60 protein-coding genes and 1 tRNA gene (1 of these 61 cut by a window edge) are annotated in these 53,771 nt (G+C 72.4%); 37 read left to right on the top strand and 24 right to left on the bottom strand.

From position 1 onward, the window contains the following. The first annotated feature begins 107 nt into the window (after window positions 1-107). The 4 genes from ABTY56_RS13330 (at window position 108) to ABTY56_RS13315 (ending at window position 2,254) form a co-directional block, all read left to right on the top strand. Entirely contained in the window at window positions 108-539 is a 432-nt protein-coding gene (locus ABTY56_RS13330; RefSeq protein ID WP_350628873.1) for a M67 family metallopeptidase, read from the top strand. Window positions 540-677: 138 nt separating this feature from the next. Then, window positions 678-797, top strand: a complete 120-nt coding sequence (locus tag ABTY56_RS13325; RefSeq protein ID WP_317621128.1) for a putative leader peptide — start codon at window positions 678-680, stop codon at window positions 795-797. A 122-nt stretch (window positions 798-919) separates the two neighbouring features. Next, window positions 920-1,198 (top strand): MoaD/ThiS family protein, encoded by a 279-nt coding sequence (locus ABTY56_RS13320; protein ID WP_030242903.1) that lies wholly within the window; start codon window positions 920-922, stop codon window positions 1,196-1,198. Between the two features lie 87 nt (window positions 1,199-1,285). After that, window positions 1,286-2,254 (top strand): PLP-dependent cysteine synthase family protein, encoded by a 969-nt coding sequence (locus tag ABTY56_RS13315; protein WP_350628872.1) that lies wholly within the window; start codon window positions 1,286-1,288, stop codon window positions 2,252-2,254. A gap of 19 nt (window positions 2,255-2,273) precedes the next feature. On the opposite strand, the gene ABTY56_RS13310 is transcribed toward ABTY56_RS13315, so the two are convergent. Then, on the bottom strand, window positions 2,274-2,735 hold the full coding sequence (locus ABTY56_RS13310) for a type II toxin-antitoxin system PemK/MazF family toxin (RefSeq protein WP_502893097.1): 462 nt from the start codon (window positions 2,733-2,735) through the stop codon (window positions 2,274-2,276). Between the two features lie 241 nt (window positions 2,736-2,976). Here ABTY56_RS13310 and ABTY56_RS13305 point away from each other — a divergent pair, with 241 nt between their 5' ends. Together ABTY56_RS13305 and ABTY56_RS13300 are read left to right on the top strand one after the other, a co-directional pair. Beyond that, the gene (locus tag ABTY56_RS13305) at window positions 2,977-3,174 is read left to right on the top strand and encodes a MerR family transcriptional regulator (protein WP_350628871.1); all 198 of its coding nucleotides are present in this window, start codon (window positions 2,977-2,979) and stop codon (window positions 3,172-3,174) included. A 208-nt stretch (window positions 3,175-3,382) separates the two neighbouring features. Beyond that, window positions 3,383-4,129, top strand: a complete 747-nt coding sequence (locus ABTY56_RS13300; protein WP_350628870.1) for an MBL fold metallo-hydrolase — start codon at window positions 3,383-3,385, stop codon at window positions 4,127-4,129. Window positions 4,130-4,291: 162 nt separating this feature from the next. Here the strand turns inward: ABTY56_RS13300 and ABTY56_RS13295 are convergent, their stop codons facing one another. Together ABTY56_RS13295 and ABTY56_RS13290 are read right to left on the bottom strand one after the other, a co-directional pair. Then, entirely contained in the window at window positions 4,292-5,569 is a 1,278-nt protein-coding gene (locus ABTY56_RS13295; protein WP_350628868.1) for a PTS transporter subunit EIIC, read from the bottom strand. 534 nt (window positions 5,570-6,103) lie between these two features. Further along, window positions 6,104-7,393 carry a PTS transporter subunit EIIC gene (locus ABTY56_RS13290; protein ID WP_350628866.1) on the bottom strand — a complete coding sequence of 430 codons (1,290 nt, stop codon included), beginning with the start codon at window positions 7,391-7,393 and terminating at the stop codon, window positions 6,104-6,106. Between the two features lie 410 nt (window positions 7,394-7,803). Here ABTY56_RS13290 and ABTY56_RS13285 point away from each other — a divergent pair, with 410 nt between their 5' ends. The 4 genes from ABTY56_RS13285 to rdgB all read left to right on the top strand — a co-directional run bounded on the left by ABTY56_RS13285 (window position 7,804) and on the right by rdgB (window position 10,248). Continuing rightward, entirely contained in the window at window positions 7,804-8,037 is a 234-nt protein-coding gene (locus tag ABTY56_RS13285) for a PTS sugar transporter subunit IIB (RefSeq protein ID WP_030060521.1), read from the top strand. Window positions 8,038-8,186: 149 nt separating this feature from the next. Continuing rightward, complete coding sequence (rph, locus tag ABTY56_RS13280) at window positions 8,187-8,912, top strand: ribonuclease PH (protein WP_350628864.1); 726 nt, start codon at window positions 8,187-8,189, stop codon at window positions 8,910-8,912. Between the two features lie 309 nt (window positions 8,913-9,221). Then, complete coding sequence (locus tag ABTY56_RS13275) at window positions 9,222-9,611, top strand: hypothetical protein (protein WP_350628862.1); 390 nt, start codon at window positions 9,222-9,224, stop codon at window positions 9,609-9,611. 31 nt (window positions 9,612-9,642) lie between these two features. After that, complete coding sequence (gene rdgB / locus ABTY56_RS13270) at window positions 9,643-10,248, top strand: RdgB/HAM1 family non-canonical purine NTP pyrophosphatase (protein ID WP_350628860.1); 606 nt, start codon at window positions 9,643-9,645, stop codon at window positions 10,246-10,248. 59 nt (window positions 10,249-10,307) lie between these two features. On the opposite strand, the gene ABTY56_RS13265 is transcribed toward rdgB, so the two are convergent. Both ABTY56_RS13265 and ABTY56_RS13260 read right to left on the bottom strand, forming a co-directional pair. Beyond that, window positions 10,308-10,392: transfer RNA gene (locus ABTY56_RS13265), tRNA-Leu, on the bottom strand. A 61-nt stretch (window positions 10,393-10,453) separates the two neighbouring features. Continuing rightward, window positions 10,454-11,101, bottom strand: a complete 648-nt coding sequence (locus ABTY56_RS13260; RefSeq protein ID WP_350628858.1) for an HNH endonuclease signature motif containing protein — start codon at window positions 11,099-11,101, stop codon at window positions 10,454-10,456. A 377-nt stretch (window positions 11,102-11,478) separates the two neighbouring features. Between ABTY56_RS13260 and ABTY56_RS13255 the strand changes: the two genes are divergently transcribed. Next, on the top strand, window positions 11,479-13,803 hold the full coding sequence (locus tag ABTY56_RS13255; RefSeq protein WP_350628890.1) for a chitinase C-terminal domain-containing protein: 2,325 nt from the start codon (window positions 11,479-11,481) through the stop codon (window positions 13,801-13,803). Between the two features lie 91 nt (window positions 13,804-13,894). Here ABTY56_RS13255 and bcp read toward each other — a convergent pair whose 3' ends face one another. Further along, window positions 13,895-14,368 (bottom strand): thioredoxin-dependent thiol peroxidase, encoded by a 474-nt coding sequence (gene bcp / locus ABTY56_RS13250; RefSeq protein ID WP_350628856.1) that lies wholly within the window; start codon window positions 14,366-14,368, stop codon window positions 13,895-13,897. Between the two features lie 173 nt (window positions 14,369-14,541). Between bcp and ABTY56_RS13245 the strand changes: the two genes are divergently transcribed. Together ABTY56_RS13245 and ABTY56_RS13240 are read left to right on the top strand one after the other, a co-directional pair. Further along, window positions 14,542-14,883: a DUF3618 domain-containing protein gene (locus ABTY56_RS13245; RefSeq protein WP_350628854.1), complete on the top strand. Its 342-nt coding sequence runs from the start codon at window positions 14,542-14,544 to the stop codon at window positions 14,881-14,883. Window positions 14,884-15,080: 197 nt separating this feature from the next. Further along, window positions 15,081-15,383: a GroES family chaperonin gene (locus ABTY56_RS13240; protein WP_097240225.1), complete on the top strand. Its 303-nt coding sequence runs from the start codon at window positions 15,081-15,083 to the stop codon at window positions 15,381-15,383. 119 nt (window positions 15,384-15,502) lie between these two features. Here the strand turns inward: ABTY56_RS13240 and ABTY56_RS13235 are convergent, their stop codons facing one another. Continuing rightward, window positions 15,503-15,667 (bottom strand): hypothetical protein, encoded by a 165-nt coding sequence (locus tag ABTY56_RS13235; protein ID WP_350628853.1) that lies wholly within the window; start codon window positions 15,665-15,667, stop codon window positions 15,503-15,505. Window positions 15,668-15,792: 125 nt separating this feature from the next. Between ABTY56_RS13235 and ABTY56_RS13230 the strand changes: the two genes are divergently transcribed. Beyond that, entirely contained in the window at window positions 15,793-16,974 is a 1,182-nt protein-coding gene (locus tag ABTY56_RS13230) for a winged helix DNA-binding domain-containing protein (RefSeq protein ID WP_350628851.1), read from the top strand. A gap of 11 nt (window positions 16,975-16,985) precedes the next feature. Here the strand turns inward: ABTY56_RS13230 and ABTY56_RS13225 are convergent, their stop codons facing one another. Further along, window positions 16,986-19,316, bottom strand: a complete 2,331-nt coding sequence (locus tag ABTY56_RS13225; RefSeq protein ID WP_350628849.1) for a transglycosylase domain-containing protein — start codon at window positions 19,314-19,316, stop codon at window positions 16,986-16,988. 301 nt (window positions 19,317-19,617) lie between these two features. Here ABTY56_RS13225 and ABTY56_RS13220 point away from each other — a divergent pair, with 301 nt between their 5' ends. The 12 genes from ABTY56_RS13220 (at window position 19,618) to ABTY56_RS13165 (ending at window position 30,362) form a co-directional block, all read left to right on the top strand. Then, window positions 19,618-20,481 (top strand): ABC transporter permease, encoded by an 864-nt coding sequence (locus ABTY56_RS13220; protein ID WP_350628847.1) that lies wholly within the window; start codon window positions 19,618-19,620, stop codon window positions 20,479-20,481. Next, window positions 20,474-21,364, top strand: a complete 891-nt coding sequence (locus ABTY56_RS13215; RefSeq protein ID WP_350628845.1) for an ABC transporter permease — start codon at window positions 20,474-20,476, stop codon at window positions 21,362-21,364. The genes ABTY56_RS13220 and ABTY56_RS13215 overlap by 8 nt, the downstream gene beginning before the upstream one ends. Before the next feature lie 27 nt (window positions 21,365-21,391). Beyond that, window positions 21,392-22,351 (top strand): ABC transporter ATP-binding protein, encoded by a 960-nt coding sequence (locus tag ABTY56_RS13210; protein ID WP_350628843.1) that lies wholly within the window; start codon window positions 21,392-21,394, stop codon window positions 22,349-22,351. 154 nt (window positions 22,352-22,505) lie between these two features. Continuing rightward, entirely contained in the window at window positions 22,506-23,801 is a 1,296-nt protein-coding gene (locus tag ABTY56_RS13205) for a DUF445 domain-containing protein (RefSeq protein WP_350628841.1), read from the top strand. A 165-nt stretch (window positions 23,802-23,966) separates the two neighbouring features. Beyond that, the gene (locus tag ABTY56_RS13200; protein WP_350628889.1) at window positions 23,967-24,983 is read left to right on the top strand and encodes an adenosine deaminase; all 1,017 of its coding nucleotides are present in this window, start codon (window positions 23,967-23,969) and stop codon (window positions 24,981-24,983) included. Between the two features lie 154 nt (window positions 24,984-25,137). Beyond that, window positions 25,138-25,683, top strand: coding sequence for a YlcI/YnfO family protein (locus ABTY56_RS13195; protein ID WP_350628839.1), 546 nt, complete (start codon window positions 25,138-25,140; stop codon window positions 25,681-25,683). 92 nt (window positions 25,684-25,775) lie between these two features. After that, window positions 25,776-26,615, top strand: a complete 840-nt coding sequence (locus ABTY56_RS13190; RefSeq protein ID WP_350628837.1) for a DUF4097 family beta strand repeat-containing protein — start codon at window positions 25,776-25,778, stop codon at window positions 26,613-26,615. Then, window positions 26,615-27,541, top strand: a complete 927-nt coding sequence (locus ABTY56_RS13185) for an ATP-binding cassette domain-containing protein (RefSeq protein ID WP_350628835.1) — start codon at window positions 26,615-26,617, stop codon at window positions 27,539-27,541. The genes ABTY56_RS13190 and ABTY56_RS13185 overlap by 1 nt, the downstream gene beginning before the upstream one ends. Further along, window positions 27,538-28,308: an ABC transporter permease gene (locus tag ABTY56_RS13180; RefSeq protein WP_350628833.1), complete on the top strand. Its 771-nt coding sequence runs from the start codon at window positions 27,538-27,540 to the stop codon at window positions 28,306-28,308. The genes ABTY56_RS13185 and ABTY56_RS13180 overlap by 4 nt, the downstream gene beginning before the upstream one ends. 106 nt (window positions 28,309-28,414) lie before the next feature. Beyond that, on the top strand, window positions 28,415-29,002 hold the full coding sequence (locus ABTY56_RS13175) for a hypothetical protein (RefSeq protein ID WP_350628831.1): 588 nt from the start codon (window positions 28,415-28,417) through the stop codon (window positions 29,000-29,002). 203 nt (window positions 29,003-29,205) lie between these two features. Next, complete coding sequence (locus ABTY56_RS13170) at window positions 29,206-29,472, top strand: YxzC family protein (RefSeq protein WP_350628829.1); 267 nt, start codon at window positions 29,206-29,208, stop codon at window positions 29,470-29,472. Window positions 29,473-29,657: 185 nt separating this feature from the next. Then, complete coding sequence (locus ABTY56_RS13165) at window positions 29,658-30,362, top strand: DUF5995 family protein (RefSeq protein WP_350628828.1); 705 nt, start codon at window positions 29,658-29,660, stop codon at window positions 30,360-30,362. A 200-nt stretch (window positions 30,363-30,562) separates the two neighbouring features. Here ABTY56_RS13165 and ABTY56_RS13160 read toward each other — a convergent pair whose 3' ends face one another. Next, on the bottom strand, window positions 30,563-31,408 hold the full coding sequence (locus ABTY56_RS13160) for an SDR family oxidoreductase (RefSeq protein ID WP_350628826.1): 846 nt from the start codon (window positions 31,406-31,408) through the stop codon (window positions 30,563-30,565). An 85-nt stretch (window positions 31,409-31,493) separates the two neighbouring features. Here ABTY56_RS13160 and ABTY56_RS13155 point away from each other — a divergent pair, with 85 nt between their 5' ends. Beyond that, window positions 31,494-32,096, top strand: a complete 603-nt coding sequence (locus tag ABTY56_RS13155) for a TetR/AcrR family transcriptional regulator (protein ID WP_350628824.1) — start codon at window positions 31,494-31,496, stop codon at window positions 32,094-32,096. A gap of 106 nt (window positions 32,097-32,202) precedes the next feature. On the opposite strand, the gene ABTY56_RS13150 is transcribed toward ABTY56_RS13155, so the two are convergent. Both ABTY56_RS13150 and ABTY56_RS13145 read right to left on the bottom strand, forming a co-directional pair. Continuing rightward, window positions 32,203-33,039: an NAD(P)H-binding protein gene (locus ABTY56_RS13150; RefSeq protein WP_350628822.1), complete on the bottom strand. Its 837-nt coding sequence runs from the start codon at window positions 33,037-33,039 to the stop codon at window positions 32,203-32,205. Window positions 33,040-33,254: 215 nt separating this feature from the next. Continuing rightward, complete coding sequence (locus tag ABTY56_RS13145) at window positions 33,255-34,241, bottom strand: quinone oxidoreductase family protein (protein ID WP_350628820.1); 987 nt, start codon at window positions 34,239-34,241, stop codon at window positions 33,255-33,257. Between the two features lie 109 nt (window positions 34,242-34,350). Between ABTY56_RS13145 and ABTY56_RS13140 the strand changes: the two genes are divergently transcribed. Continuing rightward, complete coding sequence (locus ABTY56_RS13140; protein WP_350628818.1) at window positions 34,351-34,758, top strand: ArsR/SmtB family transcription factor; 408 nt, start codon at window positions 34,351-34,353, stop codon at window positions 34,756-34,758. 107 nt (window positions 34,759-34,865) lie between these two features. On the opposite strand, the gene ABTY56_RS13135 is transcribed toward ABTY56_RS13140, so the two are convergent. The 4 genes from ABTY56_RS13135 to ABTY56_RS13120 form a co-directional block, all read right to left on the bottom strand. Continuing rightward, window positions 34,866-35,603 (bottom strand): hypothetical protein, encoded by a 738-nt coding sequence (locus tag ABTY56_RS13135; protein WP_350628816.1) that lies wholly within the window; start codon window positions 35,601-35,603, stop codon window positions 34,866-34,868. Further along, window positions 35,600-36,253 (bottom strand): RNA polymerase sigma factor, encoded by a 654-nt coding sequence (locus ABTY56_RS13130; RefSeq protein ID WP_350628814.1) that lies wholly within the window; start codon window positions 36,251-36,253, stop codon window positions 35,600-35,602. Before ABTY56_RS13130 ends, ABTY56_RS13135 begins: the two co-directional genes overlap by 4 nt. A gap of 107 nt (window positions 36,254-36,360) precedes the next feature. Further along, complete coding sequence (locus ABTY56_RS13125) at window positions 36,361-36,996, bottom strand: hypothetical protein (protein WP_350628813.1); 636 nt, start codon at window positions 36,994-36,996, stop codon at window positions 36,361-36,363. 145 nt (window positions 36,997-37,141) lie between these two features. After that, window positions 37,142-37,909, bottom strand: coding sequence for a CDP-alcohol phosphatidyltransferase family protein (locus ABTY56_RS13120; RefSeq protein WP_350628811.1), 768 nt, complete (start codon window positions 37,907-37,909; stop codon window positions 37,142-37,144). Between the two features lie 349 nt (window positions 37,910-38,258). Between ABTY56_RS13120 and ABTY56_RS13115 the strand changes: the two genes are divergently transcribed. Further along, complete coding sequence (locus tag ABTY56_RS13115) at window positions 38,259-38,834, top strand: NUDIX hydrolase (RefSeq protein ID WP_350628809.1); 576 nt, start codon at window positions 38,259-38,261, stop codon at window positions 38,832-38,834. Between the two features lie 133 nt (window positions 38,835-38,967). Next, the gene (locus ABTY56_RS13110) at window positions 38,968-39,651 is read left to right on the top strand and encodes an HAD family hydrolase (protein ID WP_350628807.1); all 684 of its coding nucleotides are present in this window, start codon (window positions 38,968-38,970) and stop codon (window positions 39,649-39,651) included. Between the two features lie 61 nt (window positions 39,652-39,712). On the opposite strand, the gene ABTY56_RS13105 is transcribed toward ABTY56_RS13110, so the two are convergent. From ABTY56_RS13105 to ABTY56_RS13085, 5 genes are all read right to left on the bottom strand, one after another. Further along, window positions 39,713-40,414 (bottom strand): YidC/Oxa1 family membrane protein insertase, encoded by a 702-nt coding sequence (locus ABTY56_RS13105; RefSeq protein ID WP_350628805.1) that lies wholly within the window; start codon window positions 40,412-40,414, stop codon window positions 39,713-39,715. A gap of 80 nt (window positions 40,415-40,494) precedes the next feature. After that, window positions 40,495-40,773: a DUF6412 domain-containing protein gene (locus tag ABTY56_RS13100; protein ID WP_350628888.1), complete on the bottom strand. Its 279-nt coding sequence runs from the start codon at window positions 40,771-40,773 to the stop codon at window positions 40,495-40,497. Between the two features lie 107 nt (window positions 40,774-40,880). Next, complete coding sequence (locus ABTY56_RS13095; RefSeq protein WP_350628803.1) at window positions 40,881-41,414, bottom strand: hypothetical protein; 534 nt, start codon at window positions 41,412-41,414, stop codon at window positions 40,881-40,883. After that, window positions 41,411-42,727: a hypothetical protein gene (locus ABTY56_RS13090; RefSeq protein ID WP_350628801.1), complete on the bottom strand. Its 1,317-nt coding sequence runs from the start codon at window positions 42,725-42,727 to the stop codon at window positions 41,411-41,413. The genes ABTY56_RS13095 and ABTY56_RS13090 overlap by 4 nt, the downstream gene beginning before the upstream one ends. An 87-nt stretch (window positions 42,728-42,814) precedes the next feature. Further along, window positions 42,815-43,228 (bottom strand): WXG100 family type VII secretion target, encoded by a 414-nt coding sequence (locus ABTY56_RS13085; RefSeq protein ID WP_350628800.1) that lies wholly within the window; start codon window positions 43,226-43,228, stop codon window positions 42,815-42,817. A gap of 138 nt (window positions 43,229-43,366) precedes the next feature. Here ABTY56_RS13085 and ABTY56_RS13080 point away from each other — a divergent pair, with 138 nt between their 5' ends. Then, entirely contained in the window at window positions 43,367-43,651 is a 285-nt protein-coding gene (locus ABTY56_RS13080) for a type II toxin-antitoxin system Phd/YefM family antitoxin (RefSeq protein WP_063349249.1), read from the top strand. After that, window positions 43,644-44,066: a type II toxin-antitoxin system VapC family toxin gene (locus ABTY56_RS13075; RefSeq protein ID WP_350628798.1), complete on the top strand. Its 423-nt coding sequence runs from the start codon at window positions 43,644-43,646 to the stop codon at window positions 44,064-44,066. The genes ABTY56_RS13080 and ABTY56_RS13075 overlap by 8 nt, the downstream gene beginning before the upstream one ends. Here the strand turns inward: ABTY56_RS13075 and ABTY56_RS13070 are convergent. From ABTY56_RS13070 to ABTY56_RS13060, 3 genes are all read right to left on the bottom strand, one after another. Continuing rightward, entirely contained in the window at window positions 44,053-44,658 is a 606-nt protein-coding gene (locus ABTY56_RS13070; protein ID WP_350628796.1) for a hypothetical protein, read from the bottom strand. The genes ABTY56_RS13075 and ABTY56_RS13070 overlap by 14 nt on opposite strands. Window positions 44,659-44,815: 157 nt before the next feature. After that, window positions 44,816-45,904: a Gfo/Idh/MocA family oxidoreductase gene (locus ABTY56_RS13065; protein ID WP_350628794.1), complete on the bottom strand. Its 1,089-nt coding sequence runs from the start codon at window positions 45,902-45,904 to the stop codon at window positions 44,816-44,818. Between the two features lie 9 nt (window positions 45,905-45,913). Next, entirely contained in the window at window positions 45,914-46,627 is a 714-nt protein-coding gene (locus ABTY56_RS13060; RefSeq protein WP_350628792.1) for a MarR family winged helix-turn-helix transcriptional regulator, read from the bottom strand. Between the two features lie 308 nt (window positions 46,628-46,935). Here ABTY56_RS13060 and ABTY56_RS13055 point away from each other — a divergent pair, with 308 nt between their 5' ends. From ABTY56_RS13055 to ABTY56_RS13035, 5 genes are all read left to right on the top strand, one after another. Next, entirely contained in the window at window positions 46,936-47,493 is a 558-nt protein-coding gene (locus ABTY56_RS13055; protein ID WP_350628790.1) for a carboxymuconolactone decarboxylase family protein, read from the top strand. A gap of 421 nt (window positions 47,494-47,914) precedes the next feature. Beyond that, window positions 47,915-48,694 (top strand): HAD-IIA family hydrolase, encoded by a 780-nt coding sequence (locus ABTY56_RS13050; RefSeq protein ID WP_350628788.1) that lies wholly within the window; start codon window positions 47,915-47,917, stop codon window positions 48,692-48,694. 91 nt (window positions 48,695-48,785) lie between these two features. After that, window positions 48,786-50,249 (top strand): low temperature requirement protein A, encoded by a 1,464-nt coding sequence (locus ABTY56_RS13045; RefSeq protein WP_350628786.1) that lies wholly within the window; start codon window positions 48,786-48,788, stop codon window positions 50,247-50,249. A gap of 78 nt (window positions 50,250-50,327) precedes the next feature. Continuing rightward, window positions 50,328-51,056, top strand: a complete 729-nt coding sequence (locus ABTY56_RS13040) for a uracil-DNA glycosylase (protein WP_350628784.1) — start codon at window positions 50,328-50,330, stop codon at window positions 51,054-51,056. A gap of 214 nt (window positions 51,057-51,270) precedes the next feature. Beyond that, window positions 51,271-52,323 carry a glycoside hydrolase family 6 protein gene (locus tag ABTY56_RS13035; protein WP_350628782.1) on the top strand — a complete coding sequence of 351 codons (1,053 nt, stop codon included), beginning with the start codon at window positions 51,271-51,273 and terminating at the stop codon, window positions 52,321-52,323. Between the two features lie 84 nt (window positions 52,324-52,407). Here the strand turns inward: ABTY56_RS13035 and glxA are convergent, their stop codons facing one another. Continuing rightward, window positions 52,408-53,771: the 3' portion of a radical copper oxidase GlxA gene (gene glxA, locus ABTY56_RS13030; RefSeq protein WP_502893096.1), read on the bottom strand. 568 nt of this gene lie beyond the right edge of the window; the window shows 1,364 of its 1,932 coding nt (coding positions 569-1,932); its start codon lies off the right edge, out of view; it ends in the stop codon at window positions 52,408-52,410.

Raw genomic sequence — 53,771 nt, 5'->3', positions numbered from 1 at the left:
GCCCGTCGACCACCCCGCAGGCGCCCGTCGACCACCCCGCGGACGCCCGTCGACCGCGCCTCGGACGCCCCGGCGGACACCCGCCGGGGCGTGGCTATCCTGACCGCATGCTGACCATCACCCGAGAACTCCGCGACCGGATCGTGGCCCACGCCCGCGCCGACCACCCGGACGAGGCCTGCGGCGTGGTCGCCGGACCGGCCGGCAGCGGACGGCCCGAGCGGTTCATCCCGATGCTCAACGCCGCCCGCTCGCCCACCTTCTACGAGTTCGACTCGGGCGACCTGCTCAAGCTCTACCGCGAGATGGACGACCTCGACGAGGAGCCGGTGATCGTCTACCACTCGCACACCGCGACCGAGGCCTACCCCTCGCGCACCGACGTGAGCTACGCCTCCGAGCCGTTCGCCCACTACGTCCTGGTCTCCACCGCCGACGGCAACGGCGAGGACGACCCCTACCAGTTCCGCTCGTTCCGCATCGTGGACGGCGAGATCACAGAGGAAGACGTCCAGGTCGTCGAGGCCTACCAGGTCTGACCGGCCCCGCCCGGACGTGGCCCGCCGACCGCCCGCGAGCGCTCGGCGGGCCCGCGCCGTCTCAGCACGGGGGACGAGAACATCCGGATCCCGAGACGGGCATGTCTAAGCGGGCCCGGGAATCTATACGATGAGCCCATGCGTTCCGTCGATGTGAGCAACCAGGCCCCGGGCACCCGCCTCGTGGCGCGCCTGCACATCGACCTGTGCCGGCACGCCGGCGCGATCTGTCCAGGCACGCCCGCGCGCTCGCGCTGAGAGCCGCCGCACTCCCCACCCGGGCCCGCCACATCTCCGGCGGCGCCGAAGCCCGGGCACCCGTCCGCCCGGCCGCGCCCGCTGCGGCCCACCCACTCCACGACTCGCACAGGAGCGCACCCATGGCCATCGAGGTCCGCATCCCGACCATCCTCCGCACCTACACCGACGGCGCCAAGGCCGTCGAGGGCAACGGCAGCAACCTCGGGGAACTCTTCACCGACCTCGACGCCCGGCACCCGGGCATCGCCGCCCGCCTGGTCGAGGGCGGCGAGCTGCGCCGCTTCGTCAACGTCTACCTGAACGACGAGGACGTGCGGTTCCTGGAGGGCATCTCCACCGCCCTCGCCGACGGCGACAGCGTCACCATCCTGCCCGCCGTGGCCGGCGGCGCCCGCTGACCTCCCGGTTCCCCCGCCACCGGCGGGGGAACCACCCCGTGACCCTCACCGCCGTGTGACCCTCACCGCCGTGGCCGGAGGCCTCCCTTGCGTTACGACAGTCCGCTCGAAGCCGTCGGCAACACCCCGCTGGTCCGCCTGCCGCGGCTGTCCGCCGCCGTCCCCGGCAACACCGAGGGCCTGGTCAGCCTCTGGGCCAAGCTGGAGGACCGCAACCCGACCGGCTCGATCAAGGACCGCCCGGCGCTGCACATGATCGAGCGTGCCGAGGCCGACGGCCGGCTCACCCCGGGCTGCACCATCCTGGAGCCCACCAGCGGCAACACCGGCATCTCGCTCGCCATGGCCGCCAAGCTCAAGGGCTACCGGATGGTCTGCGTGATGCCCGAGAACACCAGCGAGGAACGGCGCGAACTGCTCCGCATGTGGGGCGCCGAGATCATCCCCTCCCCGGCCGCCGGCGGCTCCAACACCGCCGTCCGGATCGCCAAGGAGATCGCCGCCGAGCACCCCGACTGGGTCATGCTCTACCAGTACGGCAACCCCGACAACGCGGGCGCCCACTACACCGGCACCGGCCCCGAGATCCTCGCCGACCTGCCGACCGTCACCCACTTCGTGGCCGGCCTCGGCACCACCGGCACCCTGATGGGCGTCGGCCGCTACCTGCGCGAGAAGGTCCCCGGCGTGAAGATCGTCGCCGCCGAACCGCGCTACGACGACCTGGTGTACGGGCTGCGCAACCTCGACGAGGGCTTCGTCCCCGAGCTGTACGACGCCGCGGTGCTGACCACCCGCTTCTCCGTCGGCTCCGCTGACGCCGTCCGCCGCACCCGCGAACTCCTGCAGCAGGAGGGCATCTTCGCGGGCGTCTCCACCGGCGCCATCCTGCACGCGGCGATCGGCGTCGGCCGCAAGGCGGCGGCCGCGGGGGAGCGCGCGGACATCGTCTTCGTGGTCGCCGACGGCGGCTGGAAGTACCTGTCCACCGGCATCTACACCGCCGAGTCCACCGAGGCGGCGGTCGAGGCGCTGCAGGGTCAGCTCTGGGCCTGAGACCCGGGCCCGGACCCGGCTAGTTCAGGACCTTCTGCGCCCGGGCCCACACCTGCCGGTCCACCGTGCCGGCCCGGCGGCGGAAGGCCGACAGCGGCACCTCGCGCAGTTCGTCGGTCTCCAGCCAGCTGGCCCGGCCCTGCCGGTCGCCGACCGAACCCGGCGGCAGCGGCAGCACACCCGGGCGCTCGGCGTGGTGCTTGCTGGTGATCTTCGCGACGGTGGCCGTCCGGCCGCGCACCCGCAGCACCAGGCACGGGCGGTCCTTGGAGCCGGGGCCGTCCTCGAACGGCACCTCCGCCCACCAGATCTCCTGCGGCTCCGGGCGGGCCGCCCTGGTGCTCGGGCGCGGCCGCGGGCCGGTCGGCCCCGCCGGGCGCGGGGCCGGGCGGGTGCGCCGCGCCAGCACCGCAGCGACGGCCGCCACCAGCGCGATGCCGGCCAGCGCCAGGACGACCCAGGTACCAGTCATGCCGTTCATGCGGCGAACCGTACCGGGCCGACGGTGGACGCCACCACCGTGCCGACTGTGACAGTTGAGTAATTGTCCGCGCGTTGCTCCCGGTTCGTCACGGAACCGCCACGGTGCCCGTTCTGCGCCGAAGGCCCGCTCCGCCTCCGGAAGGCTGCGTCACGAACGTCCGCCCCCCGCCCCGGAGGTGCCTCGTGAGTGAGCGAACCGAGCGAAGCGAGCGAACAGTCGACGAGCGAACGGTCGGGGGGTGCGCGTGAACCGCGACGCCGAGCCGTGGTCCTACGCGGAGATCGCCCGGCACATCAACGTCCGGCCCGAGACCGTCCGCAGCTACCGGCGGCACGGACTGCTGCCCGACCCGGACGCGACCGACGGCAACGGACACCCCCGCTGGTACCCCGACACCATCCGCGCCTGGGCCCGCAACCGCCCCCGGCACCGCTGATCCCACCGGCGTCCCCGCCCCCCGCCGCCGTCCCCGGCGTTCTGGTGATTCCAGCCACAGCCCGGCACGGGGACGGGGGCAAAGTGCCGCTCCACCCTTACCCTCGACACACCAATGCAGTGCTACCGGCCGGTCCACCGGCCCGGCCTGCCGTTTTCCATGCCGTTTTCCAGCAGCAGCCAGGACGTGTCGGGGCGGAGGGGCTCGGATGAAACTGACCGTGGTGGGGTGCTCGGGGAGCTTCCCGTCCGCCGACTCGCCCTGCTCCAGCTACCTGGTCGAGGCCGAGGGCTACCGCGTCGTCCTCGACCTCGGCAACGGAGCCCTCGGCGCCCTGCAGAAGTACACCGGCCTCTACGACGTCGACGCCGTCCTGCTCAGCCACCTGCACGCCGACCACTGCATCGACCTGTGCGCCTACTGGGTGGCCCGCAACTACCGTGCCGAGGGCTGCCCCGACCCGCTCCCCGTGTACGGCCCGGCCGGCACCGCCGAGCGACTCGCCCGCGCCTACGACATGCCGGAGAACCCCGGCATGAAGGAGGTCTTCGAGTTCCGCACCCTCACCCCCGGCAGCTTCGACCTCGGCCCGTTCCGGGTGGACGTCGCCCAGGTCAACCACCCCGTCGACGCCTTCGCCTTCCGCCTCGGACACGGCGGCCGCTCGATCGTCTACAGCGGCGACACCGGCGAGAGCACCGAACTCGTCGAACTGGCCCGCGACACCGACCTCTTCCTCTGCGAGGCCGCCTACATCGACGGCCGCGACACCTACCGGGCCGTCCACCTCAACGGCCGCGAAGCCGGCGAGCACGCCGCCGCCGCCGGCGCCCGCCGGCTCGTCCTCACCCACATCCCCCCGTGGACCGACGCCGAGCACAACCGCCGCGACGCGGCCGCCGCCTACGCCGGCCCGGTCGAGATCGCCCGCGCCGGCGCGGTGTACGAGATCTGACCGGCCGACGGGCGCACCTCGCGGACGGACCCCCGGGCCTCCGTCGCTTCGTCGACCGCCCGTTCCCGCGCGGTGGGACGTCCGGACAGGCCGCAGGCCCCGCCCCGCCGCTGGGGGAGCAGCGGCGGGGCGGGGCCTGCGGACCGGGGGACGGGCGGGGCGTCAGGCCTTGGTGACGTCCTCGATCTCGTCGTCGTCCTCGCGACCGGGGGTCTTGAGGTCGAACTTGGCGATCGCGAAGCGGAAGAGGAAGTAGTACAGCGCGGCGAAGACCAGGCCGAGCGGGATGATCATCCACGGGTCGGTGGCCTTGTTCCAGGCCAGCAGGTAGTCGATCAGGCCGCCGGAGAAGGTGAAGCCGTCGTGCACGCCGAGCGCCCAGGTGACGGCCATCGAGACGGCGGTCAGCAGCGCGTGGATGACGTACAGGGCCGGGGCGATGAAGACGAAGGCGAACTCGATCGGCTCGGTGACACCGGTGACGAAGGAGGTCAGGGCCAGCGACACCATCATGCCGGTGACGGCCTTGCGGCGGTGCGGCTTGGCGGCGTGCGCGATGGCCAGCGCGGCGGCGGGCAGCGCGAACATCATGATCGGGTAGAAGCCCGACATGAACTGTCCGGCGGTCGGGTCGCCGGCGAAGAAGCGGGTCAGGTCGCCGTGCACGACGGTGCCGTCCGGCTTGGTGAAGTCACCGGTCTGGAACCAGGCGAAGGAGTTCACGAACTGGTGCATGCCGACCGGCAGCAGACCGCGGTTGACCAGGCCGAAGGCGCCCGCGCCGAACGCGCCGGCACCGATCAGGGAGTCGTTCAGGCTCTTGATGGCGTCGCCGATCGGGCCCCAGGTCAGGGCGAAGAGCACACCGACGGCCGTGCCGACGAAGGCCATGAGGATCGGGACCAGCCGGCGGCCGTTGAAGAAGCCCAGCCAGTCGACCAGCCTGGTGCGGTGGTACTTCTGCCACAGCACGGCGGCCAGCAGGCCGATCACGATGCCGCCGAGCACACCGGGGTTCTGGTAGGTCGGGGCGACCCACTTGCCGTCGGCGATGTGGCCCTCGGTGATCGGGAACGCGGTGAGCACGTTCTTGTACACCAGGAAGCCGACCAGCGCGGCGAGGGCGGTGGAGCCGTCGGCCTTCTTGGCGAAGCCGATCGCGATGCCCACCGCGAAGAGCAGCGGCAGGTTGTCGAAGACGCCGCTGCCCGCGGTGGCGAAGACCGAGGCGACCTTGTTCCAGCCGAGGCCGTCCTTGCCGAACACGTCGTCCTGGCCGAGACGCAGCAGCAGGCCGGCGGCGGGGAGCACCGCGATGGGCAGCTGGAGGCTGCGGCCGATCTTCTGCAGACCCTGGAGGAGGTTCTGGCCGAACTTCTTGGCGGGGCTTGGCGTGGCCGGAGCCGCGGCGGGCGCCGGTGCCTGCGCAGACTGACTCATGGGGGTGGCTTCCTAACGGCATGGCGGTCGGTCGGGGGAGGGCACGGGGGCCGAACCGCGAACTGGTCTACACCACGGGTGGTGTAGACCAGTTTTGTAGCACGGGCGGACAAGGCAAGGAACCCCGGAAAGCGCTGCCGCCCGGAAGCGCTATGAAATCGAAACCTAGTCGCGGAACGACGATCATGATTAGTGGCGGGATTGGGATTTTGGCTATTTGCGCAACAAAAAGAGCCGCGCCCCTGCGGTGGCCCGGCCGGGGCGGATGCCCGGGTCGGCCGCAGGGCGATCCCGCCACCCCGGAGCCCACCCGGAGGCTGCTGAGAGTGACTGCGGTGTCGCGGACGTGCACGATGTGGCGCTCCCGCGCGCGGTCGGCCCCCCTACGAAGCGAGGCCGGCGCGGCCGGACCGCGACCGAATCGCCTTTCCGGCGGCTATCCGGCAGGGAATTCAGTCCTTTCCTGAAAAGCCGAAGTCCCCCGGACCGTAGGGTCCGAGGGACTTCGCGGGAGATGCCCGGAGGGCGCGGGAATCAGGCCTTGGTGACGTCCTCGACTTCCTCCTCGTCCTCCCGCCCCGGGGTTTTCAGGTTGAATTTGACGATGATGAACCGAAAGAGCGCGTAGTAGACGGCGGCGAAGGCCAGGCCGATCGGGATGATCAGCCACGGCTTGGTGGCCAGCCCCCAGTTGAGCACGTAGTCGATCAGGCCGGCCGAGAAGCTGAACCCGTCGTGCACCCCGAGCCCCCAGGTCACCGCCATCGAGGCGCCGGTCAGCAGGGCGTGCACGGCGAACAGGGCCGGGGCGATGTAGGCGAAGGAGTACTCGATCGGCTCGGTGACGCCGGTGACGAAGGAGGTCAGGCCGACCGAGAGCATCAGGCCGTAGATCTCCTTGCGGCGGTGCGGTTTGGCGGAGTGCGCGATCGCGAGTGCGGCGGCGGGCAGCGCGAACATCATGATCGGGAAGAATCCGGACAGGAACTGGCCGGCCGTCGGGTCGCCCGCCAGGAAACGCGGGATGTCACCGTGCACCATCATGCCGTCGGGCTTGGTGAACTCACCGAACTGGAACCAGACGAAGGTGTTCAGCAACTGGTGCATGCCGATCAGCAGCAGTGCGCGGTTGGCCACGCCGAAGATGCCGGCGCCGCCCGCACCGAGATCGGCCAGGTCCTGCGAGAAGTCGTTCAGGGCGCGGCCGATCGGCGGCCAGACCCAGAGCGCGACGACGGCGAGCACCATCCCGACCAGGGCGGTGATCATCGGCACCAGCCGGCGGCCGTTGAAGAAGCCCAGCCAGTCGACCAGCCTGGTGCGGTGGAACCGCACCCACAGCCACGCCGACATCAACCCGAGCAGGATGCCGCCGAGCACCCCCGGGTTCTGGTACGTCGCCGCGGCCGCCTTCGCCGAGGTGTAGTCCACGCACTGGTCGACGACCAGGACGGTCGGTGGTGCGCACTTCTCCGGGAAGGCGCGCAGGACCTGGTAGTAGACGAGGAACCCGACCACGGCCGCCAGGGCCGTCGAACCGTCCGCCTTCTTGGCCATGCCGATCGCCACACCGATGCAGAACAGCATCGGCAGGCCGAGCGAGGAGTCGAGCAGCGCGCCGCCGGCCGCGGCGAAGACCTTGGCGACCTTGTCCCAGCCCAGGCCGTCCTTGCCGAACACGTCCGGCTGGCCGAGCCGGTTGAGGATGCCCGCCGCGGGGAGCACGGCCACCGGCAGCTGCAGCGAGCGGCCCATCTTCTGGAGGCCGCCGTAGAAGGTGTGCCACCACGGCGTCTGCGGGGCGGTGGCGCCTGCCGAACTCATCCTTCGCCCTCCGGGAAGCGGTTGCCGGCCGGTGGCCCCTGCGGGACCCTCGGGCGGGACCCAGGAACACCCGGGGTCCTTCCTGCGTTCATCGGAGTACACATATATTGGTGTAGACCACCTTGGGACGCAGGCCGCACTCCGGGACGCCGGCCCCGCTGATCGTCATCCTCGGGTGACGCTCGGGAGCCCGCCCGTCGGAATGGGCCGAATGTGGACTAACGTGGCAAACCGGACCTGCACGGGTGATGCTGGTCGCGCTGCCCGGCAGCACGGCCACGACTGACCCCGCGTCAGCCACCGGCACGGACCTCGCCGCCCCCGGCCGAGGGACGACCCCCACAGCACAGCACAGCGCACGACGGCACCCGGCAGAGCGGCCGGCGAGCCGAGACAGAGGGAGAAAGCAGATGGCCAGCAAGGCTGAGAAGATCGTCGCGGGTCTGGGCGGCATCGACAACATCGAAGAGGTCGAGGGCTGCATCACCCGCCTGCGCACCGAGGTCAAGGACGCCTCCCTGGTCGACGAGGCCGCCCTCAAGGCCGCCGGCGCCCACGGCGTCGTCAAGATGGGCACCGCGATCCAGGTCGTCATCGGCACCGACGCCGACCCGATCGCCGCCGACATCGAGGACATGATGTGAGCTGAGCCACCGCGCTCACCCGCCCCGGCCCGCCGCCCCACCCAGGGGAACGGCGGGCCGCGGGCTACCGGGAGGACACCGCGAGAGGCCCCCGCATCCGGGCCGAGCCGTATCCGAACCGCCGCCCCGAGCCACTACGCTCAGTGCCTATGTCACGCATCGACGGCCGCACCCCCGAACAGCTCCGCCCGATCACCATCGAACGGGGCTGGAGCAAGCACGCCGAAGGCTCCGTCCTCATCTCCTACGGCGACACCAAGGTGCTGTGCACCGCCAGCGTCACCGAGGGCGTCCCCCGCTGGCGCAAGGGCAGCGGCGAAGGCTGGGTCACCGCCGAGTACTCCATGCTCCCGCGCGCCACCAACACCCGCGGCGACCGCGAAGCCGTCAAGGGCCGCATCGGCGGCCGCACCCACGAGATCAGCCGACTCATCGGCCGCTCGCTGCGCGCCGTCGTCGACCACCGCGCCCTCGCCGAGAACACCATCGTCCTCGACTGCGACGTCCTCCAGGCCGACGGCGGCACCCGCACCGCCGCCATCACCGGCGCCTACGTCGCCCTCGTCGACGCCGTCGCCTGGGCCCGCGACAAGAAGCTCCTGCGCGCCAAGGGCCAGCCCATCACCGGCGGCGTCAGCGCCGTCAGCGTCGGCATCATCGACGGCATCCCGATGCTCGACCTCCAGTACGAGGAGGACGTGCGCGCCGAGACCGACATGAACATCGTCTGCACCTCCGACGGCCGCTTCGTCGAGGTCCAGGGCACCGCCGAGGGCGCGCCGTTCGACCGCGAGCTGCTCGACCGCCTGCTCGACCTCGGCAGCCTCGGCTGCGCGGAACTCGACGAGATCCAGCGCAAGGCCCTCGGCGGCTGAGACCGGCCGGGGCCGGCCGGGGTGTGCTGAGACCGGCCGGGGCGTGCCGGGGCGGGCCGGAGCGTGCCGGAGCGTGCTGGGGCGTGCCGAGGGGCCGTCGGTGAACTGAGGCGCCGTCGGCGGACCGAACCGGCGCGGGCCCACCGCCGTGACCCAGGACGGACGCCCCGCCCAACGGCCCGCCGGACAGCCTGCTGTACACGCCGGGCCCGGAGCCCGTACGGTTCCCGCAGCACCCCCGCTGCGGGAACCGCGCACCCCCCGGCGCGCGTCCCCCACCACGGAACCCGCGCCCCACAGGAGGACCGGATGCCGTCCAGCATCGCCCGCCCCGCCGCCCTCGCCGTGGCCGGACTCATCGCGATCCTCCCGCTCTCCATGGTGAGCTGCTCCGCCGCACAGAAGGCGATCGACTGCGGCAGCACCGCCGTACGGATCACCGGCGACATCGCCGACGTCACCAAGGCCTACGACAACGCCAGCAACGACTCGGCCGCCGCCGGGAAGGCGCTGCAGAAGCTCAAGACCGACCTCGACCAGGTCGGCAAGAACTCGAAGAACACCGACGTCGCCAAGGCCGTGACGGACCTGCAGAAGCAGGCCGACAACGTGCAACAGGCCGCCGACAAGAACCAGGTCCCCGACCTCAAGCCACTCGGCGACGCGGCCGGCAACCTCACCAAGGTGTGCACCGGCTGACGGACCGCCGCCGCTCGGTAGGGTGGGCGATATGTCCACCCGCCTGATCCTCGCCACCCGCAACCAGCACAAGGTCGCCGAGCTGCGCGCCATCCTCACCGACGCCGGCCTGGACGTCGAACTCGTCGGCGCCGACGCCTACCCCGAGATCCCGGACGTCCCCGAAACCGGCGTCACCTTCGCCGAGAACGCCCTGCTCAAGGCCCACGCCCTGGCCCGCGCCACCGGCCTGCCCGCCGTCGCCGACGACTCCGGCCTCTGCGTGGACGTGCTGAACGGCGCACCCGGCATCTTCTCCGCCCGCTGGGCCGGCAAGCACGGCGACGACCGCGCCAACCTCGACCTGCTGCTCGCCCAGCTCTCCGACATCGCCGAGCCGAACCGCGGCGCCCACTTCTTCTGCGCCGCCGCCCTCGCCCTCCCCGACGGCACCGAGCGCGTCGTCGAGGGCCGCCTCCTCGGCACCCTCCGCACCACCCCGGCCGGCGACGGCGGCTTCGGCTACGACCCGATCCTCCAGCCCCTCGGCGAGACCCGCACCTGCGCAGAGCTCACCGCGGACGAGAAGAACGCCATCAGCCACCGCGGCCAGGCCTTCCGGGGGCTGGTACCGGTGGTGAAGGACTTGCTGGGCTGAGATGTGCGAACGGGCCCGGCCGGGTTTTCCGGTCGGGCCCATCGATTTGAAGGTAATCCTGGTGCGGCCGAAGGGATTCGAACCCTCAAGCCCTCACGGGCCAACGGACCTAAACCGTCTGCGTCGCCACTGCGCCACGGCCGCTTGTCCTGCTGGCCAACATGCTACTGGGCGCATGGAACGGCTGGCACCTTCGTTTCGCTTGTCACCCGGCGGTGCGGCCGCTCGTCTTCCGCCTGCAGTAGTTGGGGGTGACGGCATGGCAGTTCGGGCAGAGCAGCCGGAGGTTCTCCGGGCGGTTGTCCGACCAGTCGCCGTTGATGTGGTCGACCTCCAGGGTCATCGGACTGCCACGCCACTCGGGACCGGTGCCGCAGGCCTCGCACAGCTCGGGACGGCCGAGTTCGGTCAGCGCGCTTCGGATTCGGGCGCCGGGAATCCGCTTGGCCGCCCAGGGACGCTGGATGAGGAGCCGGTCGGCAGGGATCCTGGTGGGTGCATGCTTGCCCCGGCTGTGGGCCTGACCGGTGAAGTGGGAGGTGTCGATGCCGAGTGCCTTGATCCTTCGCCCGATGTGCGCCTGCGTGCCACCGGCCTGGCGCTGGTGGAGGTAGCGCACGACCCCGGCCACGCTGTGGGATGCCGAGACGGCCTCCTGGAGAACCTCCCGGGTGTAGACGCTTCCGGCGGGGCGGAAGTGTGAGGTGTCGACCCCGTACTCGGTGAGCTTGCGTCGGAGGTACTTGCGGCGGTCGCGGTTCGGCTCCCGGCCGAGTGCGGTCAGCATCTCGTCGAGAGAGGCGGCAGCGGGTGCGATGGTCGAGAGCAGTTCGCGGGTGTACTTGACCGGCATGGATGTTCCTCTGGTGGGCTGGTGAAGCCCCTTCCTCGCCCGGTGAACGACTGGCGCGCGGTTCGGTTACGGGTAGGGCGGGTTTCGGCCATCGGCTGACCGGTTGTCGGGCGCCCCGACCTGTGATGTTTGGCTGCTGATTACCAATTGGTACAGACCTATTGACCTAAGTGGTTCAGACCACATAGCTTCTGCGCCAATTGAATCCCCCACGTGCGTGCTCCCCCACAGGCACGCGCCGACACTCTCTCCTGGAGGACCGAGTGTTGATCCGAACCACGACGGAGCGGCGTCCCACCGCCGGCTCGCGTCGGAAGAGCGCGGCGGGCAGGGCGGGTGTGGCGTCGCTGGCCGCGGCGTCCCTGGCCGGGCTGCTGATGGCGACGCTGGGTGCCGCGCCCTCGCAGGCGTCGGCGGCCGTCGACAACGCGGCCTGTCGGCCGGACGGGCTGTACCGGACCCCCGGGGTGGACGTCCCGTACTGCTCCGTCTACGACACCGGCGGGCGCGAGAAGATGGGTGCGGACCACCAGCGCCGCATCATCGGGTACTTCACCGGCTGGCGCACCGGCAAGAACGGCGACCAGCCGTACCTGGTGAGCGACATCCCCTGGGACAAGGTCACCCACCTCAACTACGCCTTCGGGCACGTCGGCGGCGACAACAAGCTGTCCGTCGGCGCGGACGGCCCGACCAACGAGGCCACCGGGATCTCCTTCCCGGGCGTGCCCGGTGCCGAGCTGGACCCGACGTTGCCGTACAAGGGCCACTTCAACCTGCTGACGAAGTTCAAGAAGCAGTACCCGAACGTCAAGACCCTGATCTCGGTGGGCGGTTGGACCGAGACGGGCGGCTACTTCGGGGACGACGGCAAGCGGGTGGGCTCCGGCGGCTTCTACTCGATGACCGTCAACCCGGACGGCAGCGTCAACCAGGCGGGCATCGACACGTTCGCCGCGTCGTCCGTCGACTTCATCCGCACGTACGGCTTCAACGGCGTCGACATCGACTACGAGTACCCGACCTCGATGAAGGACGCCGGCAACCCGCTGGACTGGCAGCTCGCCAACTCCAAGCGCGGCTCGCTCGCCAAGGGCTACGCGGCGCTGATGAAGACGCTGAGGGAGAGCCTGGACAAGGCCGGCGCCGCCGACGGCAGGCACTACCTGCTGTCGGTCGCGGCGCCGTCGTCCGGCTACCTGCTGCGCGGCATGGAGACCTTCCAGGTGGCGCAGTACCTGGACTACGTCAACATCATGTCGTACGACCTGCACGGCGCCTGGAACAAGTACGTCGGTCCGAACGCCTCGTTGTTCGACGACGGCAAGGACGGCGAGCTGGCGGCGGCCAACGTCTACGGCACCGGGCAGTACGGCGGCATCGGCTACCTGAACGCCGACTGGTCGTACCACTACTTCCGCGGGGCGATGCCCGGTGGGCGGATCAACGTCGGCCTGCCGTACTACACCCGCGGTTTCAAGAACGTCCAGGGCGGCACCAACGGCCTCTGGGGCACGGCGTCCGCGACCAGCTGTCCGGTCGGCTCCGGTCTGACCTCCTGCGGTGACGGCGCGGTCGGCATCGACAACATCTGGAACGACAAGGACGACGCGGGCAAGGAGTCCCCGGCCGGGTCGAACCCGATGTGGCACGCCAAGAACCTGGAGAAGGGCATCCTGCCCGACTACCTCGCCAAGTACGGCGTGACGGACACCGCGCTGCAGGGCACCTACGCCCGCAACTACAGCTCCGCGCTGGTGGCGCCGTGGCTGTGGAACGACACCAAGAAGGTGTTCCTCTCCACCGAGGACGAGACGTCGGTGGGCGCCAAGGCGGACTACATCGTCAACCAGGGCGCCGGCGGCGCGATGATCTGGGAGCTCGCGGGCGACTACAGGTGGGACGCCGCGGCGAACGGCGGCAAGGGCGAGTACGTGCCCGGTTCGACGCTGACCTCGCTGATGTACGACAAGTTCAAGTCGGCGGCCCCGTACGGTGCGAGCCGTTCGACGGTCGCGCTGCCGCAGCAGACCCTGCCGATCGACGTGTCGTTCACCAACTTCGCGCTGGGCGACTCGAACTACCCGATCAACCCGAAGCTGCACATCCTCAACAACTCGACGCTGACCCTGCCGGGCGGCACCGAGTTCCAGTTCGACTACGGCAACTCGGCGCCGGGCAACGCCAAGGACCAGTCCGGCTTCGGGCTGCAGGTGATCAGGCAGGACAACCCGGGCCCGGGCAACGTGGGCGGGCTGAAGGGCACGTACAACCGGGTGTCGGTCAAGCTGCCGGGCTGGCAGTCGCTGGCGCCGGGTGCGTCGGTCGACATGGACTTCGTCTACTACCTGCCGGTGTCCACGCCGTCGAACTGGACGGTCAACGTGGGCGGCACGCTGTACGGGATCAAGGGCGACCTGACCAGGGGCGCGACGGACGGCGGTACGACCCCGCCGACCACGCCTCCCACGACCCCGCCCACCACGCCCCCCACGACTCCGCCGACGACGCCTCCCACCACGCCGCCGACCACGCCGGCCGGTTGCGCGGGTGCGCCGGGCTGGGACGCGGGCACCACGTACGCGACGCCCACCAAGGTGTCGTGGAAGGGCCACTACTACCAGAACAAGTGGTGGACCAAGGGCGACGACCCCGCGGCGAGCGGTGCGTGGGGAGTCTGGAGCGACCTCGGGACCTGCTGAGCCGACAGCGGTCCGCAGAGGTGAGGGACGGTGGTGGCGGCGCACCCGGTCGGGGGGTGTGCCGCCACCGCTGCGTTCCCGGTCGGCCGGTTCAGGCCTCGATCTTGAGGTCGCGCAGCAGCTTGGCGACGTGGCCGGTGGCCTTGACGTTGTAGAGCGCGCGCTCGACCTTGCCCTGCTCGTCGACGATGACCGTGGAGCGGATCACGCCCTGGTAGGTACGGCCGTAGTTCTGCTTCTCGCCGTAGGCGCCGTACGCCTCCAGGACCTTGTTGTCCGGGTCGGAGAGCAGGGTGACCTTGAGGTTCTCGGTCTCGCGGAACGTGCCGAGCTTCTCCGGCTGGTCCGGCGAGATGCCGATGACGTCGTAGCCGGCGCCCGCGAAGACCTCCAGGTTGTCGGTGAAGTCGCAGGCCTGCTTGGTGCATCCCGGCGTGAGCGCCTTGGGGTAGAAGTAGACGATGACCTTGCGGCCCGCGTGGTCGGCGAGGGAGACCCGGTTGCCGTCGGCGTCGGACAGGCTGAAGGCGGGTGCGGTGTCGCCGGGCTGGAGACGCTCAGTCATGGGTGGACTCTCCTGGTGCGTGCTGCTGGGACGGGCGGTCGTACCACGGCAAACTTACCCCCGATGGTGGGTGGGGCCGCGCGACCGTGCGCGGCAGCTGACACACTGGGTCAGTCGCACAGAGCGCAACCGATCGCACAGATCAACATCGGCAAGTGAATGGGGTGGCCCGAGTGGGCGAGGCGAGCACGCAGGACAAGTCGGCGCGGACGACCGCCCAGATCGAGGCGGACATCGCGAGCGCCCGCGACCGGCTGGCGTCGACCCTGGACGAGCTGGCCGTGCGCGTTCACCCGAGCACGCTCTCCGCGCAGGTCAAGGCCAAGGCGGCGGCCGCCGTCGAGGAGCGGGCCGGCCGGGCGTACGTGGCCGCCAGCGGCATGGTGGACAAGGTCAAGGCGCAGTTCGTGGACGAGAAGGGGCAGCCGCGCCGGGAGCGGATCGTCCCGGCGGCGCTGGTCGGGGTGGGCCTGGTGCTGCTGGTCGCCTCGTCGCGCAAGCGCCGCAAGGACTGAGGCGGAACGCGGAACGCGGAACGCGGGTGGAGGCCGGGCGCGATTGCGCGCCCGGCCTTCCGCATGCCGGGCCAGCGTCACGCTCCGCGCCCGGGGGCGGTACCGTCGGGATCGTGAGCACGAACGACGAGACCCACTCCGACCACCGGCACGACGAGGCCCGGCACGACCGGCTGGGCGAGAAGCTGCCGATCCGGATGCTGCACGACCGCGTGCTGGTGCGCATCGAGGGCGCCGAGGGCGAGCGCCGCTCGACGGGCGGCATCCTGATCCCGGCGACCGCGGAGCTGTCCAAGCGCTGCACCTGGGCCGAGGCGGTCGCGGTGGGCCAGAGCGTGCGCTCGGTGGAGCCGGGCGACCGCGTCCTGTACGACCCGGAGGACAAGCTGGAGGTCGAGGTCCGCGGCGCCACCTACGTGCTGCTGCGCGAGCGTGACCTGCACGCGGTGGCGGCGACGCGGTTCGGTGACACGGAGGGGTCGACCGGGCTGTACCTGTAGCAGCGGGGCCGGGTCCGGAGGGTGCGTTCGCGGACGCTTGACCGTTCGCTCCGAGTGGCCGCTCCGGGCGACCGTCCGGTCCGCCGTCCGGTCGCGGCGCCCCGTCGGCCGGGCGGCACTCAGACCAGCAGGGTGCCGCCGTCCACGGTGACGACGGTGCCGGTGGCGAAGCGCTGTTCCATCAGGTACCCGTACGCCTCGGCGGCGTCCTCGGGTCCGGGAAGGCCCGGGGAGCTTCGGGGAAGGTGTTTCGATCCTGCGTGGCGCGGGTCGGTGTCGTCCAAGACCTGTTGTGTTCGCCGTCATACCTTCGGGGTATCAGCGGAGGCGGGGGTCGGGGGCGGGCGATGGACATCGCTGCCGGGGGTGTCGGACCGGATGTGTCGGTGGGGGGCGTTAGGGTCCCGCCATGACGAGGCGTGTGCCGGTGATGGGGGACGGGGAGCGTCGGGCCCGGTTGGGCCGGCGGCAGTTGTTGGCGTCCTCGGTGCGGGCGGCGCGGGTGGAGGACGTGGCCGACGCGGTGGTCGGGTTGCACGCGACGGACGCGGCCACGGTGTACCTGTCGGCGTGCGCGCGGCTGGTCGAGCCCTCGGCGGCGGAGGTGGACCGGGCGCTGTACGAGGACGTCTCGCTGGTGAAGCTGCTGTCGATGCGGCGGACGATCTTCGCGGTGACGGAGGGCTTTGCCCCGTACGTGAGTTCGGCGGCGGCGCGGGCGATCGCGGCGAAGGAGCGGGCGACGCTGCTCAAGCACCTGCGGGACCACGCCGAGGGCTGGGACGAGGCGCGGCTGGCCGCGACGGAGCGGGATGTGCTGGCCGCGCTGGCGGTGCGCGGTGAGGCGACGACGAAGGAACTCGGCGACGACGTACCGCAGTTGCGCGAGACGATGCTGATGTCAGCGGGCAAGGCGTACGAGGCGAAGCAGAGCGTGGGCAGTCGGCTGCTGCGGTTGCTGGCGTCGGACGGGCACGTGCGGCGCTGCCGTCCGCGCGGTTCGTGGTTGAGCAGCAGTTACCCGTGGGCGCTGGTGCCGCAGTGGCCGGACGTGGCGGTGCGGGAGGCGAAGGCGGAGGTGGTGCGCCGCTGGCTGGCGGCGTACGGTCCGGCGACGGTCGAGGACGTGAAGTGGTGGACGGGCTGGACGCTGGGGGACGTTCGCAAGGCGCTGGCGGACGTCGGTGCGCAGGACGTGGAGCTGGCGGGCGGTGTGGCCGGGCTGGTGCTGCCGGGCGATGACGTCCCGGTGGTGGAGCCGGAGCCGTGGGCGGCGCTGCTGCCCGCGCTGGATCCGGCGGTGATGGGCTGGCGCGGGCGGGACTGGTACCTGCGGCCGGAGGGTGTGCCGGCGCTGTTCGACCGGGCGGGCAACGCCGGGCCGGCGGTGTGGTGGTGCGGCGAGGTGGTGGGTGGCTGGGCGCAGCGGGCGGACGGCGAGGTGGTGTGGCGGCTGTTCCGGGATGTCGGGGCCCAGGCCGGGAGGGCGGTCGCGGTGGAGGCGGAGCGGTTGGCGGGGTGGTTGGGGGAGGTGCGGGTGACGCCGCGGTTCCGGACGCCGTGGGAGAAGGAGCTGGTGGCGAAGCGGTAGCCCGCGGGCGCCTACGGGGTGGGGGTTGCCGCGGGGTGGGTGGCGGGGCCGCCGGTGGCGGTGGGCGGGTCGGTGGGTCGGGGCGGGTGGGTCTGGGTGGGCTTGGCGGTGGGGCTGGGCTGTTCGTGGCTGGGTGTGGGCTGGGGGGCCTGCGGGGTGGGGGTGGTCCGGCCGGGGGCGGGTTCGCCGGTGGTGGCGGGTGCGCTGGGTGCGTGGGTGGGGGCCGTGCCGGGTGTGTGGGTGGTGCCGGTGGGTCTGCCGCCGGTGGTGGGGGTGGTGCCGGTCTCGGGGGAGGGTGTGCCGGTGGCGGTGGGCCAGGTGTCGGTGCCGGGGGTGTCGTGTCCGGTCTGCAGGTCGAACTGCTGGGTGGGGGTGCCGTCGAGGGCGGCGGTCATGTAGGCGGTCCAGATCTTGGTGGGGATGGTGCCGCCGTTGATCCTGGTGAGTCCGGCGGTGCCGGCCAGTGGTTCCTTGGCGTGGGTCTTCGGGTTCTCGCGGAACAGGCCGACGGTGGTGGTGAGTTCGGGGGTGTAGCCGGCGAACCAGGCGGAGAGGTTGGAGTCGGTGGTGCCGGTCTTGCCGGCGGCGGGGCGGCCTAGGTCGAGGGCGGCGGCGCCGGTGCCGCGGGGGCTGACGACGTCGCGCAGGACGTCGGTGACGGAGTCGGCGATGGTGCGGCCGATGGCGTCGGTGGGGTTGTGGTCGGGCATCTTGGGGACGTCGATGGCGCCGCCGGGGGTGGCGCGTTCGAGTTTGAGGACGGACCACGGGGTGTGTGCCTGGCCGTGGTCGGCGAGGGTGGCGTAGGCGCCGGCCAGGTCGAGGGCGCTGGGGGTGGCGGTGCCGAGGGTCATTGAGGTGTTGGCCGGGTCCATGCCGCGGACGTTGTCGGGGATGCCGAGTTTGACGGCGGTCTCCCGGACGCGGGCGAGTCCGGCGTCGACGCCCTCCTGCGCGTACACGGAGTTGACGGACTTCACCATGGCGTAGCGCAGGGTGATGCTGCCGTAGTCGACGTCGTCCTCGTTGGGCGGTGCGTACGGGGTGGGGCCGCCGGTGACGGGGCGTTCGCTGGCGCCGTCGTAGTGGGTCTCGGTGGTGATCGGGCGGCCGTCGAGGGTGTGTTGGGCGAGCAGGCCGGCGGCGAGGTCGATCGGTTTGAAGGTGGAGCCGATCTGGTTGTCCTGGCGCAGGGCGTCGTTGTAGGGCTGTTTGGCGTAGTCGGGGCCGCCGTAGACGGCGACGACGCGGCCGGTGGCGGGTTCGACGGAGGCGCCGGAGACCCGGACGTCGGTGTCGGTGGTGGGGCGGGACTTGGGGTCGAGGTCGCCGGTGAGTTCGTCCTGGACGGCCTTGACGAAGGCGTCCTGCCGGGGCTTGTCGAAGGTGGTGGTGATGCGCCAGCCGCCGGCCTTGAGGGTGGCGGCGTCGATGGTGCCGGAGGAGATCAGGTAGTCGTCGGCGACGCCGACCAGGTAGCCGGCCTGGCCGGAGAGGCCGGTGGCGGGCTGGGGGTCGATCGGGTCGGGGAAGGTGGCGGCGGCGCGGTCGGCGGTGGTGAGGAAGCCGAGTTGGACCATGCCGTCGAGGGTGTAGTTCCAGCGGGCGACGGCCTTCTCGCGGTTGGCGGGGGTGGCGGTCTTGACGTCGTAGAGGCTGGGGGCCTGGAGGAGGGAGGCGAGGTAGGCGCTCTGGGTGAGGGTGAGCTCGGAGACGTCGACGCCGTAGTAGGCGTGGGCGGCGCTCTGGATGCCGTAGGCGCCGCGGCCGAAGTAGCTGCTGTTGAGGTATCCGGCGAGGATGTCCTTCTTGTCGCGCTGCTGGTCGACCTTGAGGGCGATGAGGAGTTCGCGGCCCTTGCGCTCGATGGTCTGGCTCTGGGTCAGGTAGTAGTTCTTGACGTACTGCTGGGTGATGGTGGAGCCGCCCTGCATGCCTTTGCCGGTCAGGGTGTTCCAGCCGGCCCGGACCATGCCCTTCAGGTCGATGCCGCGGTTCTGGTAGAAGGTGCGGTCCTCGGCGGAGACGACGGCCTGCTGGGTCTGCAGCGGGATCTGGTCGATGGTGGCGTCGGTGCGGTTGACGGCGCCGGTGTGGGCGATCTCGGTGGTGCCGTCGGCGTAGAGGTAGATGTTGTTCTGGGCGACGGCGTGGGCGTTGGGGTCGGGGACCGGGACGATGACGTAGAGCACGGCGAAGCCGCCGACGGCGAGCAGGAACAGCGCGGTGAGCGTGCCGAGGGTGATCCGCCAGGTGGGCAGGAGTCGGCGCCAGAGCGGGAGGGCGCGGCGGGCCTCGCGGCGGGCGGCCCGCTTGGCCTGGCGTCGGGTGCTCAAGGTCATGCCGTGATTATGTGCTATTTGACGTCCGATCAGCGGCGTGCAGAGGGCTGACGTGCGCTGTTGTGTGCTTCGGCTGCTGCTTCTCGCGCCGGGGTGCGGGTGTCGCTGCGACTGGCGGAAAACCGGGTGCGGGGCGTGGGTGCCGGAGGTACGGTGAAAGATGCGAACTTCATAGCGCACCCACTTCGGCAGCTCCGCCCGCCAGGCCCGGCACCCCCGGGTTCGGCCGGTCGGAGCCGTTGGGGTGTGTGCGGACGCGTGCGGGCATCGCTCTGCCCGTATTTGTCGACAAGGAGACAATATGCTGAACACTGCCCCCGCCGAGGCGCGGCCCCCCGATCCCGGGGCGGCCCTCACCGCCTCCCTCGGGCTGTACGCGGCCGTCGCCCGCGGCGCCTTCCGCCGCTACTCCACCTACCGGGCCGCCACCCTGGCCGGCACCTTCACCAACACCGTCTTCGGCATCATCCTCGCCTCCTCCTTCCTCGCCCTCTGGCAGGCCCGCCCCCACCTCGGCGGCTACGACCAGAGCCAGGCCGTCACCTACATCTGGGTCAGCCAGGGCCTGCTGGTCACCGTCGCCGTGTGGGGCGGCGGCTTCCAGGACGACCTCCAGGACCGCTTCCGCAGCGGGGACATCGCCGTCGACCTCTACCGCCCCGTCGACTTCCAGGGCTGGTGGCTGGCCGGCGACCTCGGCCGGGCCGCCTTCCAACTGCTGGTCCGCGGCACCGTGCCGCTGCTGGTGGGCGCCCTGGTGTTCCGCACCCGGATGCCCGAGCACCCGCTGACCTGGGTGTTCTTCCTGCTCTCGGTGCTGCTCGCGGTGGTGGTCAGCTTCGGGCTGCGCTTCCTGGTCTCGATCACCGGCTTCTGGCTGCACGACTCGGAGGGTGTGCGTGCGGTGATGCTGGTGGTCTCGATGTTCTTCTCCGGGATGCTGCTGCCGATCGCGCTGTTCCCCGGCCTGCTCGGCGCCCTCGGCGAGGTGCTGCCCTGGGCGGCGCTGGTCAAGGTGCCGACGGACGTCTTCCTGGAGCGCGCGAGCGGCGGCGGACTGCTCGGCGCGTTCGGCTTCCAACTCGCCTGGGCGGCCGCGCTGCTCGCGGCCGGGCGGGGCGCCCAGTGGCTGGCGACCCGCCGGGTGGTGGTGCAGGGTGGCTGAGCACCTCGTGGCCGGGCCCCGCGCGGACGGGCCCCACGCGGACGGGCCGCGGCCCGTGCGGGAGCGCCTCGTCCCCCGTACCGCCTGGGCGGTCCGCTCCTGGTGGCTGTGCGCCCGGATGTGGATGCGCTCGATGATGGCCTACCGGGCCTCCTTCGCCCTGAACCTGCTGGCGAGCCTGGTCACCCACTCCCTCGACTTCGTCGTGCTGGTGATCATGTTCCGGCACACCGACCGGCTCGGCGGCTGGACCCTGCCGGAGATCGCCTTCCTCTACGCCACCGCGACCTTCTCCCTCGGCGTCGCCAACCTGCTGGTCGGCTCGGCCGACGGCCTCGGCGTACGGATCGTCAACGGCACGCTGGACACCATGCTGATCCGCCCCGCGCCCGCGCTCTCCCAGCTGTGCGCCGAACGCTTCTCGCTGCGCCGGCTCGGCCGGCCGCTGCAGGCCGCGGCGGTGCTCGTCTGGTCGCTGGCCGCCCTGGACGTGCACTGGACCTGGGACCGGGTGCTGCTGGTGCCCGTCCTGCTGGTCTGCGGCAGCGTCATCTTCGGCGCGATCTACATCGGCGGTGCCACCGTCCAGTTCTGGTGGGGCGAGTCCAAGGAGATCCAGAACTCCTTCACCTACGGCGGGGCGACCCTGCTCCACTACCCGCCGACCATCTTCGCCAAGGAACTGGTCGCCGGGGTGGTCTTCGGCGTCCCGCTGGCCTTCGTCAACTGGCTGCCGGCCCTGCGCATCCTCGGCCGGCCCGATCCGCTCGGCCTGCCCACCGCCTTCCAGTACGCCTCCCCGGTCGCCGCCGCCGTCTGCGTCGCCGCCGCCGGGCTCGCCTGGCGCGCCGGGCTGCGCGCCTACCGCGGCACCGGCAGCTGAACCCCCGTCGCCTTTCGAGGAGCTTCCATGGCACTGATCGAACTCCAGGACGTCCGGCGCAGCTTCACCGTACGGGCCCGCGCCGGCCGGTTCAGCCGCACCAAGCGCGAGGTGCGCGCGGTGGACGGGCTCAGCTTCACCGTCGACGCCGGCGAGTGCGTCGGCTACATCGGGCCCAACGGCGCCGGCAAGTCCACCACCATCAAGATGCTCACCGGCATCCTCGTCCCCAGCTCCGGGCGGCTGCGCGTCGCCGGGGTCGACCCGGCCCGCGAACGCGTAGCGCTGGCCCGCCGGATCGGCGTCGTCTTCGGCCAGCGCACCACCCTCTGGTGGGACCTCCCGCTGCACGACTCCTTCGAACTCGCCCGCCGGATCTACCGCATCCCCGACCGGCGGTACCGCGAGAACCTCGACCGCTGCGTCGAACTGCTCGACCTGGCGGGCCTGCTGGACACCCCCGTGCGCCAGCTCTCGCTCGGCCAGCGGATGCGCGGCGACCTCGCCGCCGCGCTGCTGCACGACCCGCAGGTGCTCTACCTCGACGAGCCGACCATCGGCCTGGACGTGGTCAGCAAGGGCAAGGTGCGCGAGTTCCTGCGCGAGGTGAACCGCGACCGGGGCACCACCGTGCTGCTCACCACCCACGACCTGACCGACATCGAGCAGCTCTGCGACCGGGTCATGGTGATCGACCACGGCCGGGTGGTGTACGACGGCGGGCTGGAGGGCCTGCACACCACCGGGCGCAGCGAGCGGACGCTGGTGGTGGACCTCGCCGAGTCCCGGGCCCCGATCGAGGTGGCCGGGGCGCGGGTGGTCAAGGTCGAGGGGCCCCGCCAGTGGCTCGCCTTTCCGGCGCAGCAGAGCGCCGCGCCGATCGTGGCGGCGGTCGCGGAGCGGTACCCGCTGGTAGACCTGTCGGTGCGTGAGCCGGCCATCGAGGACGTGATCGCCCGGATGTACGCGGAGGTCGCGATCGGCTGAGCCGCGGCCCGCCCGCGCCTCCCGGCCGTCGTGCACCCGCTCGGCGGCCGGGAGCGGACCCGGGAGCGGACCTGGGGCGGACCCGGGGCGGACCCGGGGCGCGTGATCGCGGGGGACGCCCCCGTACGCGCCGGGCACGGGGCAGACTGGCGGGGTGAGTGACGATGCCTTCAGCGGGACCGGCCCCGGGGTCCGGTTCACCGCGGCCGACGAGCAGAAGAGACGCGGCGTCCGCCGGATGAAGACCATCGCGACCGGCCTGCTGGCCTTCGCGACCCTGGTCTTCGCCCTCGCCACCTGGGCCCAGGCGGCCGGTGCGGGCGCCTGGGCCGGGTACGTGGCGGCCGCCGCCGAGGCGGGCATGGTGGGCGCGCTGGCCGACTGGTTCGCGGTGACCGCGCTGTTCCGCCGCCCCTTCGGCCTGCCGATCCCGCACACCGCGATCATCCCGACCAAGAAGGACGCCTTCGGCCGCTCGCTGGGCGACTTCGTCGGCGAGAACTTCCTCTCCGGCCACGTTGTGCGCGGGCGCCTCGCGGCGCTCGGCATCGGCCGTCGGCTGGGGGAGTGGCTGGCCGCGCCCGGCAGTGCCGAGCGGGTCACCAAGGAGGCCTCGGCGGCGCTGCGCGGCCTGCTCGCGGTGCTCCGCGACGACGACGTGCGGGCGGTCGTCGCCGAGGCGGTCACCCGGCGGGCCGCCGCCACCTCGGTGGCCGAGCCGATGGGCCGGATGCTCGGCAAGGTGGTCGCCGACGGCGGGCACCGCGGCGTGGTGGACCTGGTCGCGGTCCGGGCGCACGGCTGGCTGACCGCCAACCACGAGGACGTGGTGGACAAGGTCACCCAGAAGACCCCGGGCTGGACGCCCAGGTTCATCGACCACCAGGTCGGCGAGCGGGTCTACAAGGAGTTGCTGCGCTTCGTCACCGACATCCGGGACGACCCGAACCACCCGGCCCGCGGCGCGATCGACAACTTCCTCGCCGACTTCGCGACCGAGCTGCAGACCGACCCGGAGACCATCGCCCGGGTCGAACGGGCGAAGGGCGAGCTGCTGGCCCGCCCCGAGGTGCAGGACCTGATCAACTCCACCTGGGCGGCCGTGCGCGGCCTGGTGATGGGCGCGGCCGAGGACGAGGACAGCGAACTGCGCCGGCGCATCCGCGAGGGCGTGCGCCGCTTCGGCGAGCGCCTGGCCACCGACCCCAAGCTGCAGGGCAAGGTGGACGGCTGGCTGCAGGACGCCGCTCAGTACCTGGTCGACACCTACCGGGCCGAGATCACCTCGCTGATCTCCGAGACGGTGGCGGGCTGGGACGCCGACGAGGCCTCCCGCAAGATCGAGGCCAACGTCGGCCGTGACCTGCAGTTCATCCGGATCAACGGCACCGTGGTCGGCGCCCTGGCCGGGCTGCTGATCCACACCGTGTCGGTCGCGCTCGGGGGGTGAGCCGGGTCTCGGCCTATGCTTGCCAGCACAGTCGGAACGCGCGTAGAAGCGCGGAGAAGGAAGAAGGGCACCGCCGTGGTCCAGCCGGACGGAAGTCGGATCGGAAACCCCACCGGGAACACCGGTAGCACCGGGAACACCGGTGGCGCCGGGAGCAGCAGCGGCATCGAGGCGTTCATCGCCGGGATGCCCAAGGCTGAACTGCACGTCCACCACGTCGGCTCGGCCTCGCCGCGCGTCGTCGCCGAACTGGCCGCCCGGCACGCCGGGCAGTCCAAGGTGCCGACCGACCCGGCGGCGCTCGCCGAGTACTTCACCTTCACCGACTTCGCGCACTTCATCGACGTGTACCTGAGCGTGGTGGACCTGGTCCGCGACGCCGAGGACGTCCGGGCGCTCACCTACGGCGTGGCCGAGGACATGGCGCGCCAGAACATCCGGTACGCCGAGCTGACCATCACCCCGTACTCCTCGGTCAAGCGCGGCATCCCCGACGTCGCCTTCATGGAGGCGATCGAGGACGCCCGGGTGCGCGCCGAGAAGGAGCTCGGCGTCGTGCTCCGCTGGTGCTTCGACATCCCGGGCGAGGCCGGTCTGGAGGCGGCCGAGGTGACCGCCCGGCTGGCCACCGAGCTGGCTCCCGAGGGCCTGGTCAGCTTCGGCCTGGGCGGCCCGGAGATCGGCGTGCCGCGCCCCCAGTTCAAGCCGTACTTCGACCGGGCGCGGGCGGCCGGCCTGCGCAGCGTCCCGCACGCGGGCGAGACCACCGGGCCGGAGACGGTCTGGGACGCCATCCGGGAGCTCGGTGCCGAGCGCATCGGGCACGGCACCCAGGCGGTCAAGGACCCGGCGCTGCTCGACCACCTGGGCGAGCACCGGATCCCGCTGGAGGTCTGCCCGACCTCCAACATCGCCACCCGGGCCGTGGAGCGGATCGAGGACCACCCGATCAAGCGGATGGTGGACTCGGGCCTGCTGGTGACGGTCAACAGCGACGATCCGCCGATGTTCGGCACCGACCTCAACACCGAGTACGCGGTGGCGGCGCGGCTGCTGGGGCTGGACGAGGCCGGCGTGGCGGGGCTGGCGCGCAACGCGGTCGAGGCCTCCTTCCTGGACCCGGCCGGCAAGGCCCGGCTGGTCGGCGAGATCGACGCCCACCTGGCGGGATGGCGGCGCTGACCCTTCCCCCGGGCTGACGCCCCTGTCGTGAACCGCCCCGTCGACCTCGGTCGGCGGGGCGGTTCACGTTCGGCGCCACACCCTCCGGCGAGTGGTGCCAATGTGGTGCCACAATTTCCTCGACATGGCGCCATGCCTGTGCCATGCTTGAGCCATGGACCTCACGCCGTACGTCGAAAACCTCCGGAACGAGCTCGCGGTGGCCGCTGCCGCCGGCGGGGACGAAGCCCGCGCGCTGGCCGACCGGCTGACGCTCCCGCTGGAGTCGGCCGTACGGCTCACCCTGCTCAATGCGCTCTCGGCCGCCATGGGCGAGGTCACCCGTGACCTCGCGCCGGGCTCGGTGGACGTCCGCCTGCGCGGGCTCGATCCGGAGTTCGTGGTGACCGCTCCGCCCGGATCCGACAGCTTCCACGGTGGCGTGCCGTCGGTGCCGCCCGTGGTGCCACCGGTGGCACCGGCGGTGCCGGAGTCGGACGAGAGCGGCACCGCCCGGATCAACCTGCGCCTGCCCGCCAACCTCAAGGCCCGGGCGGAGGAGGCCGCCGGACAGGACGGCGTCTCCCTCAACGCCTGGCTGGTCCGGGCCGTCGCCGGTGCACTGGAGGGCGGCCGCCCGCCCGCCCACCCGGTCGCCGACCTCGGCGCCCGGGCCCCGCGCGGCGTCGGCGGCCAGGGCTTCACCGGCTGGGTCCACTGACGCTTCCGCACCACCCGCACCCCTGCACCTTCAACGTCACCCCCGCTCCGACCAGCGGGAACACCTACACGAGCCAAGAGGACGGGACAGCCATGCCTACGTACGAGACCGACGGACCGATCTCCGCCACTCTGGAGTTCGAGATCGGCTCGGTGTGGATCCGCGCGAGCAAGCGCACCGACACCGCGGTCGAGATCCGCCCCGCCAACGCGGCCAGGGACGCCGACATCAAGGCCGCCGGGCTGACCCAGGTCGACTTCTCCGGCGGTCGGCTCACCATCAAGGGCCCCAAGCAGCGCACCGTGTTCTCCAACAAGAAGGGCTCGATCGAGGTCGTCGTCGAGCTGCCGGCCGGCTCCGAGGTGCACGCCGAGTCCCCGATGGCGGACTTCGTCACCGAGGGCCCGCTCGGCGACTGCCGGGTCAAGGCCTCCATGGGCCGGATCCAGGTCGACCGGGCCGAGAACGTGCGGCTCAAGACCGACCACGGGGACATCCGGCTCGGCGCGGCCACCGGCGACGCCGAGGTGTTCGGGGCCGGCCGGATCGAGGTCGGCACCGTCGAGGGCCGACTCACGGTCAAGAACAGCAACGGCGACACCGAGATCGACGAGGTGCACGGCGAGCTGACGGCCAACGCCTCCAACGGGCGGATCCACGTCGGCGGCGCCGAGGCGGGAGTGGACGCCAAGACGGCGAACGGCCACATCCGGATCGGCCGGGTAGTCCGGGGCAAGGTCAGCGTGCAGTCCGGTGTCGGGGACGTGGAGGTCGGCATCGCCGAGGGCACGGCGGCCTGGCTCGACGTGCACAGCAAGTTCGGTGCCGTCCGCAACACCCTCGGCGCGGCCGAGGGCCCGGGCGAGGCCCGGGAGACCGTCGAGGTCCGCGGCCAGACCCAGGTCGGCAGCATCACCATCCGGAGGGCCTGATGGCGGCGATCTCCGCAGCCGGGCTGACCAAGTCCTACGAGGACAAGGCGGTCCTGAAGGGCATCGATCTGGACATCTCGGCGGGCAGCGTGTTCGCCCTGCTCGGGCCGAACGGCGCCGGCAAGACCACGACGGTGCAGATCCTCTCCACCCTGATCCCCGCCGACGGAGGCTCGGCCCGGGTGGCCGGGCACGACGTGGCCCGGCAGGCCGACGGGGTGCGGAAGGCGATCGGGGTGACCGGCCAGTTCTCGGCCGTGGACAACCTGCTCACCGCCGAGGAGAACCTGATGCTGATGGCCGACCTCAACCACCTCCGCCGTCGGGAGGGGCGGAGGCGGGCCGAGGATCTGCTGCGGCGGTTCGACCTCACCGAGGCGGCGCGCAAGCCCGTCGTCACCTTCTCCGGCGGCATGCGACGCAAGCTCGACCTGGCGATGACCCTGGTCGGCGACCCGGAGGTGATCTTCCTCGACGAGCCGACCACCGGACTGGACCCGCGCAGCCGGCGCACGATGTGGGAGATCATCCGCGGGCTGGTCGCCGACCAGGGGGTGACGATCTTCCTCACCACCCAGTACCTGGACGAGGCCGACCAACTCGCCGACCGGATAGCGGTCCTGGACGGCGGACGGATCGTCGCAGAGGGCACCGCCGAGGAGCTCAAGCGGATCGTCCCCGGCGGGCGCATCCGCCTCCAGTTCGCCGACGCCCGCCAACTGTCCTCTGCCGCCGCGCTGTTCGACTACGCCGCCGCCGACACCGAGGCACTACGGCTGGACATCCCGGGGGACAACTCCGTCCTCACGGTGAAGGCCGTACTGGACACGCTCGACAACGCCTCCGTGCGGGCCGAGTCGCTGGTCGTGGAGACGGCCGATCTGGACGACGTGTTCCTCACACTCACCGGGGAGGGTGCGCGATGAGCGCGACCACGAGCTACGCGGTCAGCGACTCGCTGACCATGCTGCGGCGCAACCTGAAGCGCGCGCAGCGGTACCCGGCGATGACCTTCTCGGTCGTGGTGATGCCGGTGATGATGCTGGCGCTCTTCAACTACGCCTTCGGGGGCGCACTGGGAGTGGGGATCGGGGGCGGCAGCTACATCGACTACGTGACGCCGGGGATCGTGCTGATGACGGCGACGGCGGGTTCGGTCGCCACGGCGGTGGGCGTCTGCGTCGACATGACGGAGGGCATCGTCAACCGCTTCCGGACGATGTCGATCTCGCGGTCGGCGTTCCTCGCCGGGCACGTGGTCGGCAGCGTGATCCAGACGGTGATCGCGTTGCTGCTGGTGATCGGCGCGGCCTTCGCGATGGGGTTCCGGTCGAGCGCCGGGCCGCTGGAGTGGCTGGCGGCCGCAGGCCTGCTGATGTTCGTCACGCTGGCGCTGACCTGGATATCGGCGGGCATCGGGCTGGTCTCCAAGACTCCGGAGAGCGCGAGCAACACGCCGCTGCCACTGACCTTCCTGCCCTTCATCGGCAGCGCGATCGTCCCGCCCGACTCCATGCCGACGGTGCTGCGCTGGTTCGCCGAGTACCAGCCCTTCACGCCGATCATCGAGACCCTGCGCGGCCTGCTGACCGGCACCGGGATCGGCACCAGCGGGTGGAGCGCCCTCGCCTGGTGCACCGGACTGACGCTGCTCGGCTACTTCTGGTCGCGGAGCGTCTTCCACCGGCGGTGACGGGGGTGCGGCCGGCGGACGGGCCCGGGCGACGGAACCACCGTCGTCCGGGCCGCCGGGTGGGCCCGTAGTAAAGTCCGGGCAAAAGTTCACCCAGGGGGAGTGCATGGCGGCGGTTTCTCGGCACAGACGGATCGAGTGGTGGTTCAGGGGCGCGGCGCTGGTCGCGTTCCTGGCGTACCTGTTGGGCCACCAAGCCTCCCGCTCGGGTGGGCTGGTGGAGGTCGAGCGCTGGCTGAACCACCCGGTGCTGCTTCTCGGGGCCGCAGCGGTGATGCTCATGGTCTCGATGTTGGTCCAGTTCGAGTTCCGTGAGCGGTGGGCGCAGCTCGGTTGCGCCGCCATCCTGTCCCCGCTGATCATGGTCGCGGTGGCGATCGGAGCCGTCACGTACTTCCTCGGCGGCGACGGCCGGCTGATGCAGCGCAAGTCCGAGCCGGGCAACCCCGAGCACGTCCTGACCATCACCGACCTGGCCTTCTCCATCGACCCGATCTACCGCGTGGAGCTGCTGACCGGCAGCGGTTGGACGGCCCGCCACTGGTACCTGGGCACCTGGGACGACGGCGACGGCTTCGTGCGGGCCGAGTGGTCCGGGCCGAACCGGATCACGGTGCTCACGAGGCACGAGATCAGGGAGTACCCGGTGAAGCGGGACGGCCGGCTGGGCGAGCCGGAGGTCACGCCCCGCTAGGTGCCCCGGCGGAGCCGCCGTGGGGGAGCGAGCTGTGAGTGCGGCGCCACCATACTGGCGGGATGGGACCTGAGCGCTGCCCCGATGTCGGCCGTGGCCTCGGCCGTGGCCTCGGTCCTGCCGTCGCCCGGCCCGACGACGCCGCGGTCCGTGGTGCCGCGGTTCGTGACGCCGCGGTTCGTGACGCTGCGGGCGAGGGGGCCGTGGGGAGTGCCGAGCAGCCGGGCCTGGACGAGATCGAGCACTGGTTCGCTGCCGTGGCGGACGACCGGGTGAGCCGGGACGAGGCCGATCGCTGGGCGGCGCGCTGGTTCCTCGACGACGAACTGCACTGGGACGACCTGTCCCTGTGGGCGCTGGGCCTGTTGCACGGCATCGACCTGTCGGCCGGACCCGGTGGGCCGTACCTGCACGGCGAGGCGCAGGTGCGGGACTGGCTGGCCGAGTTGAGGCGCCGTCGCGGCCGGTGAGGGGCGGCGGTGTCAGGGCCGGGGCCGGTCCGAAGCCGACCGCGCAGGCGGCGGGAACGGCAACCGGCGTGAATGTGACGTCTCCGTCGCGGAGCCTCCCCACCTTCCGGTGGTCCGTGCACTATCTTCCATGCTCGTGTCGACACGCTCCGTAATCGCACGACCCGCCCGACGGAAGGCCTGTGATGACCGCCCAACTCCCCACCACCATCGACGGGGTGATCTCCCGCATGGAGGAGATCGACGCCGAACTCGACCGCCACGACGGCGTGGCCTGCTTCAACCGCGTCTATCTGAAGGTCACCAAGCTGGTCAAGGAGCACGTCACCGCCGGGACCTTCAAGGACCCCGCCTTCCTTGAGCGGATGGACGTGATCTTCGCCGGGCACTACCTCAAGAACGTCGATGCCGCCAAGGCCGGCCGCCCGGTCGAACTGCCCTGGCAGCCTCTGTTCGAGGCGCGCGGCAACCGGGTCGTCTGGCCGATCCAGTTCGCGCTGGCCGGCATGAACGCCCACATCAACCACGACCTCGCCCTGGCCGTCGTGGAGACCTGCAAGGAGCGGAACACGGCGCCGGAAGTCCCGCCGGTCCACGAGGACTACGAGAAGGTCAACGACCTGCTCGCCAGTGTCGAGGCGGAGATCCGGGCCGAGTTCGAGCTGCAGATCGTCAAGGTCGCCACCGCGCCGGCCGAGCAGCTCAAGCACGCTGTCAGCGCCTTCAGCATGTCGTCGGCCCGCGAGGTCGCCTGGCTCAACGCCACCCAGCTCTGGAGCGCGCGGAACAACCCCGTCAAGTACCAGGTCCAGCTGACCGCCATGGCCGGGGCGGTGAACGCCACCAGCCGCCTGATCCTCGTCCCGGTCGTTCCGCCGCCGGCCGAGTAGTGGCCGGAGCCTGACCGCCCGCCCCCTGTCCGTCCGACCCGCCATCCGGCCGCCACCGAGGCGCCTGTCCGCCCGACCCGCCATCCGGCCGCCACCGAGGCGCCTGTCCGCCCGACCTGCCTGTCCGTCCGACCCGCCTGCCCGGCTTCCGGGCGGGCGGGTCTTCGTCGGAGGCGGGCGGGTCCCGAGGTGAGCCGCCGCTACCGGAACGCGGGCAGGTTGCGCGCGACCCACGCGTCGAACGGCGCGGCCGGGCGCCCCAGTACCGCCGCGACGTCGGGGCTGACCGCCAGTTCGGCCGGGAGCGGGACGCCGAGGACGTCCAGGGTGCCAGGGATGACCTGCTCGGGCATGAACCGTGCCAGGTGGGCGTGGGCCTCCTCGCGGGACAGCTCGACGAAGGCCACCTCCTCGCCCAGGGCCTCGGAGAGGGCTGCGGCCTGCCGGCGCGGGCTGATGGGCTCGGGGCCGGTCAGCTCGTAGGTGCGGCCCGCGTGCCCGTCCTCGCGCAGCGCGGCCGCCGCGACCGCCGCGATGTCCGCCGGGTCGACGACGGGCAGGGCCACGTCGCCGAACGGGGCGAAGACCGTGCGCCGGGTGCGGACCGTCTCGGCCCAGGCGAAGGCGTTGGAGGCGAACCCGCCGGGGCGCAGGACGGTGAAGTCCCGTCCGGAGCTGCGCACGGCGGCCTCGAACTCCCGTAGACGGGTGTGCGACTGCGCGTCCGGCCGGGTGGTGCTGACCTGCGAGGAGACCAGGACTATCCGTTCGACCCCGGCGTCCGCGGCGGCGTCCAGCAGGGCGTCCGGGCTCTCGCCCCGACTGTTGAGCTCGCCGCCCAGCAGTAGGAAGAGCGCACGGGCTCCTTCGAGGGCGGGCCGCAGGCTCGCGGCGTCACCGACGCTGCCCCGGGCCCATCGGGCACCGGCTGCCGGAGGGGCGGGCTGTGGCTGACGCGACACGGCCACCACCTCCTCGCCCGCCGCCGTCAGCAGCTCCACCAGCGTCCGTCCGATGTTGCCGGTGGCACCCGTCACTGTGATCATCGAGATCCCCTCACGTTGTGAGTTAGTCGACTGACTTAGAATGACCGTAGCATGCGGCCTCGGGTGGCTGTCTATAGTCAGTTGGGTGACTGACTCAGTGAATCGACGCGTCCGGGCGTCGCAGAAGCGCCGGCGGCTCGCCGCGGCCGCGGCCCGTGTCCTCCACGAGCAGGGCGTCGAGCGCACGACCCTCGCCGACATCGCGCGCGAGGCGGACGTCCCGGTCGGGAACGTCTACTACTACTTCAAGACCAAGGACGAGCTGGTCCGCGCCGCACTGTCCGAACACGGCGCGCACCTGGACGAACTCGCCGACGCGCTGGAGCAGTCGGAGGACCCGCGGGAGCGCCTCAAGGCGCTGGTCCGGGCCTGGGTCGACCAGCGTGACGTCGCCGCCCGGTTCGGCTGCCCGACCGGCACCCTGGCCGCCGAACTCGACAAGCGGGCCGACGGGGTCCTCGACGCGGAGGCGGGCGCCGTGATCCGGCGCCTGCTCGACTGGGTCGGGAGCCAGTTCCGACTGCTGGGCCTGCCCGACCCGGAGGACCTGGCGCTCACCCTGGTCGCCGGCTACCAGGGCATGTCGCTGCTGGCCAACGCCCTGCGCGACCCGGACGTGATGACCCGCGAAGGGGACCGACTGCTGCGCTGGCTCGACTCGCTGGAGGCCCCGCAGGCGAGCCGCTGAGCCGACCGCGGGCGGTCGGGCCCAAGCCGCAAGGCCGTGGCCCCCGACCGCAAACTCGTGGCCCCCGGCGGTAGGGCCGGGGGCCGGCCGTACGGCGGGCGGGCGCCTACCGGAAGTCCGCCGCGTGGTCCCGCACCCAGCGGCGGAAGTCGCGCGGCGGCCGCCCCAGCACCCGCTCCACGGTGTCGGTCACCCGCTCCGGCTCGCGGGTGAACGACTCCCAGGCCCGCAGCCGGGAGTCCACGAACGCCGCGTTCCCCCAGGCCGCCGTCAGCCGCTCGCGGGCCGCCTGCGGCGCCAGCTCCTCCCACCGCACCTCGACGCCCAGCTCCTCGCCGATGATCCGCGCCAGCGCGGCGTGCGAGAGCGACTGCGGCCCGGTGACCACGTACGCGCGGCCGTCGTGCCCGCCCTCGGTGAGCGCCCGCACCGCGACGTCCGCGATGTCCCGTTCATGCACCAGCGAACGGCGCGCCTGCCCGTACGGCCAGCGGACCACGCCCTCCCGCACCTGGTCGGCCCAGGCGAGCAGGTTGCCCGCGAAGTCGATCGCCCGCACGAAGGTCCAGCCCAGGCCCGACCGGCGGATCAGCCGCTCGATCTCCTGGTGGAAGATCGCGGCCGGCTCGTCGTCCGCGAGGTCGGCGACGTCGGCCGACAGGTAGACGACACGCTCTGCGTGCCGGGCGATCAGTTCGACGACCCGCGGGTCCACCGGCAGCCCGGGCCACATCAGGTAGACCGCCTCCACCCCGTCGGCCAGTGCGGGCTCCAGGCTCTCCGGCACGGTCAGATCGCCCCGCACGGGCTCGACTCCCGCGGGCAGCACGACCTTTTCGGGGTCCCGCACCAACGCCCTTACCTCGTGGCCGCCTTCGGCCAGCGAGGTCACAACGTGCCTGCCCACACTGCCGTTTGCACCGATCACCAGAATCTTGGTCATGCCCGCCCCCAACGCCCGCCGAGCGGGGGGTATGCCCTGGCGTCGGGAGACCCGGCGTCCGGAGTTCGGCGCTCGACATCCGGCATGCGGCGCCAAAAGCCGTGCGCGGGAAGTCGGCGAGGTCGACTTCCCGCGCAGGCCCTGCGGGTGTTCCCGGCGTGCCGGTCGGGGTACGCGACCCCGGGACCGGTGGTGCCCGGTGGTGCCCGGTGGGCTCAACCGCCCACCCGCACCACGTACTTCCCGGTCGCGCGCCCGTTCTCCATCGCGTCGTGGGCGGCCGGGACGGCGGCCAGGTCGGGCAGTTCGGTGACCGGCAGCTTCAGGCCGCCGTCGGCCATGAGGTCGACGACCCGGCGGACGGCCCGCGCCAGCCGGTCCGGTGCGGTGGCGGCCAGGAAGCGGTGGCTGAAGCCGGTGACGGTCAGGTTGCCCGCCATCAGTCGCCCGAGCGGCGGCAGGTCGGCGACGGCTCCGCCGCCCGCGTTGCCGAAGAGGACGATCCGGGCGCCGGGGGCCGCCACGGCGAGGTCGAGCTCCAGGGCCTCGGTGCCCAGCGGGTCGAGGACGAGGTCGACGCCCCGGCCGCCGGTGGCGGTCCGGATCGCCTCGGCCAGCGCCTCGTCGCGGGCGAAGGCGTGGTCGTAGCCGGAGGCGATCGCGGCGGAGGTCTTCTCCGGCCGGCCGACGGTGCCGATCAGCCGCCCGCCGCCGAGCAGCGGGACGAGTTGGGCGACGGCGTGGCCGATCCCACCGCCCGCCGAGTGCACCAGGACGGTGTCCCCGGCGTCGAAGCGGCCGGCGTCGGTCAGCAGCAGCATCGAGGTGGCCAGGCCCAGCGGTACGGCGGCGGCCTCGCGCAGTGCCACGCCGTCCGGGAGTGGCACGGTGAGCGCGGCCTCCGCGACCACCACCTCCGCGAGTCCGGCGCCGACCGGTGCGGCCACGACCCGGTCGCCCACGGCCAGGCCGGTGACCCCCTCGCCGACCTCCCGGACCGTTCCGGCCACTTCCTTGCCCGGCCGGTACGGCCACTCGGCGGCGTACGCGGCATCGCCGCGGCGGGTCATCACGTCCACGAAGTTCAGTCCGGCGTAGGCGACGTCGATCGCCACCCGGCCCGGCCCGGGGCGCGGTGCCTCGACCTCCTGGATCTGCGAGTTCTCGCCTCCGCCGGGTGCGGTCATCACCAGTGCGCGCATGTCGGTCCCCCTCCGATACGATGTTCGACGAACTACGAAATTGGCGCGGGACAGTGGTACCACGCCATTTCCATGGATGTCGAACATCGCAGATCAGGGAGGTCTGACCGTGCCCCGCAGCACCCGCCGGCGACCGGCGCTCGCCCACCCCGCGACCGAGGAGATCGACCTCTTCGACGTCCTGCACGCCCTCTCCGACCCGACCCGGATGACCATCGTCCGGGTTCTGCGTGCCGAACCCGAACGGGCCTGCGGCACCTTCCCGGTGGACGTCGCGCCCTCCACTCTCAGCCACCACTTCAAGGTGCTGCGCGAATCCGGCCTGATCAGCCAGCGGGAGGAGGCCAACCGGCGCTTCTCCGCACTGCGCACGGTCGACCTGGAGCAGCGCTTCCCCGGCCTCCTCGACACCGTCCTCGCCGCCCACGGGCGGACCGGGGGCGGGCCCGGGTGCCGTGACGGCGAGGACGGGGGCCGTGGCGGCGGCCCCGGGATGCGCGGCGGGGAGGCCGGGTAGCCGGCTCAACGGCGTTGCCGGGCCGCCCGGTTCTGCTGCGCGTCGGCCCGATCGACGTCCCGGCCGGCGGGGTGGTCCGGCCGGTAGGGGTTCGGATCAGGCCCGGATCACCGGGAGGGCGGCGGGGTGGTCGGGAACAGGCTGGCCAGCGGGTTGACGAACTCCCTGGACTCCAGGCAGGAGGGGCCCGGGGACTGCATCAGCCCGGCCTCCAGCTCGCGGAAGCTGTTGGCCGGATCGGTCTTGGCCAGTGGCAGGTAGATGAAGATCTCCGTGTTCCTCGGGAGTTGGCGCGGGTGGACGGTCAGCACCATCGGGGCGTTCCCGGGCCGCGATTCGATGTCCCACCCGGCGTTGAGGTCCACGTGCGCCGGCTGCTTCGGCCGCTTGGTCCTGCAGCCGGGCTCGCCCGCGTAGACCCGGGCGCGGATCCCGAACCGGTCCAGGTCGTGCTGCAACTGGACCGTGTCCACCGGCTTGTTCTGCTCCAGGATGCTGAGCCGGACGACGTCCTCGGCGCTCTCCAGGGTGTACGCGACCGTGCTGGCGTTGCCCAGGGACCGGCCGGTGTCGTCGTTCGTGCCCCCCGGGTCGTCGGTCGCGAAGGTGAGGAGGGCCCCGGCCACCGCGGCCGCCAGCCCCAGCGGGAGGGCCGCCCGCAGGAACGGGGTGCGCCGGCGGGAGGCGCGCCGGGGGACGGCGGTGTCGGTGATGCTGTCCATCAGGTGGTCCTTCATCAGGAGGAAGCGGCCCTGGTCGAGTTCCGGGGCAGCCGCGGCCGGCAGCAGCCGGGCCATCTCCTCCCGATCGGCCCGGTCGGACCGGTCCCGGGGGGTGGCGCTCATCGGATCGTCTCCTCGGTCGGCCGGACCGCGGACGTGCGGTCACCTGGTACCTGTCCGGTGCTGCCCGGGCGTTGCGCCGCGCGCGCCGAACGCGTCGCGGCCGCCGAAGCAAGCTCCCGCGCCGTCAGCTCGCGCAGCCGGGTCCGGGCGCGCGACAGCCGGGAACGGATCGTCCCCACCGGCCTGCCCAGCGCCGCCGCGACCGCCGCGTGATCCAGCCCCTCCCACACGCAGAGCGCGAAGACCTCCCGCTCGGCCGGCCGGAGCTGCTCCAACGCGGCCTTCGCGGCGGCCAGCTCCTCGGCGTCGGCGATCCGCCCCGCCAACTCGCCGGAGAAGTCCGGCACGACCTCGCGCGGCGGAAGCTTCGCCATCGCCTTCTGGTGTCGGCGCGCCGTCCGGCGGGTGTTGCGGATGACGTTGCCCGCGATCCCCAGGAGCCACGGCGCCAGACCGTCGCCCTCGGGCGCGACCCGCTCGCGCAGCCGCCAGGCCTCCAGGAAGGTCAGTGAGACCACGTCCTCGGCGACGGTCCGGTCCCCGGTCATCCGTACCGCGTGCCGGTACACCGTCCGGGCATGGTCCTCGAAGACCTGCCCGAACGCCGCGGCGTCCCCGGCGCGGATCCGCGCCCGTATCGATTGCTCCACACCCGGTCCTGTCCGGCGGACCCCGCGCGCTGCGGTGATCCACGTCACATCGGGGCGCGCCCGTGGCGGCTCCGGTTCCCACTCGGGCGGGCCGCGCGGGTCCTGCCTCAGACCGTGCGGGGGAGTGCCGTCGTCGCTGTCGCCGCTGTCGCCGCTGTCGCCGTCGCCGTTGCCGTCGTCCGGTGGCGGCGGTGGTACGACACGGCCACCGCGGCCAGCAGCGGCGCCCAGACGACGGTCGGCAGGTAGAGGAAGCCGACCAGGAAGTGGCCCAGCCGGGTCATGTCCGTGCCCGGCATGGCCCACCACCCGGCGAAGGGCGTCCACAGCACGGCCAGCCCGGCGGCGCCGAGCAGGGCCGCGCGGACCACCGCGCGGGGATCGACCGGGCGTCCGCCGACGAACGGGACCCAACGCGGCGGCACCGTGCCCCAGGGGCGGACCAGTCCGAGGGTGAGCAGCGCCAGTGCCTCGGTGAACAGGCTCAGGAAGACCGGCCACGCCGCGCCCCACCCGGTGAACCCCATCGCCCGGTAACCCGCGTCGGTGTACCCGCCGTGCCAGCCCGCGACCAGCCCGAGCCGCCACAGCCCGGACGGCAGCGCGGTGACGGCCGCGACGTGCGCGGCCCGCACGGCCCACCGGGGCGGGGCCGGCACGGCGGCGAGGGCACGCGCGGCGGCGGAGGTGGGCTGGGCGGCGGCGAAGGGCCGGGTGTCGGAGGCGGGCTCGGGCGTCGTCATGCCCCCACCCTCGCGCCGGACCCCGGCCCGCCGCGTCCACCCGGCGACGGGCTTCGCCGGTGCTCCTCCCCCGGGCGGGGGAGGGCGCCCCGCTCGTGTTGCCGGAGGCACACCCCACCCGTGGTGCCGTGTGACGGCGGCGCGTTCAGCGCAGACGCGAGGAGGACAGGATCGACGCCAGGTGCGCGACCACCATGCCCCAGGTGATCACCGTGATCCCCGCGAGCGTCGCCCGCGTCGCGTCCAGGTTGCCGAGCCCGGAGTCCACCACGGCCGCCGCCAGCAGTACCAGCGAGGCCTCGATGCCGTTGGTCACCCGGTGGATCTTGAACACCGAGGCGAGCCGGCGGGCCGTCGCGATGCCCTGCGAACGCGGCTGCGTCGACTCCTCGTCCGCCGGCGGCCGGCCGCTGCGGGCGCGGGCCACGTCCACCAGGTCCGTCGAGGCCTTGAGCAGCACCACGCCCAGCGCGGCCGCCAGGCCCGCCGACACCCACAGCTCCGAGCCGCCGCGCGCCGCCCGGACACCCGCGCCGATCATCAGCGCGGCGTCCGCCAGATAGGCGCCGAGCCGGTCCACGTACACCCCGGCCATGCTGAACTGGCGCTTCCAGCGCGCCACCTCGCCGTCCACGCAGTCGAAGAGCAGGAACAGCTGGAACAGCACGGCCGCCAGCACCGCGCCGGTCAGGCCCGGGATCAGCAGGGCCGCGCCGCCGCCGACCCCCCACACCACCATCACCCAGGTCAGGGTGTTCGGCGAGACCGAGGTGCGGACCAGCTGTCGGGTGGTCCGCAACGAGACCGCCCGCATGTACAGCCGACCCGCCCAGTGCTCACCGTTGCGGCTCTGCAGCTTGGCCTGCGGCTGGCACACCTCGCGCAGCTCGGCGAGTGCCGGAGCAGCCACCATGACGACATCCCTCCACCTGTCCCGTGACGATCACCACAGGCTACGGCCTCCCGGTAGCGCCCCGACCAGCCGGTACGGCACCTGCGGGCCGGCCGGCACGACCTCCGCGGACCGGCCGTGCCGCCGGTGCGGCCGGGCGAAAACCGGTGGGCCCCGGACGGGCCCCGGGCTAGGCTTCGCGGGTTCGCCGGAACCGGAAGCCCCGGGCCCGACCACCCTTTCCCCGCAAGCCCGTTGACGCCATCCGGCCCGGCCGAATCCGACCCGCTTCGGAGCCGTCGGGCCGGTTCAGAAGCGGCGCGGGGACGGTCCCGGAGCGGGCCCGCAGCAGAACGAGGAGTACAGACCCATGGTGACCACGGGCGGCCCGTCGCACAGCCCCGACCTGGCCCGACTGCTGGACGACCACCGACCGCAGGGCCCCGCGGAGGCCGCCGACCACCAGCGCGCCCGCACCCTCCTCGGCGCCACCGACCCCTGGGACCGCGGCACCTTCCCCCTCCACTTCACCGCCTCCGCGCTGATCGTCCACCCGCCGACCCGTCGCGTCCTGCTGCGCTGGCACGTCCGCCAGCAGGCCTGGCTGCAGGTCGGCGGCCACGGCGACCCGGGGGAGACCCGGCCGCTGGACATCGCCCTGCGCGAGGGCCGGGAGGAGACCGGCCTCGCCGACCTCACCCCGTGGCCCGACGCCGCCCTGGCACACCTCGTCGTCGTCCCCGTCCCGGCCTCGGCCGTCGAACCCGCCCACGAGCACGCCGACCTGCGGTTCCTCCTGGCGACCGAGACCCCGGACCGGGCCCGGCCGGAGAACCCGGCCTCCCCGCTGGAATGGCTCACCGTCGAGGAGGCCAGGCAGCGGACCACCGAGGACAACCTCCGCGAGACCCTCGACCGCGTCGCCCGCCTGCTCCCGTCGGCCTGAAGCCCCCGGGTCCGCCCGGCGACCTTCCGCCCGCCCGGCGCCTCTTGCTTGCCCGGGTGCCTTCCGCCCGCCCGGAGACCTTCCGCCGCCCGCTCCCGTACGCCCTGACGACCTTCGCCCTGGAGACCACCGGATGCACACCGACCAGATCCTCATCTTCGACGCCGACGACACCCTCTGGGAGAACAACGTCCTCTTCGAGCGGGTCATCGACGGCTTCCTGGACTGGGTCGCCACCCCGGCCGAGCGGGACGGCACCCGCTCCCTCCTGGACGGCATCGAAGCCGCCAACTCGGCGACCCTCGGCTACGGCGCCGCCGTCTTCCGGCAGAGCCTCGCCGACTGCCTGCAGCAGCTGAGCGGCCGTACCCCCTCCGCCGAGGAGCTCGCCCGGATCGACGAACTCCTCACCCCGCTGAACAACCGGCAGGTCGAACTGATCCCCGGCGTCGCCGACACCCTCACCGCCCTCGCCGACCGCCACCACCTGCTGCTGCTCACCAAGGGCGACCAGGACGAGCAGCAGGGCAAGGTGACGGCCTCCACCATCGACCACCACTTCCGCGGCGTCCACATCGTGGCCGAGAAGTCGGTCGACACCTACCGGCGACTGACCGCGGACCTCGACCTCGACCCGGACCGGACCTGGATGATCGGCAACTCGCCCAAGTCCGACATCGCCCCCGCCCGACGGGCCGGCCTGCGCACCGTCTACATCCCGCACGAGCACACCTGGGTGCTGGAGCACGAGGAACTCGGCCCGGACGAGGCGACGCTGCAGCTCGGGGCCTTCCCCGAACTGCTGCGCCACTTCTGAGCACCTCCGGTCCCGTCCGGGTACTTCCGAGTACCTCCGAGTCCGTTCGGTACTTCCGGGGTCAGATGGGGAGCGCCGCCACCGGGGCCTGCGCCCCGTCCCGGTACAACCAGGCCCGCTCGGCCGCCGACCACGCGCTCGTGGTCAGCAGGTAGAGCGCGGCGGCCACCGGCACCAGCAGCGCGAACAGCACCGATCCGAACGACAGGTACGGCAGCAGCCCCGCCCCCGGCTGAGGGGTGGGCTGCGCCGCGGCCGTCGCCGCCGCACGCCGGGCCCGGCGGAAGTTGACGACCCCGACCGCCGCCAGGCCCGCGTACAGCAGCCCGAACACCGCCACCTGCCCGACGCCCTGCGCACCGCCGACGTGCAGGCCCAGCGGCACGCCGAACAGGGTGTGGTCGAGCAGGTCGTTCGGGGTGGTGAACAGCCGGTACATCACCGAGAAGAACGGGATCTGCACCAGCACCGGCAGACACCCGGCGAACGGCGACACCTGCTCCTTCCGGTACATCTCGGCCAGCGCCTCCTGCAGCTTCTCGGGGCGCTTCTCGTGCTTCTTCCTCAGCGCGGCGACCTTCGGCGCCAGCCGCGTCCTGGCCTTCTCCCCACGCGCCGCCGCCCGTGCCAACGGGTGCAGCGCGAGCCGGACGGCAACGGTGAACAGCACGATCGCCAGTGCGGTCGGCAGGACGTGGGCGATGGCGGCGACGACGGCGTGCGCGGCGGCGACGGCCGGGTCGAGAACGGCGAGTACGGACATGGTGAAGCGAGCCCTCCGGGGTCTCGGAACATGAGTGGTCGGCGGAGGACGGCCGCGAGGACGAACGGAACTACAAGGGCTTACGCGGCCGCCAGGGCCGCCCCCGGCGCCCTGGGGCGTCGCCTGCCCCGGGCATCCGGATCACGCTGCGGAAGGAACGCCGTACGGAACGCCCGACGCCGCAGCACCCCGCTGCGCACCGCCGCCGGCGCCCGCGCCCCCAGGAGCCGAGCCCCGGCCAACGCCCCGGTAACCGCCCCGGCCACCAACACCACGGCAGCAACGGCGGCAACGGACGCCAGTGACCCGCTCTCGCTCACCAGGTTCCCGGTCAGCACCCGGAGCAGCCCGAGCAACATCGCGACAACAGCCACGGCCCTCTGCCTCCTCGGTGTCTCGCCGGCTCCCGGACGTACAGCACGACGATCCTACGGCCCACCGGGTTCCCGCCGCATGGGGATGTTCGTCACGGCGCATCCGCGGCGTACACCCACACGCGTGTGCCGCCGTCCGCCTCCGTCGCCAGCCAGACGGTGGCCGCGAGCCGCTTGCTGTGCCCGGGCAGCGGTTCGGAGAGGAACCCGCCCGTGCGCAGCGGCCCGGCCGTCTTCGGATCGCTCGCCCCTGCCCTTTGGAACCCCTCCAGCGGCCACCCGCCGAGGGACGTGCCGGAGTCCGGCTCCACGGCGACCCCCAGCCCGCTCAGGAAGCCCTGTTCCGCACCCGGCGGCAGCCGGAACGCGAGGAACGCCAGGTCGTCCTGGAAGCCCTTGAGGTACGACCACCGAACGTCGCTCGCCGAGGCAGGCGGCCGTACCCGAGAGAACTCCACGACGTACTCCGACGGGACCGTCATCCACGACCCGGGCCGACCGCTGTTGTCCGCCGGATGTTCCACCTGGTCCCGGACCCAGTACAGCCCTCCCACGGCGGCACCCACCAGCGCCAGCGGTACCACCAGCGCCAGGAGCAGTACCCATCGTCGCTGCTTGCGGGTCATGGCGTAGGACTCCCGGGGGCCGTGGGTTCGTCGAGTCGAATCGTGATCGGCTTGGTCCTGCCGACGATGTCGAACTCCTTGGCGAGTCCCGTCTGGTGCAGGGTCGCCATGTCGTGGTCCGTCACGTTGGTGCCGGCGATCGGTGTGCTCTTGCCTTCGTCCCAGTTGTAGCGGTCCCAGACATTGACCTGGTACTGCAGGGATACCTGGGGCTTGCCGTCCGGCCCCGGGACGGCTGTCACCACTCCCGACGTGAGGTAAGGATGACTTCCGATTGCGTAGTACCAGTTCTCGTCCGTGAACGTATGTTGACCAACCGGACTCTCGACGGGGATCGAGACCGGCACACCTCCCGACTTCTCGAACGCTTCCACTGCGGCCTGACGCCACTTGTCCTTGTTGGCAGCCAGTTGGGTGTCTGCCTTCGCCCGGAAGCCGGCGTCGCTACGAAGCATGGGTTCGACATCCAAATTGAGGGGCGTTCCGTCGCCGTCCAGGTAGTGCGCCAGGTTGCGGGCGGCATCCGGGTTGCCGGCGAGCGCACCGCCACCGACCATGCTTGCGGCCTCAACTCGCATCATCTGATCGGCAAGACCCGGCTCCCGGACACCCCACGGCCCGGCGCCCTTGTCAGGAGACGACCATTCGTAGTCGGTCGGCCCCAGGATGCCGGCCTTGATCAGCTTGTCCGAGTCCGCCGTGAGCAATCCGGCCCGTACGGCGGGGTCGAGCGCGGCCCACCAGTCCTTCAGGGCCTTGGGGTCGGTCGGCATGCCCGTGGCTGCTTCCAGATCGCTCGCGGCGTTCCGCACCGCGTCCGGATGCTTCGCCGGGTCGACGTCCTCCGGGTTGAGCGAGCGCAGGGCGGTGGCTGCGGCGTTGTCGGCGTCGGTGGCCGCCGCCAGGGCTGCGGTCATGATCTGGACGTGCTGCTGCACTTCGTCCCACTTGCGCTTCTGGTAGGCGATCGCCTCGGGGTCGTTGCGTTCCTCCGGGGGCAGGTCGGGGAGGGTGACGGTGCCGTTCTCGGCGACGGTGGCGCCGAGGGCCTCGACGTCGCCGATGGCCCGGACCAGTTTCTGCTGGGCTTCGGTGAAGGCCTTCCGGGCGCGGTGCAGGGCGGCGGAGATGGCCAGCGCCTCGTAGTGGAAGGCCTGCAGTTCGTCGGCGAGGAGCCCGATCTCCCGGACGGCCTCGTCGGCGGCGGCGCCGGTCCAGGGCCGGGACCCGCTGCCCGGTGCGGCAAAGGGACCGCCGCCGCCCGTCAGCGGCTGGAGGACGCCGGACCGCACCTGACCGGCGACGTGTTCCATGTGGCCGGAGACGCCGTTCCAGGTGTCGCCCGCGTGGTCGAGCGGGTCGAGGGAGGCGTGCCGGAGCAGGGCGAAAGTCACCATGGTTCACGGCCCCTTGAAGGTGGCGGCGGCGGAGTCGTCGGTCGCGTGGTAGCTGCGGGCGGTGGCGTCCAGGCGGTCGGCGGTGAGGCCTAGGCGGTTGTCGAGGCTGGTCCAGCGCGCTTTCCACCAGGTGAGCGCCTGTGACAGCGCCGGTCCGGCGGCCCATCCGCCGGCCAGCGCCTGGACGGCTGCGGCGGTGTCGGGTTCGGCGCGGGTGACGGAGGACTGCAACTCGCCCCGGAGCCGTCTGGATTCACCGGCGGCCTGGCCGAGCACGGCCGGTTGCACCAGCACGGGGGCGCCGCCGGCGCCGGCCCACGGACCGGTCGTCCGGGGCGGGGTGAGCGGGTCACCTGCCGGTGGACCGTCCTGGCCGTAGAGCCACGGGTTCCCGTCCTTCTCGCTGGTGTCGGCCATGAACGCGAGCCCCTCCGTAACGAACGATTATCGAACGATCAGTGGTCGAACCTAGCGGACGGGGCACGGCGAGGAGGGGCTTTCGCAGGGACGTGCGAGGTGTAGCCATCGGTGCTACGCGGGGCTACCGTGGGAGGCATGAAGACGATTACCCAGCGGGAGTTCCGGAACAACTCCGCCGCGGTGATGGACGCGGTGGAGGCGGGGGAGACCTTCCACATCACCAGGAACGGGGTCGAGGTGGCGGAGTTGCGGCCGGTGTCCGGGCGACGGCGGCTCACGGCGGAGGAGCTGGTGGCGCGGCACGTGAAGCTGCCGCGGGTGGACTACCAGCAGATGCGCAAGGAGGCCGAGGAGTACTTCGGTCCCGAGGAGCTGGTGGGGGACGAGGGCGACGACCCGTTCGAGCGGCGGCGTGGCTGAGCGCCGCAGGGCGCCCCGGCGGCGGCCCGCCGGGGTGCTGGACACCTGTGTCTACATCGACCTGGCGCTGCTCAACCCGGCGGACCTGCCGGCCGTGCCGGAGCTGACCGCGATCACGTTCGCGGAGCTGCAGCAGGGCGTGTCGATGGCCCGGGACCCGGCGAGCCGGGCGGCCCGGCTGGAGGTGCTGGGCGCGGCGATGGCCGACTTCGACCCGCTGCCCTTCGACGCGGCCGCCGCCGCCCGCTACGGGACGCTGGTGACCCTGACCATCGCCGCCGGTCGGCAGCCGCGGCCGCGTCGGATAGACCTGATGATCGCCGCCGTGGCCTCCGCCCACGGGCTGCCGCTGTACACCCGCAACGTGGCTGACTTCCGGGGGCTGGGGTCGGCGGTGGAGGTCATCGGGTTGTGAGGGCGGCCGTTCCGTCCCGTTCGACCCGGTCGGCGAGGGCGGCGGCGAACCGCAGGGCCGCGCGCCGGCTGCGGCTGCGCAGCAGGATGACGTTGTTCTCGCCGCCCCTGCCCCGGTCGGGGCCCACGGCGGCGCCGACGGCCCAGCGCGGGCGGTCGGCGAGCCGGAGGGCCAGCCAGCGGAGGCCGGCGTTCAGGCCGACGAGGACGACGTAGAGGGCGAACAGGAACACCCCTTCGACACCACCGCTGCTCAGGTCGGTGGCCGGGACGGGGTCGTAGCCGTCCAGCGGCTTGCGGGTGGCGCGGAAGCGGCCGAGCCACACGACGGCGATCCGTACGGGTTCGTCGTCGGGGCCGGTGACGTCGAGGTAGCCGATCGACCCGGCCCGCTTGCCCTGCGCCCAGGCCTTCCGTTCGGCGGCGATGGACGCGGTCCGCTGGTGTTCCCGGCTCTCGGTCTCGATGACCTTCTGGCGCTTCGCGAACTCCTCGGTCCAGGCCTTCTCACGCTTCTTCTGCTCGGCGGACCACGTCCGTTCGCGTTCGCGACGCTCGTCGGTGCTGATCTGCCGCCCCCGCTGACTGTTCATCCGTTCATCCTAGGAGGCGGGTCGGCGGGAGCGGCAGCCTCCGGCGGGCGGCAAAGTCGACGGGCGGCGGGGTTGACGGGCGACAACGGATTCCGGCGGGCCGGCGGATTCCGGGGGCGGAGTCGACGGGTGGCGACGGATTCCGGCGAAGTGCCCGTCAGTCCAGGCGGACCGCTGTCCCGGTCGCGGCGGAGGTGCGGGCGGCCTCCAGGACGGTGAGGGTGGCCACCGCGTCGCGCGGGTCGACCGGGGGCGGGGTGCCCGGGTCGGCCAGGGCGGCGGCGATGCCCGCGTAGTAGGCGGGGTAGTCGCCGGGGTCGGTCGGGAGGGAGATCGCGGACTCGTCCGTGCCGAGGGTGCCGTAGCGCCCGGGTTCGTCGGCACCCCAGGGGCGCGTGCCGTCGGGGCGCAGGCCCGCCCGCAGGTCGGCCTCCTGCGGGTCCATGCCGGGCTTGACGTACCCGGCGGCGTCGCCGAGCACCCGCAGCCTGGGGCCGATCAGCGGGGTGATGGCGCTGGTCCACAGGTGCGAGCGGGTGCCGGAGGCGTGGGTGAGGGCGAGGAAGGCGTCGTCGTCCACGACCGCGCCGTCGCGCCGCACGTCGATCTCCGCGTACACCGTCTCGACCGGCCCGAACAGGGTGAGCGCCTGGTCGACCAGGTGGCTGCCCAGGTCGTACAGGGTGCCGCCGACCTCGGACGGGTCGGCGAGCTCACGCCAGCCCGGCTTGGGCTTGGGGCGGAAGCGCTCGAAGCGGGACTCGAAGCGGTGCACCCGGCCGAGCGCGCCGCCGCGCACCAGGCGGCAGGCGGTGAGGAAGTCGCCGTCCCAGCGCCGGTTCTGGAAGACGGAGAGCAGGACGCCCCGCTCGTCGGCGAGCCGGCACAGCTCCTGCGCCTCCGCGGCGGTGCCGGCCAGCGGCTTGTCCACCACGGTGGCCAGGCCGGCCCGTAGGGCGGCACGGGCGAGCGGGGCGTGGGTGCGGTTGGGGGAGGCGATGACGACCAGGTCGAGCGCGTCCGGCTCGGCGAGCAGCTGCTCGGGGGTGTCCACGGCGCGGGCGCCCGGGTGTTCGCGCGCCAGCTGCTCGCGGCGCTCGGGGTTGGCGGTGACCACGGCGTCCAGCCGCAGCCCCGGCGTGGTGGCGATCAGCGGCGCGTGGAAGGCGGAGCCGGCCAGGCCGTAGCCGATCAGGCCGACGCGCAGCGGCCGTTCGGGCAGGGAGCGTGAGGTCTGCGGGTTCATGCGGCCCACTCAATCACGAGCGGCCCGGTTGCTCCCGGTTTGGTGCACGGCGTCGGGGAGCGCCGACGGCTCCTGGGCCGGGGCGCCGTCGGGGGCTTCGTCGGCGGCGTCGTCGGGGAGGACCGCCGGCTCGTGGTCGGGGCAGTCGACGCGCAACTGGCCGTCGCCGAAGGGGGCGTCGACGAAGTCGCAGTGGTGCGGGGCGCGCGGGTCATCGGGGTGGGCGTCGGGCCGGTAGAAGCGGCAGGTGACGCAGGTGCGGGAGACCGGGACGGCGCCGTGGCGCTGGAGCGCGCGGATCATCGTGGTGGTGCCGCGGAGCATCGCGGCCACGGTGTCCCGGTCGAGGGCGGCGAGCGCCTCGCCGAGTGGCGGCGGGACGACGGCGAGGCGTTCGGCTTCGGCGCGCCCGGCGTCGGTGAGGGTCAGGGTGACGGCGCGCGAGTCGGCCCGGTCGCGTTGACGGTCCACCAGTTCCTTGCCGACGAGGGCGCGGACGGCGTCGCTGACGGTGGGCGCGGTGGAGGCGAGCGCGGTGACGATCTCGCCCTGGCGGCGGGGTCGCCGGTCGCCGGCCAGGAACAGCAGGATGTCGGCCTGGAGCGGGGTGAGCCTGACCGGGCCGGCGTTGTGCCAGGTGCTGAGACGGACGGCCTGGCCGAGCCGGGTGAGCCCGATCAGCAGTTGCTCGCTGGGGGAGAGTCCGGGCAGTGGATCCGCCATGGTGTCCGGTCCTCTCCTCTGGTCGGCCTTCCGCCGGGCGGCCCGGCCTTCGGGTCTGTTCGGCCTTCGGGTCCGTACGGCCTTCAGGTCTGCTCGGCCTTCGCGCCCGTGCGGCCTTCAGGTCTGCCCGGCCTTCGCGCCCCTGCGGCCTCGGGTCCGAGCGGCCGTCAGGTCTGCTCGGCGTTCGGCTCGGGGTGGTCGGCAATGTGCGCCCTTGCATTCTAGGCAGTGCCAACTATATTTGGCTCTGCCAACAACCACTTGGCACTGCCAACGAAAGTCAATCGCAGCGAACGGAGAGCACAGCCATGCCCCGACTCGGCACGATCGACCCCACGACCGCCGAACCCGCCGCCAAGGCCCTCCTCGACAAGGTCGAGCGGGCCCTCGGCGTGACGCCCAACATGATGCGCGCCATGGCTTCCTCGCCCGCCGTCCTGGAGGCCTACCTGGCCTTCAGCGGCGCCCTGGCCAAGGGGCGCCTCGGCGCCGGACTGCGGGAGCAGATCGCCCTGGTCACCGCCGTCGAGAACGCCTGCGACTACTGCTACGCCGCCCACCACGTCCTGGGCGCCCGCGCGGGCGTCAGCCCGGCCGACCTCGCCGCCGGCGGCCACGCCGGGGCCGCCGACCCGAAGGAGGCCGCGGCCCTGCGGTTCGCCCGGACCGTCCTGCGCAGCAAGGGCTTCGTCTCCGACGAGGACCTCGCCGAGGTGCGAGCGGCCGGCTACGGGGACGGCGAGATCGGCGAGATCATCGGCGCGGTCGCGCTGAACTCCTTCACCAACTGGTTCAACTCGGTCGGTCGGACCGAGATCGACTTCCCGGTCGTCCCGCTGCCCGAGCCCGCCCCGGCCCGCGCCTAGGCCGCCGGCCCGGGACCGGGGCTCGGCCGGGGTCCCGGCTTGGGACCCCGGGAGACCGGTTCCGGGCCCGGGCGCTCGGCGAGATCCCCGGCGCACCCTCCCGACCGCGGCGGGAGGGTGCGCCGGTGCGCCGCAGTGGCGCTCCGCGCCCCGCCCCACCTGCCCGTGATCCGCCCGCCGGCCGGGGCCTTCGCGCCGCCGACCCGTGCTCGGCAGCAGGGGCGGCAAGCCCGGTGCTCTGCCCGTCCCGGCTTCGACGGCGGTGGGGACGGCCCGGCAGATCGGCACTTCAGGGCGCGCTGACGGACGGCTACGCTGGGCGGTGTCAGGGCAGCCAGTGGCGCCCGGCCGGCCGAAGGTGTCCGGTCCGGAGCGGTGTACGAGATCGACCAGACCGTTGCAAGACCGAGGAGACACCTACGTGGCAGAGCGCAAGCCCATCGAGTCGTGGCTGACCGACATGGACGGGGTCCTCATCCACGAGGGCACGCCGATCCCCGGGGCGGAGGAGTTCCTGCGCCGACTGCGGGAGTCCGGCAAGCCCTTCCTGGTCCTCACCAACAACTCGATCTACACCCCGCGCGACCTCAGCGCCCGGCTGGCCGGGATGGGCCTGGAGGTCCCGGAGGAGTGCATCTGGACCTCCGCCCTGGCCACTGCGAAGTTCCTCAAGAGCCAGCGCCCGAACGGCACCGCCTACGTGATCGGCGAGGCCGGGCTCACCACCGCGCTGTACCAGGCCGGCTACGTGCTGACCGACAACAACCCCGACTACGTGGTCCTCGGCGAGACCCGCACCTACTCCTTCGAGGCGCTCACCAAGGCGATCCGCCTGATCAACCAGGGCGCCCGGTTCATCTGCACCAACCCGGACGAGACCGGTCCCTCGCCCGAGGGCGTGCTGCCGGCCACCGGCTCGGTCGCGGCGCTGATCACCAAGGCGACCGGCGTCGAGCCGTACTTCGTCGGCAAGCCCAACCCGCTGATGATGCGCGAGGCGCTGAACACCGCCGGCGCCCACTCCGAGACCGCCGTGATGATCGGCGACCGGATGGACACCGACATCGTCGCGGGCATGGAGGCCGGCATGGAGACGATCCTGGTGCTCACCGGCCTGACCTCCGCCGCCGACGTGGAGCGCTTCCCGTACCGGCCGACCCGCGTGGTCAAGTCGATCGCGGACCTGGTCGAGCTGGTCTAGCCTCTGCGGTGCTGTCGTGGGCCCCGTTCCGGCCGTTCGCCGGGGCGGGGCCCGCTTCGTACGGTTCGGCTTGCGGGGAGGCGAGGCGCGGATGAGCACGACGGGGGAGTCACCGGGGCCGGAGCTGCGGGAGCGCGAGCTTCGGGAACCCGAGTTGCGGGAGCCGGAGCTTCGGCAGCCGGAGCGGCGGGAGCGTGAGCTTCGACAGCCCGAGCTGCCAGGGACGGAACCGCGGGAACCGGAGCCGGCGGACTCGGAGCCGGCGGACCCGGAGGAGAAGCGGGTCACCTGGGCGGAGCTCTACTTCGACCTGGTCTTCGTCTTCGCGATCACCCAGGTCTCCGGCCTGCTGCACCACCACCACGACGCGGTCGGCCTGGTCCGGGCGCTGGTGGTCTTCGTCCCGGTGTACTGGTGCTGGGTGGGCACCACCGTGCAGGCCAACATCCGGGACGTGGACAACCTGCGGGACCGCCTGGGCATCCTGCTGGTCGGCCTGACGGGCCTGTTCATGGCGCTCGCGATCCCGGGCGCGTACGGCGGGCGGGGCGTGCTGCTCGGCGCCGCGTACTGGCTGGCCCGGCTGGTGCTGCTGCTCCTGCTGGCCCGTGTCCCGGGCGTCTGGCGCGGCCCGTACGGCGTGGGCGTGCTGGTCAGCGGGCCGCTGCTGGTGACGGGCGGACTGCTGCCGGACGGGCCGCGGCTGGCGCTGTGGACGGCGGCCGCGCTCTGTGACCTGGCCGCGCCGCTGGTGTTCCGGCGGCGGCTCGCGAAGGTCGCCTACCACCCGGCGCACATGCCGGAGCGGTTCGCGCTGTTCCTGCTGGTGGCGCTCGGCGAGTCGATCGTCGGGATCGGCGGCACGGCGGCCTCCGCCCGGTTGGACGCGGCCGAACTCGCCGCCGTGGCGGTCGCGTTCACCATCTCGGCGGGCCTGTGGTGGCAGTACTTCGTGTACGCGGCCGACGCCATGCGGCACGCCGTGGTGATCGCCGACTCGCGCCGGGACGTGGTCCGGCGGATCTTCCAGTACGGGCACCTGGCGCTGGTCGCCGGGGTGATCGGGGTGGCGGTCGGCTTCGGGGAGACGGTCGCGGACCCGTGGCAGGCGCTCGGCCCGGGGTCGGTGACGCTGCTGTACGGCGGCTGCGGGCTGTACCTGCTGACCTTCGGGTACACGCGGTGGATGATGTTCCGCCAGGTCGCGACGACCCGGATCGGCGCGGCCGTGGTGGTGCTGGCGCTACTGCCCGCCATGGTGCGGCTGCCGGCGCTGGTGGTGCTGGCGACACTGGCGGTGCTGATGGTGGTGCTCAACGTGCTGGAGCACTTCCGGGTGGAGCGCTCTGCGCGCTCCGCTGTTGGGAATCCGGCGGCCGCAGGGGAGGGCGCTCCTGCAGCCGGCCCGGCGGAGGCCGACGCTCGGGTGCCTGGGCCTGGGCCTGGGCCAGGGCCTGGGCCTGTCCCTGTGCCCGCTGCGGCCCCGGATCCTGCTTCTGTCCCCGTGCCTGCCTCCACGCCTGTCCCTGGCCCCGCGCCCGCTCCTGCGGAGTGAGTTGTCGGTGGGCCTGTGTAGCGTTCGGGGTGAAAGAGGGCGTGCGGCGCAGCAGCCGCGGTGTGGGAGGTAGATGTCGTGACGGACACGGTCGAGGCGGGCGTGGTCGAGGCCGGCGAGGGCGGCGGGCTGGAGCTGCCCGAGTCCTGGCGCGGGGTGCTGGGCACCGAGACGGAGAAGCCGTACTTCGCCGAGCTGGCGGCCTTCGTGGCGGCCCAGCGCGCGGAGCACGAGGTGTTCCCGCCGAGCGGCCAGGAGTTCGCCGCGCTGGAGGCCACTCCGTACGACAAGGTCCGGGTGCTGGTGCTCGGCCAGGACCCGTACCACGACAACGGTCAGGCCCACGGCATGAGCTTCTCGGTGCTGCCCGGCACCAAGACGCCGCCTTCGCTGCGCAACATCTTCAAGGAACTGGACGCCGACCTGGGCATCCCGGCTCCGGACAACGGCTACCTGATGCACTGGGCCGAGCAGGGCGTGCTGCTGCTCAACGCGGTGCTCACGGTCCGTGCGCACGAGGCGAACTCGCACAAGGCCAAGGGCTGGGAGAAGTTCACCGACGCGGTGATCAAGGCGGTGAGCGAGCGCGAGGAGCCGGTGGTCTTCGTGCTGTGGGGCAACTACGCGAAGAAGAAGCTGCCGCTGATCGACACCGAGAAGCACGTGGTGGTGCAGGGCGCGCACCCGTCGCCGCTGTCCGCCAAGCTGTTCTTCGGCAGCCGTCCGTTCTCGCAGATCAATGCCGCGCTGGACGGTTTCGGCGGTGAGCCGATCGACTGGCAGGTGCCCGACCTGAAGCAGGCCTGAGCCTCGGGCCGGGGTCCGTCGGGGGCGGATCCCGGGGCCGGGTGGCCGTGGTCGGGCGGGTTCGATCTCCCGTTCGCCCACGGCCACTTGGCGTTCACGGCCGGCGACGGTCGGCCGGTGCCGGGTGTGCTTAGCTGGTGCCGATCGGTCGCCGGACCGGTCCTGGGAGGGGCGGTACGTGCACGGGCTGGGGCGGGCGAGGACGTTTCGGTGGGTGGGGGCCTCCCGGTGCGCGGTGGGGGCGGCGTTGGCCGGGGTGCTGGTCGCCGTGTCCGGCTGCACCGGCTCGGGTGGCGGCGCAGGCAGCGGGGCAGCCTCGTCGAGCGGCGCGGCCACCTCCCGTTCCGCCGCCGCGGGCGCGGCCGCCGGGTCCGGTGGTCTCGCCCAGCTGCCCGGGCAGACCTTCTTCGTCTCCGACCAGACCAACGCGGCCCGGCAGATGACGGCGCTGCGCGGCCAGGGCCGGGCGGCGGAGGCGGACATGCTGCTGCGCATCGCCTCCCAGCCCTCGTCGCAATGGCTCGGTGAGCAGGGTGCCAAGGAGATCGCCGAGCAGGTGAGCCGCCGGGCCGCCGAGGCGGGCCGGACGGCGGTCTTCGTCGCGTACGACATCCCGCACCGCGACTGCGGCCAGTACTCGGCCGGTGGTGCCCCGGACGCCGCCGCCTACCGGACCTGGATCGCCGACGTGGCCCAGGCCCTCGGTGACCGCAAGGCCTGGGTGGTGCTGGAGCCGGACGCGGTCGCGCACACCCTGGACACCTGCGGTATCAAGGGCGACCTGGCCGCCGAGCGGTACGGTCTGCTGTCCTTCGCCGTCCAGGAGTTGAAGAAGAGTCCGAACGTCCGGGTCTACCTGGACGCGGGCAACCCCGGCTGGGCGCAGGACCCGGACGAGCTGGCCACCGCGCTGCGCAAGGCGGGTATCGCCGCCGCGGACGGCTTCGCCGTGAACGTCGCCAACTTCTACGACACCGAGCGGAACGCGGCCTACGGCGCCCGGCTCTCCGCCGCGCTGGGCGGGAAGCACTTCGTCATCGACACCAGTCGCAGCGGCAACGGTGCGCTGGGCGGTGACTCCTGGTGCAACCCTCCCGGGCGCGCCCTGGGTGAGCGGCCGACCGCCGAGACCGGCCGGCCCGGGGTGGACGCCTACCTGTGGATCAAGAACCCGGGCGAGTCGGACGGGGCTTGCGGACGCGGCGAGCCCCGGGCGGGCGAGTTCTGGCTGCCGTACGCGCTCGGGCTCGCGCAGGCGGCGCGCTGAGGCTGCCCACGCCCGCGCGCGAGCCCGCGCGTCTGCCCGGCTCGCGCGTCTGCCCGGTCCGGCCGGCCGACGGGTCCGGTCCGCTCAGCCGGTGACCTGGATCCAGCGGGCGACCGACGGGGTGCCGGCGGCGTCCGTCAGGAACAGCATGTACCAGCCCGGCGGCAGCAGGTTGGGGTTCCCGGGGAGGGTGAGCGAGATGCCGTCCGCCGTCCGCCCGGTGATGTCGAGGGCCACCGAGCGCTGTTCGACGTCCGTCACGTGGGTGACCGAACTCGGCCGGATCAGCTTGGCGGTGGCGACGGCCTCCGGCCTGGAGGTGCCGACGCTGACGGTGCCGCCGAGCTTCGCCGCCTGCGGCGCGGTGCCCACTTGCGGGCGGTCGCCGCGGTACAGGTAGGGCGGGGTGTAGATCTCGATGCGCTGCTCGAAGCCACCGGGCTGGGTCTCGGCCTTGTCGGCGAAGAGCGGGTTCGAGCCGAGCACGGCGACCCTGCCGTCGGGCAGCAGCAGCGCCTCGGAGTGGTAGTTGCGGCCGACGGTCGGCTCGGTGGCGGTGGTGAAGCTGTTGGAATCCGGGTGGTACACCTGCGCCTTGAGCAGGTCGCTGTCGCCGCGGCCGCGGTAGCCGCTGGAGCCGCCGGTGGTGAACACGGTGTCGTCCGGGAGGATCACGCTGTTGAGGTAGCGGGTGCCGCCGGCGGGCAGGTCCGGGCCGGGGGTGAAGGCGGGTTCGGCGGCGGCGAGGTCGGCGATGTCGGTGCGCGCCGTGGACAGCGGTGACTCGCCGACGCCACCGCCGCCGAGGACCATCACCTTCTGTGACTGCGCGGGCGGGAGCAACACCGAGGAGGAGGTCTCGGTCAGGCCCGGGTCGCGCAGTCCGGGGACGGCTCGGAAGCTGTTGTTCGACAGGTCCCAGACGCCGGGCTCGCGGCCCTTGTCGGCGGGGCCGTAGCCGCCGTTGGAGCCGGAGTAGAAGAGCTTGCCGGAGGCCGTCAGGAAGATCGCCGGGTAGGTCGGGAAGTAGTGGTCGGGCGCCTTGGCCCAGGTCTTGTTCTTCGGGTCGTAGATCTCGTTGTCGTTGCCGTCGAGGATCCGGCCGGTGTCGTCCAGCCCGGACACGGTGACCACCCGGCCGTCGCCCAGCCCGGTCAGCGTCGGGTACCAGCGGGCGTAGGCCATGTCGGTGACCGGTTCGTACAGTTCGGTGTCCGGGTTGAACTCGAAGGCGGAGCGGATGCCCTGGTACTCCTGCTTGTCCAGGGTCAGCTTGTCGCTCTGGCCGTAGAGGTTGCGGGCGTCGGTGCCGCTCAGGTCCTTGATCCGGTACTGGGCGGGGGAGCCGGCGACGTAGTCGGGGCCGGCGCCGACCGCCTCGACGAACACGTGCTGCTCGCCGGCGGTGACGACGGTCTGCTTGCCGGAGCCGCTCTTGGTCGCGGCCG

Source organism: Kitasatospora sp. NPDC097691 (genome assembly GCF_040302665.1).
Taxonomy (GTDB): domain Bacteria; phylum Actinomycetota; class Actinomycetes; order Streptomycetales; family Streptomycetaceae; genus Kitasatospora.
This window is presented reverse-complemented; position numbering and strand designations above follow the sequence as displayed.

What these genes read in the sequence shown, in the direction of transcription:
- ABTY56_RS13070 (WP_350628796.1), bottom strand. Translation starts at nt 44,658, where the DNA reads ATGAACAGTCAGCGGGGGCGGCAGATCAGCACCGACGAGCGTCGCGAA.
- ABTY56_RS13105 (WP_350628805.1), bottom strand. Translation starts at nt 40,414, where the DNA reads ATGTCCGTACTCGCCGTTCTCGACCCGGCCGTCGCCGCCGCGCACGCC.
- ABTY56_RS13145 (WP_350628820.1), bottom strand. Translation starts at nt 34,241, where the DNA reads ATGCGCGCACTGGTGATGACCGCACCCGGCGGAGGCGAGAACTCGCAG.
- ABTY56_RS13190 (WP_350628837.1), top strand. Translation starts at nt 25,776, where the DNA reads ATGCCTACGTACGAGACCGACGGACCGATCTCCGCCACTCTGGAGTTC.
- ABTY56_RS13180 (WP_350628833.1), top strand. Translation starts at nt 27,538, where the DNA reads ATGAGCGCGACCACGAGCTACGCGGTCAGCGACTCGCTGACCATGCTG.
- ABTY56_RS13120 (WP_350628811.1), bottom strand. Translation starts at nt 37,909, where the DNA reads ATGGTGGCTGCTCCGGCACTCGCCGAGCTGCGCGAGGTGTGCCAGCCG.
- ABTY56_RS13300 (WP_350628870.1), top strand. Translation starts at nt 3,383, where the DNA reads ATGAAACTGACCGTGGTGGGGTGCTCGGGGAGCTTCCCGTCCGCCGAC.
- ABTY56_RS13115 (WP_350628809.1), top strand. Translation starts at nt 38,259, where the DNA reads ATGGTGACCACGGGCGGCCCGTCGCACAGCCCCGACCTGGCCCGACTG.
- ABTY56_RS13160 (WP_350628826.1), bottom strand. Translation starts at nt 31,408, where the DNA reads ATGATCACAGTGACGGGTGCCACCGGCAACATCGGACGGACGCTGGTG.
- ABTY56_RS13260 (WP_350628858.1), bottom strand. Translation starts at nt 11,101, where the DNA reads ATGCCGGTCAAGTACACCCGCGAACTGCTCTCGACCATCGCACCCGCT.
- rdgB (WP_350628860.1), top strand. Translation starts at nt 9,643, where the DNA reads ATGTCCACCCGCCTGATCCTCGCCACCCGCAACCAGCACAAGGTCGCC.
- ABTY56_RS13090 (WP_350628801.1), bottom strand. Translation starts at nt 42,727, where the DNA reads ATGGAACACGTCGCCGGTCAGGTGCGGTCCGGCGTCCTCCAGCCGCTG.
- ABTY56_RS13185 (WP_350628835.1), top strand. Translation starts at nt 26,615, where the DNA reads ATGGCGGCGATCTCCGCAGCCGGGCTGACCAAGTCCTACGAGGACAAG.
- rph (WP_350628864.1), top strand. Translation starts at nt 8,187, where the DNA reads ATGTCACGCATCGACGGCCGCACCCCCGAACAGCTCCGCCCGATCACC.
- ABTY56_RS13060 (WP_350628792.1), bottom strand. Translation starts at nt 46,627, where the DNA reads ATGGCGGATCCACTGCCCGGACTCTCCCCCAGCGAGCAACTGCTGATC.
- ABTY56_RS13225 (WP_350628849.1), bottom strand. Translation starts at nt 19,316, where the DNA reads ATGACCTTGAGCACCCGACGCCAGGCCAAGCGGGCCGCCCGCCGCGAG.
- ABTY56_RS13150 (WP_350628822.1), bottom strand. Translation starts at nt 33,039, where the DNA reads ATGACCAAGATTCTGGTGATCGGTGCAAACGGCAGTGTGGGCAGGCAC.
- ABTY56_RS13230 (WP_350628851.1), top strand. Translation starts at nt 15,793, where the DNA reads ATGACGAGGCGTGTGCCGGTGATGGGGGACGGGGAGCGTCGGGCCCGG.
- ABTY56_RS13310 (WP_502893097.1), bottom strand. Translation starts at nt 2,735, where the DNA reads ATGAACGGCATGACTGGTACCTGGGTCGTCCTGGCGCTGGCCGGCATC.
- ABTY56_RS13055 (WP_350628790.1), top strand. Translation starts at nt 46,936, where the DNA reads ATGCCCCGACTCGGCACGATCGACCCCACGACCGCCGAACCCGCCGCC.
- ABTY56_RS13195 (WP_350628839.1), top strand. Translation starts at nt 25,138, where the DNA reads ATGGACCTCACGCCGTACGTCGAAAACCTCCGGAACGAGCTCGCGGTG.
- ABTY56_RS13080 (WP_063349249.1), top strand. Translation starts at nt 43,367, where the DNA reads ATGAAGACGATTACCCAGCGGGAGTTCCGGAACAACTCCGCCGCGGTG.
- ABTY56_RS13320 (WP_030242903.1), top strand. Translation starts at nt 920, where the DNA reads ATGGCCATCGAGGTCCGCATCCCGACCATCCTCCGCACCTACACCGAC.
- ABTY56_RS13125 (WP_350628813.1), bottom strand. Translation starts at nt 36,996, where the DNA reads ATGACGACGCCCGAGCCCGCCTCCGACACCCGGCCCTTCGCCGCCGCC.
- ABTY56_RS13330 (WP_350628873.1), top strand. Translation starts at nt 108, where the DNA reads ATGCTGACCATCACCCGAGAACTCCGCGACCGGATCGTGGCCCACGCC.
- ABTY56_RS13165 (WP_350628828.1), top strand. Translation starts at nt 29,658, where the DNA reads ATGACCGCCCAACTCCCCACCACCATCGACGGGGTGATCTCCCGCATG.
- ABTY56_RS13065 (WP_350628794.1), bottom strand. Translation starts at nt 45,904, where the DNA reads ATGAACCCGCAGACCTCACGCTCCCTGCCCGAACGGCCGCTGCGCGTC.
- ABTY56_RS13100 (WP_350628888.1), bottom strand. Translation starts at nt 40,773, where the DNA reads ATGTTGCTCGGGCTGCTCCGGGTGCTGACCGGGAACCTGGTGAGCGAG.
- ABTY56_RS13290 (WP_350628866.1), bottom strand. Translation starts at nt 7,393, where the DNA reads ATGAGTTCGGCAGGCGCCACCGCCCCGCAGACGCCGTGGTGGCACACC.
- ABTY56_RS13110 (WP_350628807.1), top strand. Translation starts at nt 38,968, where the DNA reads ATGCACACCGACCAGATCCTCATCTTCGACGCCGACGACACCCTCTGG.
- ABTY56_RS13085 (WP_350628800.1), bottom strand. Translation starts at nt 43,228, where the DNA reads ATGGCCGACACCAGCGAGAAGGACGGGAACCCGTGGCTCTACGGCCAG.
- bcp (WP_350628856.1), bottom strand. Translation starts at nt 14,368, where the DNA reads ATGACTGAGCGTCTCCAGCCCGGCGACACCGCACCCGCCTTCAGCCTG.
- ABTY56_RS13275 (WP_350628862.1), top strand. Translation starts at nt 9,222, where the DNA reads ATGCCGTCCAGCATCGCCCGCCCCGCCGCCCTCGCCGTGGCCGGACTC.
- ABTY56_RS13240 (WP_097240225.1), top strand. Translation starts at nt 15,081, where the DNA reads ATGCTGCACGACCGCGTGCTGGTGCGCATCGAGGGCGCCGAGGGCGAG.
- ABTY56_RS13285 (WP_030060521.1), top strand. Translation starts at nt 7,804, where the DNA reads ATGGCCAGCAAGGCTGAGAAGATCGTCGCGGGTCTGGGCGGCATCGAC.
- ABTY56_RS13095 (WP_350628803.1), bottom strand. Translation starts at nt 41,414, where the DNA reads ATGACCCGCAAGCAGCGACGATGGGTACTGCTCCTGGCGCTGGTGGTA.
- ABTY56_RS13220 (WP_350628847.1), top strand. Translation starts at nt 19,618, where the DNA reads ATGCTGAACACTGCCCCCGCCGAGGCGCGGCCCCCCGATCCCGGGGCG.
- ABTY56_RS13255 (WP_350628890.1), top strand. Translation starts at nt 11,479, where the DNA reads ATGGCGACGCTGGGTGCCGCGCCCTCGCAGGCGTCGGCGGCCGTCGAC.
- ABTY56_RS13135 (WP_350628816.1), bottom strand. Translation starts at nt 35,603, where the DNA reads ATGAGCGCCACCCCCCGGGACCGGTCCGACCGGGCCGATCGGGAGGAG.
- ABTY56_RS13175 (WP_350628831.1), top strand. Translation starts at nt 28,415, where the DNA reads ATGGCGGCGGTTTCTCGGCACAGACGGATCGAGTGGTGGTTCAGGGGC.
- ABTY56_RS13325 (WP_317621128.1), top strand. Translation starts at nt 678, where the DNA reads ATGCGTTCCGTCGATGTGAGCAACCAGGCCCCGGGCACCCGCCTCGTG.
- ABTY56_RS13210 (WP_350628843.1), top strand. Translation starts at nt 21,392, where the DNA reads ATGGCACTGATCGAACTCCAGGACGTCCGGCGCAGCTTCACCGTACGG.
- ABTY56_RS13295 (WP_350628868.1), bottom strand. Translation starts at nt 5,569, where the DNA reads ATGAGTCAGTCTGCGCAGGCACCGGCGCCCGCCGCGGCTCCGGCCACG.
- ABTY56_RS13045 (WP_350628786.1), top strand. Translation starts at nt 48,786, where the DNA reads ATGAGCACGACGGGGGAGTCACCGGGGCCGGAGCTGCGGGAGCGCGAG.